Below are 57,671 nucleotides of genomic sequence, written 5' to 3' on the forward strand. Positions count from 1 at the left end.
ACGAGCGGTGCGGTCGCCGAGCGTCACCGCCGTGTCACCGGTGCCGGCGTCCCCGCCGGCACCGGCACCCACGGCGACGCCGCTGGTGTTGCCGTTGTTACTGGTGTTGCTGTTCTCGTGTGGCCGTTCCCGTGGTGCCGTTCCGGTCACCGTGCTGACGGCCGCTGTACCGACGGCCGCCGTGCGGTGGCCGTCACGCGGACGGGTTGGACTTCTTCTTCCGCAGGAAGAACACCGCCGCGCCGCCGACCACGACGAGGACGGCCGCGACACCGGCTATCACCGGGGTGGCGCTGCTGGAGCCGGTCTCGGCGAGGTCATGGCCGTGGCCGCCGCCCGTGGTGCCGCCGACCGAGGCCGGGCTGGGGTGCGGGGAGGGCGTGCCGCCGTTGCCCACGGTCTTGCAGTTCAGAACACCGGAGAAGGTCTTCTTGAAGCCGCCCGCACCCGTGATCGTGATCTGGTACCCCTGCTTCTCGCCCACCGGGACGGTCACGGTCCGCGACGCACCCGGCGCGACCGAGTAGTCCTTGCCGGCCAGCCGGAAGCGGAACGCCTCATCGCCCTTGTTGGTCGCGGTGACGTCCACGCCGCCCTTGGCGCAGTCCTTCCGCGCGGTGATCGCCGGGATCGCGCCCTGCTTCTTCCAGGAGACCGTGGCCGCCGCGGAGACGGTGGACTCACTGGACCCGGCCAGGATCTGGGTCTGGCTCCTGGCGTGCTCACCGATGCCGGTGAAGGCGCGGCCGACCGGAACCTTGGTGGCGGCCTGCGCGGTCAGCGAGGTGCTGCCGTCCTTGGTCCCCTTGGGCACGTCGAAGAACAGCTGGCTGCCGTCGGTGGCGCTGGTGACCGGCTTGCCGTCCTTGCCCACGACCTTGACGCCGGAGGGCACGTCGGCAGCGGGGGAGATCGTGACGCTGTCGGCGTTGGTGTGCACGGTGACCGGGCCGAGCTTGCCGCCGGACTTGCCGGAGACGGCCGGCGGGTCCAGCGTGAGCGACGCCTTGGGCTCGCCGACGTTCTGCGCGCTCTTCTCCAGGTAGGCGGCGAGCTTCTCGGCCGCCGGGTCGACCGCGTCGACCTTGGCGTGGTCGGAGAAGCGCCAGATCGCGACCTGGGTACCCGCCGCGGCGGTCTTCTCGGTGAGGCTCCCGGCACCGGACTTGGCGGCGAGCGCGGCCAGGTCGTTCACCTGCGGGTAGGAGTTCTGCAGAATCCAGCGGATCTTGCCCGCGTCCGCGTTGTCGTGCAGCGACGAGGCGCTCCAGGGCACTTCCTGGTAACGCGCCTGCTGCTGCGTCGGGTTGTGGATGTCGATGCAGTACGTCTGCAGCGTGCCGCCGTTGTCGACCGACATCTCGAAGAGCCCGGCGCCCACACGCTGGTCCCCTCCGGTGCCGTGCACCACTGCCTGGTCGAAGGTCTTCAGACCTTCGAGCGTCGCGGTGGCGCCCCCGTTCGAGGTGGTCGTGTCGTCGGCCACTGCGGTCCCCGCGGTGGCTATCGCACCCGCCGCGACGAGGCCCGAGGCCACGACCGCGGCGGCAAGGCGGGCTGCGCCCCGCCCTTTCATCGAAAGCATGATTTCCCCTCTGGGCGAGGCGGTCGGCTGGAGAGGTTGCCTCGCCGGAAAGATCCCAAGAACTCAACGGCCGAACTGGTCAGCCTGGTCAGCCCCCGTGAGTACTGGTCGGATCCTATGGAGCAGGCGCATCGCCGTCCCCAGTAATGACCCCCTATAAGCGATCCGAATCGCAATCGTTATCGACCACAGGCACCCTGACCTGGCATTATCGATAAATCCCCGGGTGTTTTCAGGCTACTGATGCTTTCTGCTGCGAATTGCCCGTTTCTCCCGATGGCCTCGGCGGCGGCTCCACCCGTCCACCCACCGGCGATTTCGTCGAGGTTGTCGCTACCTCTTTCATCGCCGCCTTCGTTGCCGCCTTCGATGCCGCGTCAACTTCTCTGAACTCGGGACCGTCCACCGGCCGTTGGGACGGCACGGGTTCCTGGCGCACCCTTACCACCCGGCGGAACGCGGCGGTCCCTCGCGAGAGGTCGTGGCCGATGGCGACGGCATCGATCTCCGCCGCGAACCACCGCTGTCCCCCCTTCTCCGGCGGTTGCTCACCCTCCCGCAGCCGCAACCTCCCCTGGACGACGAGGGGTTCGCCCACCGCCACCGACGCGGCCACATTGTCGGCGAGCGCGCGCCAGGACCGCACCGTGTAGAAACTCGTCTCCCCGTCGGTCCAGCACTCCCGGGCCTTGTCCCAGCGCCGCGAGGTCGCCGCCATCCGGAATCGCGCCACCGGCACCCCCGCGGCGGTCTCCCGGTGCTCCACCGCCGTCGCCGCGTTCCCCACCAGCGTCACCATCGTGTCGTTCATGGAAGGTTCCCCCCGTCCGCCCTGTAGGGCGTATCTGTGTGGCTCCGCCGTCAGCCCTCTCTCCGGATGCCACAACTGCGAATGTCAGTTCTCGTGTTCAGACGTCGTGTTCAGGTCCCGGTGCGCCGGGTTCCCGGTTGCCGGGTCTCCGGACGCGCCGCACCGCATGCGCCGCGTCGCGCTGTGGAGCCTCACGCTGTGGTGCTCGCGCCGCCTTGCGTTGAACTCATGCTGCACCGCCGTGGCTTCGGCCGCTGCGGGCTGTGGACGACGGGCCGGGTGTGGACAACTCCGTCACCCGGGAGGGGGCGGACCGCCGAGGTCGCGCCCGGCGCGGCAGCGCCCCCTCCCGCCGTGCGTCACACGCCCGACGCCACCGCGTACTGCTCCCGCACCTCGCGGTACCGCAGCAGTTCGGCCGCGACCGGCTCCAGCACCCGGGCCCGCCCGCACCCGGCCGCCGCGCTCCGCAGCCGCCGCTCGGCCTCCTGCCCGTACCGCCTGGCCGGACCGCGCGCCACCGCCCCGCACAGCCAGGTCAGCGCCGGACCGCCCACCGACCCGACGGCGGCGGGCAGCAGCCCGGGCAGCCACCCGGCGGCGCTCACCACCCCCGTCACCGCCCCCAGCAGCCAGAGCACTCCCACCACTTGCAGCACGAACAGCAGCCCCTGCACCGCCGCCGCCACCGTCCACCACCGGGGCTTCACGGCCGGCCCCTGCCGCATCGACTCCTCGGCCCCCGCCGCCACCGCGTCCAGCGCCTCCGGCAGCCCGCCCGCGCCCCGCACCGCCGCCTCCCGCACCGCCTGCGCCCAGGGCGTCGGCAGCCCCCGCGCGGCGTCCTCCGCCACGGCCCGCACCGCCTGCTCCACCACCGGCCGCGCGGCGGCCCGGCCGTCACCGGTCCGCACACCCCCGGTCCCCGCGAGGCCACGCCGTACGGCACCGCCACGAGCGGGACCGCCCCGTACCGCCTCGCCCCGTACCGCCTCGGCGCGCCCGCCGGCCGCCCGCCCCGAGGCGGCCCCCGAAGGAGCGGGAACCGAAGTGGCGGTACCCGCGCCGGTACGCGTGCCCGTGCGCGGTCCGCCGGCCCCGGTCACCGCCTCCTTCTGCTGATCCTTCTGCCGGTCCTTCCGCCCGGGCCCGGAACCCCGCTTCCGGCCGCTCCCCGGGGCGCGCCGACGACCGCGCAGCCGCGACCACGGCGACCCGCAGGCCCGTTCCGCGTGCCGCAGCCAGTCCCGTTCCGCGGCGCGCCCGGTGGCCGCCGCGCCCACCGCCTCGGCCAGCCGGCCGTCGAACTCCTCGCGGGCCCGTTCGGTCAGCCCGACCCGGCGCTCCGCCACGTACACCGACCGCAGCCGTTCGGCCGCCGCGTCCACGTCGGCGGTCAGCCGGCGGTCCGCCGCGCCCCGTTCGGCGACGAACTGGCCCAGGGCCTCCCGTAGTTCCGCCACCCCCTCGCCGGTAGCCGCGGACAGCGCCAGCACCGCCGCGCCGGGCTCGCCGTGCTCGCCGAGGGCCAGCCCGTCCTCGTCCAGCAGCCGGCGCAGATCGTCCACGACCTGGTCGGCGGCGTCCCCGGGCAGCCGGTCCACCTGGTTGAGCACCACGAACGTGACCTCGGCGTAGCCCGCCAGGGGCCGCAGATACCGCTCGTGCAGCACCGCGTCCGCGTATTTCTCCGGGTCCACCACCCAGATCACCGCGTCCACCAACTCCAGCATCCGGTCGACCTGTTCGCGGTTCGCGGTGTCCGCGGAGTCATGGTCGGGAAGGTCGAGCAGCACCAGGCCGCGCAGTTCCGGTGCGCCCTCCCCGGGGACGTGCCGGCGGTGCGCCGGAACCCCCAGCCGCTCCAGCAGCCCGTCAGCCCCGGGCCTGCCGCCCGACCAGACGCAGGCCACCGGTTCACCGGTCGTCGGCCGGCGGGCGCCGACCTGCGAACGGTTCGCCCCGGCCAGCGCGTTGAAGAGCGAGGACTTGCCGCTGCCGGTCGCCCCCGCGATGGCGACCACGGTGTGCTCGCCGGACAGCCGGTAGCGCTCGTCGGCCGCCTCCAGGACCCGCCCCGCCTCGCCCAGCACCGCCCCGTCCAGCCGGGTCCGGGACAGCGCGATCAGCTCGCGCAGCGCCTCCAAGCGGGGCTGCAACCCCGCCGACGCCACCCGCCGCGCCCCGCCGGGCACCCACTTGTACCCGACGGCCCCGGTATCGCGCTCGACCCGGCCGCCCACGCCGAGCACGTCCTCCCGGAGGTCCGCCGGAACCATCGCTTCCGGTACCTCCGCGGCGTCCGGCCCGGCCGCCGGGCGGGCCTCCGGGACGGCGGGGTCCGCCTCCCGCGCGTCCCCGCCGCGTACCCGCCGCGCGATCACCCCGTCGTCCCACGCCTCCCCCGCCCCGTCCCCGCCCGCCGCCCGCCGCTCCTCGGACTCCGTCACCCCGTCACCGCCTCCCGCTCGCACACGACCGCCCTGTCCTGGGGATCCCCGAGATCCCGGTAGTCCCGCCGGCCCTCGTGGTCCGCAGGTCCGTCCTTCCCCTCCTGCTCCCTCCGCTCCTTCTTCTCCTTCTGCGTTCTCTCCCTCTGCACGACGGACAGCGCGGCGATCAGTCCGGCCTGCTGGTCCGGGGGCACGGTCAGCCCGTCCAGGGGGGCCAGCCGCCGCTCCCGTTCGCCGGACAGGGCGCGCTCCAGATACGTGGTCAGCAGCCGGCTGCCCCGGTCGCACAGCCGCAGCGCGGTCTGCGCCCCCAGGAGGTCGGCGAGGTTCTCGCCCGCCGTACGGGCGCGGCGACCGCCGAGCAGCGCGGTGGCCAGCAGCGCCGCCGACTCCTCCGCCGCCACCGAACCGGCCCGTTCACCGGCCTGGCCGCCGCGCGCCTCGCGGGTCTCCTCCTCGGCGAGCTCCTCCAGGCAGCGCCGCCAGCGCCGGATGACCACCCCGAGCCGCCCGTCCGCCCCGGTGGCGCCCGCCGCCGCCAGCGGGACCTCCGCCGCCGCGGGGTCGCGCCGCCAGGCGTCCGCGGCCCGCTCGTCCGCCTCCGCGACGGCGCACGCCAGCAGCGCCGTCAGCCCGTGGGTCAGCGCGTCCAGCAGTTCGTCGGCCCGGCCGCCGCGCGGGTGCTCCTGCCAGTGGGCGCGCGCGTCCCCGGCCAGCACCTCCCCGGCCGCGACCTCCCGCCGCACCCGCTCCGCGGCCGACTCGTACGCCTCCTCGACCCGGCCGGCCAGCCGCAGCGCCGCGGCGTGCTGCGCGGCGGCGGCCCCGGCGAGCGCAGGGAGCCGGCTGCGCAGCGAGGCGAGCGCGCCGGACGCCGTGCGGTCCGCGGCGGCAGTACGGGCGACGGGGTCCTGGGCGTGCCGCTCCAGCCACTCCCGCAGCCCGGCGACCGCGGTGGCGGGCAGCAGTCCGCGTCCCCCGCCGGCGGATTCGGGCAGCTCGGGAATGGTGAAGCGGGGAACGTGGCCGAGCCCGGCCCGCTGGAGCAGTTCCGCGTACCGCGCGGAGATGTCGGGGGCGATCTGGTGCGGCACCCGGTCCAGCACGGTCACCAGCGTGACGTCGTACTCCTTGGCCGTCCGGAGCAGATGCCAGGGCACCGCGTCGGCATAACGGGCGGCCGTGGTGACCAGCACCCAGACGTCGGCCGCGCAGATCAGCTCGGCGGCCAGCTCCCGGTTGCCGGCGACCAGCGAGTCGATGTCCGGGGCGTCCAGCAGCGCCAGCCCGCTGGGCAGCGCCGGGTCCGTCTCGATCCGCACGGTCGCCATCCCCGGCTCGCCGGCACCGCCACCGCTCCCGGCGCCCTCGTAGGACCCCCGCCCGCCCCCTTCCCCTCCGTCCTGCTCCGGCACCCACACCCGGGTGAGCCCCGGCAGCACCCGCTGCCCGGCGAACCACCGGTGATCGTCGGGATGGCACACCAGCACCGGCGTACGCGTCGTCGGCCGCAGCACCCCCGCCTCCGACACCCGCCGGCCGACCAGCGAATTGACCAGCGTGGACTTGCCCGCCCCGGTGGAGCCGCCGACGACGGCGAGGAGGGGGGCCTTAGGGGCGCGAAGACGGGGAATCACATAGTCGTCGAGCTGGGCGAGCAGCTCGGCCCGGTTGCACCGGGCGCGGGCGGCGCCCCGAAGCGGCAGTGGAAAGCGTGCGGCGTCGACGCGGTCACGCAGAACGGACAGGGCGTCGATCAGTCGGGGTCCTACGTCCAAGGTCGCCACATGTGCAGAATGCCCAATTTCGATGGGTTTTTGAAGCGTATAACCCCTTGTGCGCGCCGCAAGAACCCACACAGAACGGGACGAGTAACACACGGGACGTTCGGGACAACTGAGACGCAGGCATAACGAGTGCACAACACCCGCCGCGCGAGACGGCAAAAGCCGTGCAGGATTCGTACCCGCCTGCGATTATCGGGATCGCTTCACCGAACCTCCACAACGTGCCACGGAGGTGAAGCAACCGGGACGAGGTACCCGGACCTCTATCCTGGTCCGCGGTCCGTGATCCACACCCACCACCCGGCCCCCGTAGCTCAGTGGATAGAGCAGGTGCCTTCTAAGCACTTGGCCGCAGGTTCGAGTCCTGCCGGGGGCGCCCAACCTGCGGCTTGATTCTGCGCGGAAACGCGCAGGTCGTAGCCGGTCCGAGCGGCTAGCGCAGCGTCGCGGCGTGCGCGCCCATAGGGCACGCACATCGCGTACATGCCATTCGCTTGGCCCGTTGCCCGTCAAAAAACGGCAGGTCAACCGAACGTGACCGGCCCCGTGAAACGACTGTGGGCAAGCCGCAGGTTCATGTCCTACCGCGACGCTCTCTAAAGGGCCGGCTCACTCGCTCCCGTCTCCCTGCCGTACGCCCTCGGGGTGGTCAACGAGCCGCTGGAGCGCACCGGGGAATCGCTCACGCTTGATAGCTCTGCAGCGCTTCGCCAGCCGGTTCGGGTCGCCGCCCTCTCGGCTTTTCATCAGTCATGACCAGAATGGTCCGCTCGGACGGCGGACCAGGCGCGGCACTTGAGCCGAACTGCTGCTGGTCCGGGGCAGCAGACGCTACCGGTGTGCATCAGGTCGCGGAAGCTGCACACGAACACGCTCCCCACCGCGAACAGCCCCCGGCAGGTCCCCCACACATCCGGCCCGACCAGCTCCCCGCCCCATTCCCCCTGCACACACAACTGTCTGGCCCCACACCGGACTGGGTGAGGCCAGAACCTGAAGGATTTGAGCGACCTTCTAGAATGCGGGTTGGAAGATCTTCGGGGTTCCCGGGACCGTCCCGGCTCTTCCGGCGGCCCGCGGGCATGGGCATAGGCAATGACATGCCGAAAACCGTGAATCTAGATGTCCCGAGCCCGTGAAATCGGTGAGCACCAATGAGCAGTACCAGGCCCAGGCCCTTCTTCCGTGTTAGCGGCAACCGGGCCTCCCGCCGTTCCGCCCTCGCGGTCGACGGGTTGGTCATCGCGGCGGCCGCTGCGGAGCTGCTCACCCTCTACGGCGCCCTCAACGCCGTCTCGGCAATGGTCTGCCCGCCGTCGCTCTTCGCTCTGGTGCTGCGCCGCCGCTTCCCCGTGGCCGTGTTGTTCGCCACCTTGCCGTCCATGGCCACGGGCCACATGTGGCTGGCTCCCATGATCGCCATGTTCACGGTGGCGTCCAGGACCGCCCGCCGTCCCATCGTCGGCGTCGCGACGGCCGCGCTCTTCGCGGCGACCATGTGGTCCGGGTACGACCTCGAGGGCGAGGCCGTGGACTGGAGCCACCATCTGTTCGTGGTCGAGGTGGCTCTCATGTTTAGCGTGGGCCCCGCGGGGCTCGGGCTTCTCTTTCGCACCCGCTCCGAGCTGCGGGCCAGGCTCGCGGACCTCATCGCCTCGCAGGCACACAGCCGCCGCCTGGAGGCCGAGCGGGCCGTAGCGGAGGAGCGCACCCGTATGGCCCGCGAGATGCACGACAGCGTTTCGTACCACCTGGGCATCATCGCCGCCCAGTCCGGCGCCCTGTGGGCGACCGCCCCCGACGACACCGTCCGGCGGGATGCCGAGACCATACGCCGCCACAGCGCCGACGCGATGGCGGAGCTCCGTGAGATCGTCGGCGTTCTGCGCCATGGGCCGAGCCGGGCGGACGAAACGGACGCTCGGCTCCGCAACTTGCGAACCCTGGTGGAGGAAGCCCGCCTGGACGCGACGCTCGACTGTGGTTCTCTGGAGGCCCACGCCATCGTTCCCTCCGTGGAACGAGCCGCTTACCGGACGGTTCAGGAAGCGCTCACCAACGTCCGCAAGCATGCCCCCGGTGCCCCGGTCATCGTCTCCGTACGCCCATCGGCCCGTGGCGACGTCCTCGTCGTCGAGGTCCGCAACCAGCCGGCACCCAGCACCCCTCCGTCGGCCGCCCCCGTGCTCGACGTGCCCGCGAGCGGCTACGGCCTCGCCGGGCTGACGGAACGCGTCACGCTCGTCGGCGGCGCGTTCCGAGCGGAGGCCACTGCGGACGGCGGGTTCGTGGTACGTGCCGAGCTGCCGCTCGGACCTACCGCTCCCCTCGCGTCGGAGCCGGCGCCGGGCCGTCAGCCTGCCACGGCTGCCCAGGGCGAGTCGGGGTCCCGCTCGTAAACCGACACGTGCCGCAGGCTGGAGGAGGTGTACGGGCTGCCGCACCAGTCCTCCGCACGCTCGACGAGCCGTAGCCCGGACAACTCGGCCAGCAGGTCGATCTCGAAGGGGAAGGCGTAGCGCAGTACGTGCTCACGGGTGGTCGGGGCGCCGCCGTCGATGATGGTGTGCGTCGACAGCATGAGCTGTTGCGAGCGGTCCACGGAGAGCGTGTCCAGCATGATGGCCTGCTCGTCGAGGTGGCGCATCGAGAAGTCCGGCTTCTCCAGGTGGTGGTAGGGCGCCGGGTCGAATGCCTCCAGGACGAACCGGCCCTCGGGCGCGAGCTGATCGCGGACCCGTCGCAGACATCCGAGCTGCTGTTCTTTGGTGACCGCGACGAAGAACGTGTTGAGCAGGAGGGTCACGGTGTCGAAGGCTCGTCCCGTGCCTTCTTCGGTGAAGTCACCGAACTGGGTGCTCACCGCGGTCTGCGGGTTCTGCTTGTGCAGCTCGTCCAGCATGGCCTCGGAGCCGTCGATGCCGTGCACCCGAAAACCGCGCTCGGCGAGCGGAACCGCGATCCGACCGGTGCCGACGCCCAGCTCCAGGATGCGCCCGCCGGGCGGCGTGAGGTCGGCGATGAACTCGACCGCCTGGGCGGTGTCGTAGTCGATCGGATACATGCGGTCGTAGACGCTCGCCAGCTTCTGGTCGTAGAGCGCGTTGCCGAGGGCCATGGTGGTTCAACTCCAAACGGCGTGGTAGCCGGGCAGGGGTGAGAGATGTCGGAAGCCGGCCCGCCGCCGTTCAGGCGCTCAGCGGGTCCCGGCCGGGGCCGGCGGACGTAGGTGGCCTTCCGCTGCGGCGCGGTGTGCCACCACGGCGGCCTGGACGCGATTGGCCAGCCCCAGTTTCGTCAGGATCGAGCTGACGTGCTCCTTTGCCGTCGACGCGCTCAGCAGCAGTCGGCGCCCGATATCCGCGTTGGTCAGCCCCTCTCCCAGCAGTTCAAGCACCTGGTGCTCCCGCTCGGTGAGCGTGTCCAGGCGCGGGTCCCGCTCGCCGTGGCGCGGGCCGGTGCCAAGGTAACCGTCGACGACGATGCGCGCTGCTGCCGGGGACAGCACGGTTCCGCCCGAGGCCAAAACCCTTACCGCGTCGGCGAGTTCCTGCGGCGTCGCGTCCTTCAGCAGGAAGCCCGCCGCACCGGAGCGCAGCGCGGCCGCGATGTCCTCGTCTCTCAGGAACGTCGTGAGGACGGCGACTGCGGGCGGGTCCTGGTGGGCCCGGATCCAATCGAGGGCTGTGAGTCCGTCGACCTCCGGCATGCGCAGGTCGAGCAGGACCACGTCTGGCTGGTGGGCCTCTACAGCTTCGCGGACCTCCCGCCCGTCACAAGCGAATGGCACTTCGATGTCCGCTTCGCTCTCCAGAATGCGCTGCATGCATGACCGCAGCAGAATTTCGTCGTCGACGATCATCACGCGGATCATCCACATCCCCCGTCACAGCGGCCCTAATCGGTCAAACCCCGTTCAAGGTATCAACCGCGCAAGGGATTCGATATCGCGGGTCAGAAAGGGAGCGCGATGGAAATCGTTTTCGATCCGATTCTGCAGCGCCGATCAGGCGGGCCCGGACACACTCTCCGTGATGAGCTTCACCAGCTTCGCGTCCCAGGTGGAGACGAGCAGTTCGATCTTCTTCGCGGAGCCGTCTTCGGCTGTCACGGTGCAGTCCAGGGCTGTTCCGAAACGCCCACCACCGGTTGCCGCGGTGGCCGGGCCGGAAAGCGCCGATCCCCTTGGTCCGGGCCCGTCCAGGACAACCCCGGACGAGCTCACGACGATTCTCCCGCAATGCATGCCGGGTCCTTGCGCCCGAATGCGGAACCGGCAGCGCAGCGTGATCCGTTCACCGCGCCGGAAAGCAGCAATGCGACGCGCTGAACGTACTCTGTCAAGACTCTTGCCGCCTATCCAGAACACCGTGTCCATCAAGGAAAACAGGACGAATTCCAGAAGCATGTGATTGCCCCTCAACTCAACTTAGGATGGCTGCTCGTACAAACCCGGCGCCGTCATCGGCCCGGGGTGCGGCCCGGTCCCGCATCGCCTCCACGATGGCCCGCACATCGGCCAGCGCGGCGTCGAGCCCTTCGGTCAGCAGGACCCCCGCGCAGCTCAGCGCGATCTCCGTGGCCCCCGCCTCACCGTAACCGGTGAGCCGGTCCGCCAGCTCGTCAGGGGTGCCGTAGGCGAAGACCCCGCCCTCGACCAGCGCGCCGGCCCCGGCCCACGGGTCGGCCACGTCCACGCAAAGGCCCGCCGAGCGGAGCATCGCCGCGTAGTGCTCGCCGCCCAGATGCAGCTCGTGCGCCGCGAACGCGAGCTTCCGCGGATCCCGGCCGGGCTTGCGCACCGCGCACGGCACGATCGACGTCACCCTGGGCAACCCCCGGTCCCGGGAGGCGGCGCCGCGTGCGAGAGCAGGCACGATCTGGTCCTTGAGGTGGGTGGCCGGCGTCAGCAGAGTGATCGCCACGTCGGCGACCTGGCCCGCCGTGTACGCCATGCGCGGCCGCAGCACGCCGACACCGAGGGAGACGGGAGGGTGGGGCACCTGGGGGAGCCCCTCGTCCACGCGTACGTAGCGCCCCTGGAAGTCCACCACCTCGCCGTCCAGGAGCCGTCGCATGACGGTCAGGTACTCGGCGACCGCGGTGCGCGGACTTTCGTACGGTGCGCCGCGCAGCGCCGTGACAAACTCCGGGTCGCCGGTGCTGTAACCGGCGACGACTTCGGTGCCGGTCAGCAGGGCCAGCGACCTGGCCTGTATCGCCGCGTCCAGCGGGTGGCGCAGAGCAGTGAGGGCCACGCTCGTGCCGACTGGCACGCGGATGCCGCGCCCGGCGAGATGCGCGAAGGCCTGGTGGGTGTCGACCAGCACCGACTGTCCCATGTAGAGCCGCTCCAGGGACAGCTCCCGGACGACTTCGCCGAAGGCGGTGAGGTGGTCCAGGTCGTACGCCATGAGCGGGTACATGAGGGACAGCGGCGGTGTTCGGGTCATGAGTGCTTCCTGTGCGGCGGTCATGCGGAGGTCTCCGGCAGGTAGGCGTCGGCCTGGAGTCGGAAGAGGTGGGCGTACGTCCCGCCGAGTGCGAGCAGTTCCTCATGGGTGCCCTCTTCGATGAGCGAACCGCCTTCCACGACCAGGATCTTGTCGGCGATGCGGACGGTGGAGAAGCGGTGGGAGACCACCAGGGATGTCGCCTGGGAGCAGATCGTGCGCAGCCGGCCGAAGATGTCGGCCTCGGCCTCGGGGTCGATCGCGGCGGTCGGCTCGTCAAGGATCGCGATCGGAGCGTCCCGCAGGAAGGCCCGCGCCAGGGCGATCTTCTGCCACTGACCGCCGGACAGCTGGTGTCCGCCCTCGAAGTGCCGCCCCAGCGTGCTGTCGTATGTGTTCGCGAGACGGTCGATGAACTCGGCGGCACCGCTGGACTCGGCTGCTGTGCGGATGCGGGCATCGTCGTCGAGGTGTTCGAGGCGGCCGAAGCCGATGTTGTGCCGCACGGGCATCTCGTAGCGGATGAAGTCCTGGAAGACGACTCCGATGTTCCGCTGGAGGTTGTCGGTGTCGTATTCCTCGATGGGCACGCCGTCGATGAGGATGCGGCCGCTGGTCGGCTCGTAGAGGCGGGAGAGCAGTTTGACGATGGTGCTCTTGCCCGCGCCGTTCGCGCCGACGATCGCGCAGCAGGTGTCGGCGGGGATGAAGCAGCTGAACCGGTCGAGGGCGGTGGTCGTGGTGCCGGGGTATCGGAAGGTGACGTCCTGGAACTCGATGCCGTGCGTGAGACGCCGCGGGAACGGCCGGGTGCCGCCCGTGATGCGCCCCTCGGGCAGCGTTAGATAGTCGAAGAGGTTCCCCGTGAACAGCGTGTTCTGGTACAGGGTGGCCACGCCGAGGAGCAGCCCGGTCGCCGCCGCGTGCACCGCTCCCAGCGCCTGCAGGTACCCGGCCAGCTCCCCGAGTTGCCCGTTCTCCGCCGTGGATCTGAGCGCGAAGACCAGTGCGCCCGCCGAGCAGCCCACGCTGACCAGGCCGAGCGCTGCCGACCAGCCGTGCCTGCGGCGTGCCAGCGCCCGGTCGACGCGGAAGAACTCCTGCACGAGCGACCGGTAGCGGCCTACCAGGTAAGGGCCGAGCTGGTACAGCTTCACCTCCTTGTAGGAGGAGTCTGTCGTCGTCAGGTCCTGGTAGTAGAAGGCACGGCGCCGGTCCTGCGCGCGGTGGTACTCGATCGCGTAGCCCTGCTTGCTGAACACGACGTGCGCGGCGAGCGCGGGCAACGGCGCCAGCAGGATGGCCAGGGCGATCCAGACGTTCCAGGAGAACAGAACCCAGCTGACCAGCCCCAACGAGGCCAGCGCGGTGAGCGTGCGCATCATCTCCTCGAACACCTCGAAGGCCGTACCGCTGCCGCTCTCCCGCAGCGCGCGCTGCAGCCGGTCGTACGTCTCGGGGTCCTCGTAGGCGCTGAGCTCCATGCAGGTGCCCTTGACCATGACCCGCTCGCCGATCTTGGCGGTGAACTCAAGCTGGAGCAGGGAGTTCAGGTAGTGCGAGAGTGACGTCAGGACGTGCTCCGCCACCGAAAGCGCGACAAGACCGGCCGCGGCGTAGGTGAGCCGGGCCATGGCGTCCGGCACATGCATGACGGCGTCGACGACGGCCTGCACGGCCTTGGCGGTCAGCCAGATCCCAGTGGCCGGCACGGCGGCGGTGAGTGCCGTGGCCACGGCGAGCGCGGAGACCCGCAGGGGGCTCAGTCCCCAGAACGTACGCAGGACAAGCCACCAGTAGCGCAGGTCCCGGGAGAGGCGCCGGTGCTCCTCGGGCACGGCCTGGCTCATCGCTTCCTGATCAGCCACGGGGCCTCCCTCGCAGACAGTTCAGGACGTGCCCCCACACCAGGTAGCAGCGGTCCTCGGCGGGGCGGTCCATGGGCAGCAGCCGGTTCACCTGCATGTGCGCAAGGCTGGCCAGGATGGCGTCCCGCGTGCCCCACAGCGTTCCGGCTGCCTCCGCTTCCGCGACGGCTTGCGAAGCTCGGCGGACGGCGTCGGCCTGGCCTGCGAGAACTGCGGCAAGGCGCTCGTGGTGGGCGCGGCCCTGGAGGTGCGGGCGGCGGTGCCAGGGTGCGAGCAGCTCGCACAGATAGTCGCGGTCCTTCTTGTACTGCTCGCGGGCTCCGTTGTCCTCGGCAGGTCGAGGCATGGCGGCAAGGCGCTCGCGGACGTCGAGGCCCCACTGGGCGTACAGCGCGTCGACGGCGGCCAGGGTGACCGCTTCGGCCATGAGTCCGGGCTCCTTGTCCCAGAGAAGACGGAGCAGTTGGACGGAGACGGCACTGTTCGCCGCGAACAACTCCTCGATGTGGTCGTACACGGCGGGACCGCCGTACCGGCTCACCTCGGGGTGGTACGTGGCGACCTCGAGGCGCTCGGCGATCCCCCGTTGGACGAGGGAGCGCCCCCAGTCCAGGAGCGGTTCCAGGGCGGACGTGGCGCCGGCCGGTGTCCGGGTCCTGATGCGCAGGTGCGCGTCGGGGTCGGCATACCGGATGTAGAACCACCGCTCGAGGTCGATGCCTGCGCCCCGTATCTCCTCGATGAGTCCGGCCAGTTCGATTGCGGCGATCTCGTCGTGCAGGTCACGGGCGGCGTACAGCTTCAGGTACGACCACTCGGAGCCGGGCAGATAGCTGGGGTGGGCGGAGGGGTGGGCCTTGCGCCGTATCCCCTCCGCGGCGGCCTCGCGAGCCGCAGTGGTCCGCGGTTGCGGCGCTGCCTCGGTGAGGGAGGCAGCAGCCAGGAGCGGGATGACGACCTCGGACAGGTGTCCGCGTCCGGCGCTGTCGCGCAGCCAGGTCTGGCCGGGATCCGGCAGCGCCTCCTGGAGCGTGACCCGCTCGTCGGCCGCACGCAGATCGGCCAGTAGCTCGTCCACGCAGACCGGGTGGTCGAGGTCCAGGAGCAGCCGGTTGTCGTCGTCGGCCAGGTAGACGTGGCGGGGGACGGCCCAGGTGCGGCGCCACTCCGTCAGTTCCGCGGCCGTGCGCGGTACCGGGACGGGAGCGGTGTCCAGCGGGGCCCGGGCGCCGGCCGGGTACAGGTTCCACTCGGCAGCCCGTACGACGACCCTGCCACGCACGACGCGCGGCAGGTACGGGGCGCCTTCGACCGGGCCCCAGGTGAAGCCGGTGGGGATCGCATACCGGGCTCGCGAAACCTCAAGCAGGAAGCGGCAGACGTTGGGGGCGCCGAGCGGGCTGAGCATGTGGTTCTGGACGACCACCAGCTCGCGCCCGAGCCGTGCCGAGTAGAGCCGCAGACCATCATCGGTGGCGCCCACATGGATGTCGGAGAGGTCGATGATCCGGTCCGGAGCGGCGGAGGGCGCGACGTTGACGGGAATCTCGCATCCGTGGACGGCGGGCCGTATCGCCACGTTGGCGCCGCGCCCGTTGCCGGGGAGATACGCCAGCTCGGCGACGACGACGTCGGGCTCCAGGTCTTCCCGGGCACGGGCGTAGGAGCGGAGGCGTTCCGTAGCGGAGGGTTCAAGGAGATGGAAGAACCGTCCGAAGGTGCGTCCGCCTTCCCCGAGCCCGTCGCTGTTGAGCACGGCACGCCAGTTGCCGTCGTCGATAGCACGGGGGCTGGATGCGGCGATCTGGACGTACGCGTCGACGCCGGGGCACGTGAGCCGGCTCTCACCCTCGTTTGTGGGGACGAGCCTGCGCAGCACCTCATCGCTCAGCTCGACCTCGTCGGCACCGCACCGCCACGCCTCGGAGGCCAGGGCGACCAGGGCCCGCGCGGTCTGCGGGTCTCCTTCGCTTCCGGTCTGGTGCATGACCATGGCACGAGGTGGATTGAGGTAGCTGTTGGGGGCGTCGAGGCCGCGCTCGGCGCTGAGGAGTTCGAGGACGGGGACGAGCGCGTCGGTTCCGTACCGCTCCATGAACGCCTCGTGATACGGCGCGAGGTGGTCGTATCCGCTGGGCGCCGCCTGGCTCAGCCGGGCCAGGCAGCCGACGGCGTCGGCGACCTCCTCGGCAACCTGGCGGTTGATGGCTGTATCGGCAAGGCCGAGCGCGGAGTCGATCTGGAAGGGCTGGTGCCGGTACCCGGGGACGAGGGTGCGCTGGGTGAGACGCAGCTTTTCGAGCGCGCCCGTGTCGTCGTGGGCGGCGGTCCGGGTCAGGTCGACGACCTCGCGCAGGCCGGCAACGGCGGGGTGCTCCACCCCGGCGGCAGTGAGCCGGTCGAGGACGTACGCCTCCGGGCGGGGCTCCGTAACGGGCGGCCGCAGGTCGGTGACGAGCAGCCCCAGGCCGACCAGTTCGGTGACGAACGCGGAGATCCGCTCATGCCCGACATCCGGGAACCGGTCGGTCAGTTCGGCGACCACATCGGCATAAGGGACGGGCGCGGCGGCCGGGGCGAGGCGCCGGATACGGCTGAGCGGCGTGGTGTGCCGTACCCGCACCGACCGCCGATCGGAGTTGCCGTGCACATCCGAAGCAGGCAGGACGAGACGGTCACCCACCCGATACGCCATGGCGTTCATGGACACGCTGAGCCGCCCGAGCACCTCCGGCTCGCCCTCCAGGCTCTTCACCAGAGCGAGCAGCCAACCCATGTCGGCCCGCACACGAGCGGACACGAGGGGGACATCGCCGAGCCGGGCGGTGGTGGTCGCGCCGAAGGAGCCGAGTGCGACACCGGCAAAGGCCCCGAAGGGGGTGGGGCGGGTGCTCATGCGGGTGAGGTAGCGCAGGGCTCGGGAGTGAACGCGCCGCACCTCCTTGCCGCTCGCGCGTCCCTCCGCGCCCTCGACCTTGGCGAGCCCCTCGAGCAGTCCGCTGCCGGCAGCGACGAGCCCGTGGCGTACATGGGGGTTGTCGGCCATGGCGCGCAACCGGGCGCGGGTGCGGGCGAGGTCGCGGTCGGCGAGCGTCTCCCGCCAGACCTCGACCGGCAGGGCGGGTGCCCGGAGGAGGGGGAAGTCGAGGGCTTCGTACCGCGGCATAGAGCGTGTCAGGTCCTTGTCGATTACGTTCATCGGAGAAAGAGCACCTGCCACCAACTGGGCCTATGGCCGGTAGCTATGGCGCGGAGGGTGAGGGCGACACCGGCCGCGCCGGTGAGGAGCCCGGGATTGTCGACAATGTGCCCGGTGGTCTCGCGGTCGCGGTAGACGAGGGCCTGCTCGGGCTCGGCAGCATCGAGCAGATCCGCTACAAGCCAGGCAAGTCCACGAGCAGCCCCCTCGCTGCCCCGCACGGCGAACTCGTAGGCGAGCGCGACGAGCCCGGCAAGGCCGTGGCACACGGTGGGTGAGCGCGGCACGTCCCCGGCAGCGACCCGGTCGAGCAGCCCGTCAAGCGCGGCGAACGCCCGCGTCTCCAAGGCCCGGTCGCCGGTCGCGCCGGCGACGGTGAGCAGCCCGGCGGCCACTCCCCCGGTCCCGTGGCACCAGGCGGGTACGGCTTCGTCTCCAGCATCAAGGTGCGGGGTCGCAGGGACGGACCGCGGCCACTGAAGCTGCCGACCTCCACTGCTGCCGACCTCCAGCAGCCACGCCACGAGCTGGTCCAGGACGAGGCGTTGTCCGGGCAGCCGGTGACCGTGCCGCCAGGCCGTGGCGAGGGCGGCGGCGATGCCTGCTGCGCCGTGGGACATGCCGGTGTCGAGACGCCCTTCGACGGCCCACCGCCGATCGGCGCCGACCCACAGGAGGTACCGGAGGCACCGCTGAAGTGCCTGCTCGACGAGCGGGCTCGCGGGGCGGACGTGACACAGGTGGGCAAGGATGCCCGCGCATCCATAGACGAGGTCGTAGTGGTGATCGGCGACGACACCGGGATGGCGGGGCAGCTCCATGGCCAGGACTTGCCGGGACAGCTGTTCGTCCAGCGCGGCAAGGCTGGGCAGAAAACGGGGCTCGTCGTCCGAGACCGCGCGTAGCACGAAGGCGAGGCCGGCCGTGCCGTCGAAGAGCCCTGGATGCGTGAGCGCATTCTCTTGGGTGGCGGCAAAGGCAGCGCGTACGAAGGAGAAGGCCCGGTCGCGCGACCGCTTCCCTTCCTCACCCCTCTCCGCGGTGTGGGCGGCGTGGAGGTGGAGGAGCGCCAGCCCGGCATGCCCCTCGCTGAGGGAAGCGCCGTTCCAGAAGGACACGTCGCTCTGCCCGACGGCATGTGCAGCGTGCGCATCGGCGCTTGCGGGGCTGTCGAGGCGTTCCCGGATCAAGCTCGCGACGGCGTTCGCGCGCGCGGCAAGTCCGGTCGACAGGAGGGGACTGGGGTGCATGTGCGGGCTCTGCAGGCTCTCCGGAGGGGGCCCTCCGATACCTGCCGGAGGACCCCACCATGGTGATCAGACGCGATCGGGCAGTGCGGTCAGCACTTGCCGTTCGTGCGGACGGCGGCGCAGGCAGCCGTCATCTTGATCGTCTTCCGGATGGTCTGCTTGATGGCCCACTTGCTGGCGACGCGCGAGGCAACGCTGGCAACCGGGGAAAGCGACGTCTGAGCCGGGTCGGCGGAAACGATCACGCGAGCGTCAAGGTCGAACTCGTCCATGAATTTAACAGCACCTTTCATTTCGTAAAACCGACCGCCCACCAAGGAAACAAGGAAGGGACTTCCAAAGAGGTTCCTGAAGCGGCCAGGGGATGAATTTAATGAGACTGAGGGCACTCTTGAACCCGCCGACCTTCCAATTCTTCCCCCGCCATGTGGAGGGGCGGTCCGCCCGGCTGTCCGGGTCCCGGCCGTCAGCGCCCCTGCAGGGCGTCCAGCCCAACTGCCATGCAGAGCGCGAGAGTCCGGTCCAGTCCCGGATCCTGGACACGGATGATGTACCGGTCCCGTATCCCCCACTTCCGCTCGACCGCCAGGACAGGCTGCCCGTCCCGGACGAAGTCGAAGTGGTAGACGAACGGCACAGGCGGCAACGTGATGACCGGCACGACGAGATCGGCGAGGTCCCACACCCGTCGCGCGAGCGCCACACTGACACGCCGCTCCTTGCCGACGGCGGCGGCCTGGTCCCCCTGTGTCAGATGCCAAGTGGACCGCAGAAAAGACGCCTTGAAATCCTTGCGGAAGCTGCCGATGAGATCCCCGCCATGCCCCGTCACGTCGTACGTGGCCCCGAGGTCGATCGCCTCCCGCGCCTTGAATCCGCCGAGTTCCCGGGAACGATCCTCACCGGTCCACAAGGTCAGCTCCTCTTGCAACGCGAACCGCTTCTGCTCCGCGAAGGCGACGACCTCACCGCTTTCCGGAAGCGTGAACACGTACCGGTACACGAGCGGGGTGATCTTCTGTGTCATGAGAAATTCGTTGAGCTGCCACATGCCGGAACCGTAAGCATCGGCAGAACGTACTCTCGTGCACCTCAAGGCGGAACAGGCCCCCTCCAACCGGAGGGGTACGGGGGCCGGGTGGCTACCCGTCTCGCTGGGCTTCCCCAGCGGAGCGGGCATTCCAGAAGGGGCGGGCATTCCACGAAAGCATCGAGACCAGAACCTGTGGCCAAGCGTCGGCCGTCTACCCCTTCAGCCGGACAACCATCTGGCCGAGGACCAGAACCTGCGCAGCGTGTGAAGCGCCAGAGAAGCGTGATCGCCACTTCAACCGACTCGCGTCTTCGGCAGAAGCGCCGACATCGTCACGACAAGCGAATCTCCGCAGCTCACAGGGGCTGCGGCACGACCAGCCCTTGTCCGCGGCTCCCGCCGGGGGCGCCCGAACAGACCCTCCCGTTGGGAGGGTCTGTTTGCTGGTCAGAGCGCGTGTGGCCACTCGCAGAAAAGCGCCGGACCCTCCTCTGATGGTCGCGGGGAGGGTCCGGCGCTGTCCGGCTGTCACCGGGTTTCTGCGGGCGGCCGCGGCAAATACGTGGCGAAGTTCCTCGGGGCCTGGTCGACCCTCCGCCGAGGGGTCGGGAAGATGGTCCCCGGCCTCGATGCGTTTCTGGAGGTCCTTGAGCTGCCCGGAGATGCACCGGGCGTACGTCGTCAGCAGCACCGGCACGCTGTTGCCCGCGTCGTCCGGCGCTCTTCCCTTGAGTCCCCGCTTTCCGTGGATGCTTCCGGTGTCGGTCCACTGCTTGCCGACTTCCGGCTGTGCGGTGTGGAGCAGCATCTCGCCCCACTGGTCCGCGGCGTTCTCATCGGGCAGGCGGACGTCCTGGACGCGCAATGCGACCACTTCTTCCGGCCGAGGCTCGGCGTAGTGGATCGCGGCGAAGAACGCATGAGCCGTTGTCCACCGCGAGGACGACGCCACACCCAGCCGAGCAGGTCCCGGTCTGCGTCGGGTTGAGCAACGACCGTTTGTCGACTGTGGAAGCTAACCCTGCTGGTCAGGAGCCCGTTTCTGAGTGCAGTGAACTGATGGGCCGTCATGTGGCGGGAGTTCGTGACCGACGGTGCGGCGATGCTTCTTGGAGCAACTGACGTAGCCGGCCGACAGAAGACCGACCGGGAACATCACACCTCCTAATGCTGTTGCCAAGCTGCGTTCGTGACAGAGAGTTCGCCCTGGAAGCACCGTCCGTCACGTATCAAGGCCCACAGAACGTTGGCTCTTCGCCGGGCCAGCGCGAGGACGGCTTGGGTGTGCCGCTTGCCTTCGGCGCGCTTGCGTTCGTAGAAGCGCCGCGACGCGTCGCGGCTGCGGATACTGATCAGCGCGGAGGTATGGAAGACACGTTGCAGGCCGCGGTGGTAGCGCCTGGGGCGGCGATGCCGTCGCGGCTCATGTCGCCGGCGGTGGCGAGGAATTCGGCGCCCAGCAGCGGGCCGATGCCGGGCATGCTGGAGATCACTTCGGCGAGTTCATGGTCGCAAAACCGGGCCGCAATGAGCTTGTCGATCTCGGTCATCTGCTCGTTGAGGCCCATCACCTCCTTCGCGAGGGTGTAGACCACTTGCGCGGTGATCTTCTCCCCGGAGACGGCGGTGTGCTGGCGCTCGGCTGCTTCCAGGGCGGCTGTAGCGAGGGCATCAAGGCTGCGGACGTGGCGGTTGCGCAGCCAGGTCTCCAGCCGCTTGCGGCCGGTGCGGCGCAAGCGGCTGGGGTCTGGTAGCCGGTCAGCAGGATGAGCGGGCCGACGTTTCCCAGGTCCAAGCTCCGCTCCAACGCGGGGAAAATGCTGGCGAGTTGACCACGAAGACGGTTGATCCGGCGGGCGCGGTCGGCGTTCAGATCGGCCCGGCTACCGCCGCCCGCTTCGGCAGCCGTGTGTCCCGGAACGGCCCCAGCGACCCAGCGGGCCCGCGGCCCTGCTCACCAGGCGTGAACATGGGCGAAGCCGGCAGTCGCTGAGCGGCGCGGGTGTCGTCACCAGTGGGTCTGACCATTCTGACCGCGTCCTGACCAAGCTGACCGCTGTCGGCCCTTACACCGTTCGGGCGGTCCGGCTTTGATGGGACGCATGTTGGACAGGAGCTACGTAGTGCCCTGTGCGAAACGGGGCAGTGTACTGGGCGAGGTCGAGGTCAGGGCGCTCGCCGAACTGGTGCAGGGCGATGCCCCGCTGTCGATGGGTACCTGGCGCGACCGGTTCGAGCGGGCGTTCGCCCAGCTGGTCGGCAGCCGGTACGCGATGACGACGACCAGTGGAACCGTCTCGCTGGAACTGGCCATCCAGCTCCTCGACCTGCGGCCCGGCGACGAGGTCATCGCCACCCCCCAGACCTATCAGGCCACCGTCATGCCGTTGCTGGACCGCGAGGTGACGGTCCGTTTCTGTGACATCGATCCGACGACGCTCAACATCGACCCGACCGCGGTCGAGGCGCTGATCACCCCGCGTACCAAGGCGCTGCTGCTGGTGCACTACGGCGGCTGCCCGGCCGAGATGGACGAGATCATGGCGACCGCCCGCCGTCACGGCATCCTCGTCGTCGAGGACTGCGCGCACGCGCTCGGCGCCGACTACCGTGGACGCAGGCCGGGTTCGCTCGCCGACATCGGCTGTTTCAGCTTTCAGAACGCCAAGAACATCACCACGCTCGGCGAGGGGGGCATGGTCACGTTCGACCGTGACGACTGGGCCGTGCGTCTGGAGCGGTTACGTGGCAACGACGTCGACGCGCAGATCGAGCCGGAGGAGCGGATCGATCCCGACGAGCCGCTGGTGCTGCCGTGGATGAAGTACTCCGCCGCGGTCTACAGCAGCCGGGTCACCCGGATCCGGCGGGCCGGCACCAACGCCACGATGTCCGAGGCCGCGGCGGCCGTCGGCCTGGCGCAACTCGGCAGGCTGGACACCCTTCAGAAGGCCCGGCGCTCGATCGCGGCCCGGCTCGACGGGGTGCTGGACCGCTATCCGTTCGTACGTCCCCAGCAGGCACCCGCGCACAGCGGCCACGCCTATCACCTCTACACCTGCTTCGCGGAGAGCCGCGGTCTGCGCGACCAGCTGCTGCTGGCCCTGGACCGGCGGGGGGTGGAGATCCAGCTGCGCTACTTCCCGCTGCACCTGACCCCGGAGTGGCGGCACCGCGGCCACGGCCGTGGTGAGTGCCCGGTCGCCGAGAGCATGTGGTTCGACCAGCACCTCAACCTCCCCTGCCATCCGGGGCTGCGGCCTTCGCAGCTGGACTACCTCGTCGAGGCGCTGGACGAGTCGCTGGCCGAGGTCCAGGCCGTGGCGGGCGGTACGGCCGGACGGCCCGCCGCGCTGGCGGCCGGCTGACGTCCACGGATGAACGTGAGTGGTGGGATGACCGTCGAGACGGCGTTACCGGCACCGGAGGCCGCCCCCGGCCCCGGTGCCGTGCGGCGGGGCCGGGCCGTAACCGTGCCGATCAGTGCCCTGGACCTCTCCCGCCCGCTGCGCAGCAGCGGCCAGGATCCGGAACACGTCAGGGCGCTGGCCATGCTGGACCCCTCGCTGCTGCCGCCTGTCCTGGTTCACCGGCCGACGATGCGCGTACTCGACGGGATGCACCGGGTGCGGGCCGAACTCCTGCGCGGCGGCACGCAGATCCGTGTGGAGTTCTGCGAGGGCACGGAGGAGGAGAGCTTCGTCCTGGCGGTCCGCTCGAACGTCGCCCACGGACTCCCGCTGTCACTGGGCGACCGCAAGGCGGCGGCCACCCGCATACTCCGCGCCTACCCGGTGTGGTCCGACCGGTCGATCGGCTCGGTGTCGGGGCTGTCCCCGAAGACCGTGGGCGTCATCCGGCGGCGTTCAGCCGAGGAAGATCCTCGGCTGAACGAGGTGGGCAGGATGGGCCGGGACGGCCGTACGCACCCGGCGAGCGTGGCCGAAGGTCGGCTGTACGCCAGCAAGTTGATCAGCGAGCGGCCGCACGCCTCCCTACGGGAGATCGCCAGTTCCGCGGGGATCTCCCTGGGCACCGCCCAGGACGTCCGCAAACGGCTGGAGAACGGTCAGGATCCGGTGCCCGCGCCGCGCGGCGGAGCGCACCGGACAGCCGGCGCCGCTCCCCGCACCCCGGTCGTCTCACGGCGTATCGAGGACGGGGCGGGGGGCAGCGGCGGCTCCGGCGAAGTCGGTGGTGTCGGTGACGGTGCCGGGGATGACCGCCCGGGGCCGCTGCGCCGGGGTGCCGGCCCGGGTGAGCGGCGTCCGCCGTTGCCGGAGCGGCTGCGAGCCCTGAAGCAGGACCCGGCGCTGCGCTCGACCGACATGGGGCGCGCGCTGCTGCGGATGCTCAGCTCCCACGAGATCCCGCTCGCCCATTGGCAGGCATTCGTCGGCGGGGTCCCGCCGCACTGCGCGCGGGCGGTGGCCGACATCGCGGGCGAGTGCGCACGCATCTGGCAGGAGTTCGCGCGCGAGATGGCCGGACGCGCCCCGGAACGCTGAACCCGAAGGCCGGCCCCGCCCCGGGCGCCCTCGTACGCCGGTATCGCAGGGCGCTCTCGTAGCCCGGAGTACCCCGGAAGACGTCGAAGTTGGAGGTTTTTCCCTTGTCGACAGATGAAACAGCCGACCTGCTGCGCGCGGTGACCGAAACCCTGGTCGAAATCGGCTTTGACGAAGGTGAGTTGGCGGAGGCCGGCGAGGACTGGAAGCTCCGTGCCGAGCTGGGGCTCAGCTCGGTGGAGACCACCGAGCTGCAGCTCGCGCTCAAGCAGCGGTTCGCCGTGACGGTCGACCTCTGGGACCAGGACGACTACACGCTGGGACGGCTGGCCGAGCTCATCGCCGAGCAGCGGAGCGGGTCATGACGGCGCCGGTGCGCGAGCGCGCCGCGCTGGATCCGGAGGTGGTCGCGATCGCCGCCGACCGTGCCGCCGCCTACCGCGACGCGGGGCTGTGGCGGCAGGAGCTGGTGAGCGACCTGGTGCTCGACCGGTGCCGTGCCCAGCCCGATCGCTGTGCCGTCGTCGACGGCGACCGCCGGATGACGTACGCGGAACTGGCGCGGGCGGTGCACGAGGCGGCAGGCCGGCTGCGCACCCTGGGCATCGCCCCGGGCGACCGAGTCTGCGTACAGCTGCCCAACTGCCTGGAGTACGTCGTCCTGGTGCTGGCCCTGCAGCACGTCGGTGCGCCGCCGGTGCTGATCCTTCCGGCGTTCCGGGAGCACGAGCTCAACCACATCGTGTCCGTCACCCGGCCCGTGGCCCTCGCGGTGGACAGCGGAACCCGGCGCTTCGACCAACACGGACTGGCCCGCACGCTGCGGGACCGCCACCCCGGCCTGCGTCATCTGCTCGTACGGGGAGCGGACCGGCTCGCCGAGGGAGAGACGGATCTGGCGCAGCTGTGCCGGCCCGGGCCCGGCGGCACGGCGCCGGGCACCCGCCGCACCGGCGCGGCCGCAGCCGGTGCCGCTCCCCATGACGCCGCCGTCTTCCTCCTCTCCGGCGGTACCACCGGGCTGCCGAAGGCGATCCCGCGGACCCACGAGGGGTACGGCTACATGATCCGTACCGCTGTCGGCATCGCGGGAATCACCTCGAAGTCGGTCACGCTGGCGGTCATGCCCGCCGCCCACGGCTTCGTCATGAACTGTCCGGGGGTGCTCGGCACGCTGATCGCGGGCGGCCGGGTGGTGCTCGCCAACCCCAACAGCCCTGCTGGCGCCTTCGAGTTGATCGAGCGGGAGCGGGTGACCCACTGCACGCTGGTGCCGACCCTGATGCTCCAGTGGCTGGCCGCCGCGCCGGGGTCCGGGGCCGATCTGAGCAGCCTGGAGGTGATCCAGGTCGGCGGTGCCCGGCCCGGCGCCGAAGCGGCCGCCCGGGTCCGCACGGAGCTGGGCGCCACGCTCCAGCAGTGCTACGGCATGAGTGAGGGACTGCTGTGCTTCACCCGCCTCGACGACCTCGACGAGACCGTCCACACCACCCAGGGCAGCGCGGCCAGTGCGGCGGACGAGTTCCGGGTCGTCGGCGCCGACGGCAGGCCCGTGGCCCAGGGGGAGATGGGTGAGCTGCTGACCCGTGGCCCCTATACCGTGGCCGGCTACTACCGCAATCCCGAGGCCACCGCCGCGGCGTTCACACCGGACGGGTTCTACCGCACCGGCGACCTGGTGCGCCTGGACCCCGTCGGCAACGTCGTCCTGGAAGGGCGGGTACGGGACTCCATCAACCGCGGCGGCGAGAAGATCTCCGCGGAGGAGCTGGAGTCCATCGCCCAGCGCCACCCACGGATCGTCCAGGCGGCCGGGGTCGCCATGGCGCACGAACTCTACGGCGAGGCGGTGTGCCTGTACGCCGTCCTCGACGGCGGGGGCCCGCTCGGGCTGAGGGAACTGCGCCGCTTCCTGGAGCAGCAGGGTCTGGCCGCGTTCAAGTTCCCCGAGCGGCTGGAGATCGTGGACGCCCTGCCGCTGACCGGCATCGGGAAGATCGACAAGAAGGCCCTGCGGGAGGACATCGCCGGCCGGCTCGCGGCCGGGACGCCCTGAACCCGCCCACGCGGCACGCACCCGCCGCCGCACCCGCCCTCCAACACCGTCGTGAGGTGAATCCATGTATCTGGGGCGAACGACCCCGCTGATCAAGCACGCCCCCGGTGCCGCACCACCCCGCCACCAGCTCGTCTGCTTCCCGTACGCGGGCGGCGGCGCCTCCTTCTACCGCCCCTGGCGGGACGAACTCCCGCCGGACATCGACCTGTTGGCGGTGCAGTACCCCGGCCGTGAGGAGCGCATCGACGATCCGCTGATCGACGACATGGGCGAGCTCGCCGAGCTGCTCGCCGCCGAGCTCGCCCCGCTGCTGGATCTGCCGTTCACGTTCTTCGGCCACAGCATGGGGGCCGCGGTCGGGTACGAGATCACCCGCAGGTGGGCGGAGTCGGGCTTCCCGGTGCCGGACCGGCTGATCGTCTCCAGTCAGTTCGCCCCGCCCCGGATCCACGCCGGTGACCTGCTGCGCCACGACGACGAGGGGGTCCTCGACGAGCTCGTCCGGCTGGGCGGCGTCCCCGGGAGCGTGCGCGAGAGCCCAGAGCTGGTACAGCTGATCGTGTCGGTCGTGCGCAACGACTACCAGGTGCTGGACTCCTGCCGGTTCGGTGCCGACGCCCCGGCGCTGGACCTGCCCGTCACCGCGTTCTGCGGTGCGGACGACCCGGCGGTGACACCGCGGGACATCCGCGAATGGGCCGCGTTCACCCGGGCCGGCTTCACCGAACGGATCTTCGACGGCGGGCACTTCTACCCCCGCGAACGGCTCTCCGAGACCGTGGCCGCGGTCTCCGAGCTGCTCGCACGGCCCGCCCGTTGACCTCCCCGCCCTCCCCCAGGGCACGCCTCCCTGTGAAGAAATGAGTGACGCACATGAGCGACAGCACCACGCACTACGACCTCATCGTGATAGGCGGCGGGCCGATCGGCCTGTCCACGGCCTGGCAGGCCGCGCGGCGCGGCGGCCGCAGAGTACTCGTCCTGGAGCGGTACGGCTTCATGAACGAGCGGGGCGGGACGAGCGGCGCCGAGCGGCACTGGCGTCTCCAGTACACCGAGCGGGACATCTTCGCGCTGACCCTCGAGGCCCTGCCGATGTGGCGGGAGCTGGAGTCGCTGACCGGCCGCAAGCTTCTCCACGAGGTGGGCAGCCTGTGGTTCGGCGACACCGAGGTGAAGACCAACGAGGGCCAGATCTCCGGGACCGCGCGTGCCATGGACGCACTGGACGTGCCCTACGAGTGGCTGACCGCCCGGGAGATCGAGCGCCGCTACGGCTTCACCGGCCTGCCGGCCCACTACGAGGGCTTCCTCCAGCGGGACGGCGGCGCCATCGACGTACGCGGCACGGTCGGCGCGGTCTTCCAGCTCTCCCAGCAGCACGGTGCGGTGCTGCGCGGCAACGAGCGGGTGCTGGCGGTGGACCCGGATCCCGACGGCGTCACCGTGCGGACGGAGGAGCGCACCTACCGCTCGGACAAGGTCGTGCTCACGAACGGCGCCCACGCCAACGAGCTTGTGGAGGCGTGGGGTTCGAAGCTGGACGTGGGCCTGTACGAACTGCCGCTGGTCACCCTCCGCCAGCGCCGGGCCGAGCCCGGACGGCCCTTCTGGTTCGCCTTCCAGCAGCCCACGGAGGAGGACACCAACCTGTTCTACGGATTCCCGCCCAACCCGTGGTCGACCAGCGACGACATCCGGCTCGGCCCGGTCTTCGAGGTCGACGCGCTGGCGCACGCCGACGACGCCAAGGGCGTACCGGCCCCGCGGCCGGTGGAGCGGGTGACCGACTGGGCGACCGCGCACATGCCGTGGACCGATCCTCGGCCGGCGGAGCTGTCCACCTGCCTGGCGATGCTGCCCGGGAACCCGGCCCGGCAGTTCTTCCTGGGCGACGCCGGCGCCCTGGTGGACGGCGGCGAGAACGTCGTGGTGTCCGTGGCCGGCTGGGGCTTCAAGTTCACCCCGCTGTGGGGGAAGATCTGCGCCGATCTCGCCCTCGACGGGACCACCGCGTACGACATCGGCCGGCATGCCCTCGTCCCCTCCGAGTCGTCCGGGATCGTCGCATGACCTTGCACGACCGAAGCCTCACCACGGACCCGGCTGACGGCGGCATCGCCGTCGTCGGGATGGCGGGCCGCTTCCCCGGCGCCGGGGACATCGACGCCTACTGGCGCAATCTGCGGGACGGCATCGAGTCCATCACGCGGCTGGAGGAGGACGAACTGCTCGCCGAGGGCATCGAGCGGGCGGAGTTCGAGCGGCCGGAATATGTGCGGGCCGCGCCGCTCCTGGACGGTGTGGACCTCTTCGACGCGCGGTTCTTCGGCTTCAGCCCGCGGGAGGCGGCTCTCCTGGACCCGCAGCAGCGCCTGTTCCTGGAGTGCGCCTGGCACGCCCTGGAACATGCCGGCATCGACCCGGCGACGGTGCGTTCCGGCGGGGTTTTCGCGGGCGCCAACATGCCCGCATACCTGATGTCCAACCTGCTGGGCGGCCGGCGGATCGTGCTCGACCCGTCCGTCTTCGAGCTGCAGATCCACAACGACAAGGACTACTTGGCGACCCGCACCGCCCATCAGCTGGGCTTCACCGGGCCCGCGCTGTCGGTGCAGACCGCCTGTTCCACGTCGCTGGTCGCGGTGCACGAGGCGGCGCAGTCGCTGCGCACCGGGGTCTGCGATCTCGCCCTCGCCGGCGGGGTCTGCGTGCGGGTGCCGCACCGGGTGGGATACCGCTACGAGCGCGGTCTGATCTACTCGCCGGACGGGCGCTGCCGCCCATTCGACGCCGAGGCCCGGGGCACCGTCTTCGGCAGCGGTGCCGGCGTGGTCGCACTGAAGCGGCTCGCCGACGCGGTGGCCGACGGCGACCGGGTACTGGCCGTGCTCAAGGGCTCCGCGGTCAACAACGACGGTTCCGACAAGGTCGGTTACACCTCCCCCGGCGTCACCGGACAGGAGCGGGTGGTCCTTCAGGCGCTGCGCTCCGGCGGGGTGGACGCCCGTACCGTCACCGCCGTCGAGGCGCACGGCACCGCCACTCCCATCGGCGACCCCATCGAGATCAAGGCGCTGACCCGCGCCCACCGGCACTTCACCGAGGACACCGGCTACTGCGCCATCGGCTCGGTGAAGTCCAATATCGGGCACCTGGAGACGGCGGCCGGTATCGCGAGTCTGATCAAGGCCGTACTGCAGCTGCAACACCGCGAGTTGGCGCCCAGTCTGCACTTCCGTACGCCCAACCCCCGGATCGACTTCGACGCGACACCGTTCCGGGTGACCACCCGGCGGGTCGCCTGGGAGCCGGGCGGCACCCCGCGCCGCATCGGTGTCAGTTCCTTCGGTATCGGCGGCACCAACGCCCATGTGGTCCTAGAAGAGGCCCCGGACGCCCGCCCGGCTCCCGGGCCGGCGGCAGGCGACCCCGCCTCGGACCGGCCACAGCTCCTCCTGCTCTCCGCCAGGACGCCGCAGGCGCTGGAGGCGGCGACGGACCGGCTGGCCGGGCGGTTCGCCGGGCCCGACGCCCCGGAGGCCGCCGACGCCGCATACACCCTGCAGACCGGCAGGCAGCCGATGCGCCACCGCCGCACGGTCCTCGTCCCGCCCGACCCGGCACGGGCCGCGGCGCTGCTCGGCGGCGCGGACCCCGGCCGCTCACGCCAGGGGGACGCGGGCACCGGGCTTCCGCGCACGGTGTTCCTCTTCCCCGGCCAGGGCACGCAGTACCCCGCGATGGGCCACGGCCTGTACCGGGCGGATCCGGGCTTCGCCGCCGACATCGACCGCTCGGCCCGGCTGCTGCGCGCCGAACTCGGCCTCGATCTGCGCGAGGTGCTGTACGGCACGGCCGCCGATGCGGAACGGCTGACGTCGACGGAGGTGGCGCAACCCGCGCTGTTCGCCACCGAGTACGCGCTGGCGCAGCTGCTGCTGCGCTGGGGTGTGGCGCCCGACGACATGGTGGGCCACAGCGTCGGCGAGCTCACCGCCGCGTGCGTGGCCGGGGTGCTGCCGCTGGAGGACGCGCTGCGCCTGGTCGCGCTGCGCGGACGGCTGATGCGCGAGCAGCCGCCGGGAGCGATGCTGTCGGTCGAGGCCGCCGAGGAGGCGGTCGTACCGCTGCTGCCGCCGGGGGTGTCCGTCGCCGCGGTCAACGCTCCCGCCCTGTGCGTGGCCGCCGGGCCCGAGGAGGGCGTGGCCACGCTGGAGCGCGCACTGGCCGACGCGGGGGTGGCGGCGCGGCGGCTGCACACCTCGCACGCCTTCCACTCGGCGATGATGGACCCGGTGGTCGGCCCGCTGACCGAGGCGGTACGCGGCGCCGCCCTCTCCCCGGGCGAGCGGCCGTTCGTCTCCGGGGTGACCGGGGAGCCGATCACCCCCGAGCAGGCCACCGACCCGGCTTACTGGGGCGCCCACGCCCGCCGGCCGGTGCGTTTCGCCGACGCGGTCCGCACCGCGGCGTCCAAGGGCCGTACCGTGCTCGTCGAGGTCGGGCCCGGTACCGCGCTGTCCACTCTCTCCAGGGCGGCCCTGGCCGGCCGGCGGGGGATCTCCGCGGTCCGCACGATGCGCCGGCCCGGTGAGGCGGGCGACGACCTGGAGACGCTGCTGCTCGGGGTCGGGGACCTGTGGCTGGCGGGCGGCGAGGTGCGATGGCGGGCGCTGCACGACGGGCCGCGGCGCCGGGCCACGCTGCCCGGCTATCCGTTCCAGCGGGAGCGCCACTGGATCGGGCCGGGCGGCGGGCAGGGGACGGCGGGCACGCCCGCGGAAGCCGCCGGCGTGCGGCCCGCGCCCCCGGAGCCGAAGGAAAACAAGGGAAACCGCGCCGAGGAGCGCTCGACGCGCCCCGCCGGCCTGCGGTCCGGCTACACCGCCCCGCGCGACGAGACCGAGAAGCGGATCGTGGCACTGTGGGAGGAGTTCCTCGGGTTCGAGGGCATAGGCGTCCACGACGACTTCTTCGAACTGGGCGGGCACTCCCTGCTGGGCACCCAGTTGGTGAACCGGATGCCGGACACACTGGGTGTGACGGTGTCCCTGCGGGAGCTGCTGTCGCACCCGACGCCCGCACAGCTCGCTGCGGTCGTCACGGCCGCCGTGGCGGCCCGGGCGGCGGCCGAATCACCCTAGAGAGCCACTGCGACAGCCCGTGGGGCCGGCGGTCCCCCCTCGCCGCCGGTCTCACGGGTGCTGTGCCGCCCGCCTGGCCCGGAAGCGGCGCACGGCGTCGCGGTTCGCGCAGGCATGGGAGCAGTAGCGTTGCCGGCCGCCCCGTGTGAAGTCGCCGTAGGCGCGGCCGCATTCGGCCAGGGCGCAGCGGCTGAGGCGGTCCATACCGCGCCCGGTCAGGTGCAGGGCGGTGCCCACGCTGACCACCGCCCGCACCACACTGGCCAGGCCCAGGCCGTCGGCGCGGTAGTGGATGTGCCAGCCGCCGTCGGCGTGGTCGGTGAGCCGGGGGTGTGTGGACGAGCTCGTCAGCAGCTCATTGAGCAGGGCGGCCCGCCGCTCGGGGGTGCCGGCGTCGACCACCGCGAGCCAGCGCGGGATGAACTCCAGGATCTCCGCCAGGTCCTCGTCACCCACCGGACGGTCGATCACCATCCCGGCCGCGACGCAGCGTTCGGCGAATTCCCCGGGGGAGCACGGCGGCGTGGCCGCGAGGTCCAGGATGAGCCGTACGGGATCTTCCCCGTAAGGGTTCTGTTGCATAAGACCATTACAGCAGGCTTGTTCCGGAAGGCTCCAGGCCCCGGAAGGAAGCACATCGATGCGCAAATGGCTGCCACTCGTCGCCACCTGCTTGGGAACGTTCATGCTGCTCGTCTACTCGACGATCGTGACGGTGGCAATCCCCAGCGTGGCCCGCGACCTGCACGCGAGCTTCGGCTCCCTGCAGTGGATCGTCGACGTCTACACCCTCGCCCTGGCCGGGCTGCTGCTCGGCATGGGATCGCTCGGCGACAACCTCGGGCGCAAACGCCTCTACCTGGCCGGCCTGGGGGTCTTCGGAGTCTCCACACTTATCTGCGGACTGGCCGGCGACGTCAGCGTGCTGATCGCCGCGCGTGCGGTACAGGGCCTCGCCGGTGCCGCGATGTTCTCGACCCTGCTGCCCCTGATCGGGCTCACCTACACCGGACGCGACAAGGGTGTGGCCTTCGCGGTCTGGGGCGCGGTCGCCGGTGCCGCCGCCGGTATCGGCAACGTCGCGGGCGGGGTCCTGACGCAGTTCCTGTCCTGGCAGTGGATCTTCTTCGGCGGGGTGCCGGTCTGCGTGATCACGGTGGCGCTGTCCGCCGCGGTGCTGATCGACGACACCAGCACCGCGACCCGCATCGACTACCCGGGCATCGCCACCTTCACGCTGGCGGCGATCGGCGTCACCTTCGGCATCATCCGCGGCGGCGAGCAGGGGTGGGGCGCCACCTCCGCAGTGCTCGGCCTCGCCGCCGGCGTGGTGATGCTCATCGCGTTCGTCCTCGTCGAGCGGGCCAGCAGCAACCCGATGCTCTCGCTGGAACTGTTCCGCAAGCGGGAGTTCAACGGAACGCTGGTCGCGGCCATGGGGTACTACCTCGCCGGATTCGGGGCACTGCCGGTCATGTCGATCTGGCTGCAGGACAGCGTGGGACTCACCTCGCTGCCCACGGCCCTGGTCATCACGGTGCAGCCGGTGGCGTTCTTCGCCACCTCCGCCGTGGTCGGCAGCGCACTGCACCGGCTTCCCTCGCACTGGACGCTCGGCGGCGGCACGGTGGCAGTGGGCGTGGGCAACGTCCTCATGCTGACGGTCGACGCGGGCTCGTCCTGGTCGGCGCTGATACCCGGACTGCTCCTCACTGGTATCGGCGCGGGCATCGTCTCCCCCGTGCTGCCCGCCATCGCCATGTCCGCCGCACCCGCGGCGCAGAGCGGGGTCGCCTCCGCCGCGGCCAACTGTGCGCGCCAGCTCGGCCTGGCGCTGGGCATCGCCGTACTCGGCTCCGTATTCCACCAGTTCTCCTCCGGCACGGGCGGCGCCGACCTGCACGCGGAGTACGCGAACGGGCTGTCCGCGGTATTCGTGGTAGCGGGCGCCGTCGGGCTGGTGAGCGGGCTGCTCGCGCTCTGGCTGCTCAAGGCACGGCGCCCCGCCGTCCAGCCGGCCTAGGGCTGCCCGCAGTATCGGTGCCCGGCACCCGGAGCTCCGGGTGCCGGGCACCAACCTGCTTGCCCCGCAGGGGCGTTGAGACCCCTTCCTTGAACACCCGGGTTTCGTTGACACCTCTCACGGGCTCGCTGACGATCTATCCGGTCGTCCGTATGCGCGAAGAGCGCGACGCCGCGCGGAACTGGCCGCGCAGACCGCTAACCGGCGAAGGGACCTGAGCCCGATGGCAACACAACCGCCTCAGATCGAACTCTCCGTGACCGAGCCGCTGGACGCGGCAGTCGACGAGACCAACGCGCTCGCCCTGTATCCGGGGCTGCGCGAATTCCGGGCCACCCTGGGCGGTACACCGCTCGTCGAGGTGCCCGGCCCGCCCGGCGGGGCGAAGATCATGGCCAAGTACGAGCTCCGGAACCCGTCCGGCTCCGCCAAGGACCGCCCGGCGTACTCCATGCTCTGCCGTGCCATCAACGAACACGCGGGCAAGGAGGGCCCGTTGAAGGTCGTGGACTGCTCGGGCGGCAACATGGCCCGCGCGCTGACGGGACTCAACAAGGTCACCGGGATCCCGGTCCGGGCCGTGATGCCCGATTCGGTACCGCAGAGCCTGCTGACCCACCTCTCCGAGGGGGGAACCGTCATCGACCTGGTGCCCGCGTCCGAGTTCCCGCTCGCCATCATGCGGCGCGCCTCGGAGATCGCGGAGGAGGACCCGAGCTGGACGCTGCTGGCGCAGCACCGGAACATGGCGAATGTCGCCGCGCACCAGTTCTTCACCGGCCGGGAGATCGTGGGCCAGCTCGACGGCGCCCGCCCCAGTGCCGTGGTGGCGGCGGTGGGCAGCGGCGGCATGCTCGCCGGGGTGACCCGGGCGTTGCGGGGTATCGCCCCCGGCCTCTCGGTCGTCGGCGTGACGCCCGCCGAGCTTCCGTACGGGACGCCCGAACCCCCCAACGCCCGGCCGAAGTTCGCCGGTGCCGGCGGAATGACCTACGGGATGCGCCAGCCGTTCGTGGAGAAGCTGCTCCCGGAGTTCGAGAGCGCCCAGGTCTCGCACCCCGAGGCGTTCCGGGCGATGTACGACTTCTGGCAGGAGACCGGCACCAGGATCGGCTCCTCGGCCGGCGCCAGCTGGCTGATCGCGCGGGAGAAGGCGAAGAACCTCGGCCCCGACGACCTCGTGGTCACGGTCTTCGCGGACTCCGGCTCGAAGGAGGACTGGGAGAAGGCAGAAAGCATGGGGAACTGAGTCATGCTCCAGTCGAAACCCGACCGGGAACCGGGCGCGGCCGGCGTGCCGTTCGGCGGCCGGCGCACGGGGGACGGCCCGCTGTCGCGGATGCTCGAGGACATCGACACGACGCTGGCCCGCGACCCCTCGATCGCCTCCCGGGCGGAGGCGGTGTTCCACTCCACACTGCCCGCGCTGTGGATCTACCGCGTCGCGCACCACCTGTACGGCCGGCGGCACCGGATCGCCGCCCGCGTCATGACCAGCTGCGCACGGGTGCTGACCGGCATCGAGATCCACCCGGGGGCCCGGATCGGCCGGCGGCTGTTCATCGACCACGGCACCGGCGTGGTGATCGGCGAGACCGCCGTGGTGGGCGACGACGTCACCATCTACCAGCAGGTCACGCTGGGCGCCGTCGGGTGGTGGCGGGACACGCTGCGGCCCCGCGGCGACCGGCGCCACCCGAAGGTCGGCGACCGTGTCACGCTCGGCGTGAACGCCACTGTTCTCGGGCCGCTGACCATCGGCGACGACGCCCTGATCGGTGCGCACGCCCTGGTGCTCGACGATGTGGCGCCCGGCCGCCGCATCATGGGTGAGCCCACCGTCGCCCGCCCCCGGAAAAAGGCGGACATCTCCCGGGCGGACAGCGCCTGAACAACGCCGGCTCCACAGGGCAGTTGGCCGGTAAACGCCCGTGCAAGGCAGGGGCGGCCGGGGCGGAATATAGGGTGGTCTTTGTCGGAGTCACCGGTACCACGGTGACCTGCACAGCCCCGATGAAGGATTTACCCCATCCCATGACACCCCCTGGCCGCGCCCGCTGGGCCATCGGCTCACTGCTGGCCGGTGGAATCGTCGTCAACTTCTTCGACCGTACGGTTTTATCGGTGGCCAGTACGCCGCTCGCCGAGGAATTCGGGTTGAGCCTCGGCGAACTCGGTCTGGTACTGGCCGCTTTCAACTGGTCCTACTGCCTGGTCCAGTTTCCCTCCGGCCTGTTGGCCGACCGGATCGGGGTGCAATGGCTGAACCGTATCGCCGTTCCGTTGTGGGCCCTGGCGAGTCTCCTGACGGCCGTGGCCTCCGGTCTGGGGCTCGTCATCCTGGCCCGGCTGCTGCTGGGAGTGGCCGAGGGGCCGTCGATGGTCGGCGCCTCGAAGGCGACCGCGGCGTGGTTCCCCGCCGTTGAACGGGGCCGGGCCACCGCGCTGTTCGACGGCGCCACGAAGCTGGCCAACGTGCTCGCCTTCCCCGTGCTGGCGTGGGTGATCAGCATGTGGGGTTGGCGGGCCGGGTTCCTGTTCACCGGCGTACTGAGCCTGCTGTTCGCCGTGGCGTGGTGGTGGGGCTACCGCGAACCGGCCGGGCACCCCCGGCCGCGCGCCACGGAGCGCCCGGAGGTCCGCGGCGGCGGTGCGCGGGGCGCCAACGGCGCGCCGGGCGTATGGCGCGGCGTACTGCGCTCCCGCCGTATCTGGGCGATATCACTGGGCTTCGCCTGCTACGGCTACACCATCAACGTGGTGCTGACCTGGATGCCGGTCTTCTTCCAGCGGCAGTTCGGCGTGGCACTGGGCCGGGCCGGCCTGTACGCCATGGTGCCGTGGTTGGTGGCGGCCGTGGCCGAGTTCGCCTTCGGGGGATGGCTGGTCGACCGCATGGTGCGCGGCGGCCGGGACGCCGTCGCGGCCCGCAGGCCGGTGCTGCTGGGCGGTCTGGCGCTGGGCGCCACCATCGGCTGCGCCGGGTGGGCCGGCTCGCCGCTCGGCGCGGTCCTCTGGATGTCCCTCTCGCTCGGCGGGCTCGCCGTGGCCGCGCCGGTGGCCTGGAGCCTGCCGGGGCTGCTGGCCCCGCCGCACGCGGTCGGCGCGGTCGGCGGGCTGATGAACTTCGCCAATACGGCGGCCACCACCGGAGGGGTGTTACTGACCGGCTGGCTGGCCGAAATCACAGGTTCATTCGGCGCGCCTTTTGTGTTCGCAGTCACCGTGTTGATTGCCGGTGGCCTGCTCTATTGGCCGGCGCTACGGGCAGAGCGCTCGCCCGCTGCCCACACCACCGAAGTCAGCAAAGTATTCAACTAATTTCCGTTCCGATTCTCGGCCAACTCGCGGCCAAAATCCGTGTGTCCATACCGGCCGGTTCGTGGCATGTCCCACACCACTTCGGCAACTCGATCCCGTCCTTTTTCGTTTGAGTATCGGGCACTCCCGATAGGACGATGGGACGGAGTGCGTTTACCACCGAACACTGTTCAGATCGAGACGGGGGACGTAAGCGAATGAACAACACCTCGGTATTGGCCGAGTGCCTGCGCCGGCTGTCCTGGTCCCCGGACCGGCTGGCCCGGGAGATCAACAGGGTGTGCGGTGCGGGCACCATCAGCGCCAAGGCGCCGTACAACTGGCTCAAGGGATCGTGTCCGCGTCACGGACTGCCCCGTGTGGTCTCCGAGATACTCACCGAACGGCTGGGGGAGCCGGTGCCGCTCCATATGCTGTGGCCCGGCAAATTCCCGCCCCCGGCACCAGGGCCCGGCCAGGACCGGTTACCGGGGACGCCGTCGGCGCCCTGCCTCCTCGGATGCCCGTCCCCGCCGGGACGGCGGGGCCGGGCCGAGCCGCTCACCACGACGGGGGCCCAGGACCCGGTCACCGTGGCCCTGGACTGGCTGCTCAACGCCGATGCCCCACCCGCCGCCCAACTCCGCGGCGAGGGTCTCGACACCGTGGTGCTGGACCTGATCGGTGAACGCATCGCCCAGTTCCGCCGGCTCGACGACGACCGCGGGGGCAGGATGCTGCTGGACTGGGCGGCCCAGGACCTGCGGTGGGCCATCAGGCTCGTCGACTCCAGCTCCTACGACCGGGATACCGGCATTCGGCTGCACCGACTGGTGGCCGAACTCGGCCAGGTCGTCGGCTGGATGGCCGCCGACCTCGGTGACGAGGCCCACGGCAGGCGCTACCTGCTCCAGGCCCTGCGCTCCGCACGCGCCGCGGGCGACCGCGCGCTGGCCGCGCACATCATCTCCTGTCTGAGCTACCAGGCCGCGTGGCACGGCCGCGGAGAAGAGGCCCTGCGGCTGATCCAGATCGCCCGCAAGGGCACCGCCGACCAGGCCCCGAGCCCCGGACAGGCACTGCTGGCCAGTCGTCAGGCCAGGGCCCACGCCAGCCTCGGGGACCTGGCCGGCTGCGAACGCGCGCTGGAGGAAACCGCCACCATCCGCGAGGCCATCGGCTGCACACAGGGGACGGCCGAGTTCCGGGGTCAGGAGCCCTGGGCCTATTGGGTCACCCCAGCCGTGCTGGTGGGCGACGCCGGCCGGGCCCGGCTGGAGATCGGCAGGCCCGGCCAGGCAGCCCTCGACCTGGCCCGCGGTCTGGAACTGTTCGACGACAGCCAGCCCCGCAACCGCCTGCTGCACCAGACCTCGCTCGCCGAAGCGCAGCTGTCGCTGGGCGAGTTCGACGGTGCGGCCCAGGCCGCCGAGGCGGCACTGGACCTCGCCGTCCAGGTGCCCTCGGCACGCGGCCAGGCCCGCCTGACCGATCTGCGCCGGCGGTTCCAGCGCCACAACGCCGCCGACGCCCGGCGGATCGTCGAGCTCACCGACGACGTGCTGGGCCGCACGTGCGGATGAACCCCGGCCGGTCCTGCGGGGGACAGCGGCCCGGCTCCTGAGCGGGCCGGGGCCGGGCGGCCGGAGGATACCGAACGTACCGTGACAGCACCGCCCACGTTCCTTCGACAAACAAGGAAATGACGGACGATACTGGCCGGTACGCGCCGCGAGTCCGCTGCCGTACGGGCCGAAGAGCACTCTCAGCGGTGAAAGCGCTCACGTTCGTGATCTCCAGGACTGTCCCTGAGGAGTCCACTATGCACGTCAGCTACGGGGTGCCGCTCGCCCCGTTGACGACCCTCGGCATCGGCGGACCGGCCGCGTCCCTGGCCGAACTCCACGACCCCGCCGAATTCCCGGACTTCGTCCAGGAGGTACGCCACTGCACCGCCCCTCCGGTATGCCTGGGAGAGGGCAGCAACGTCCTCGTCGGCGACCGGGGGTGCGCCCTCCCCGTCCTGCGGATCGCCACCCGGGGCATACGGGTGCTGGGAGCGGCCGACGACGGCCGGGTACTGGTCGAGGTGCAGGCCGGGCACCCGCTGTGGGAACTGGTGGAGACGCTGATCGCCGAAGGGCTGGCCGGGATGGAGATGCTGGCCGGCATCCCCGGCACCACCGGCGCGACGCCGGTGCAGAACGTGGGAGCGTACGGGCAGGAGGTCTCCGACACCCTGCGCAGCGTGGAGGTGTGGGACTGGGAACTGGGCCGCCGTGTCACCCTGGACGCGGCCGAATGCGCACTGGGCCACCGCACCAGCATGTTCAAGAAGTCCAGACGCTGGACCGTACTGACCCTCCTCTTCGCCCTGCGCCGGGCCGAGTTGAGCGGTCCGGTGACCTACCGCAGCGTGGCCGACGAACTGGACGTACCGCTGGGCAGCCAGGTGCCCCCGGCCGAGGCCGCCCAGGCGGTCCTGGCGGTGCGCCGCAGGAAGGGCATGGTGCTGGACTCCTGCGAGAACGACCGCCGTTCCATCGGCAGTGTCTTCTTCAGCCCCGAGGTCGGTGACCCGATGGCCTCGAAGCTGCGCGATCTCGGCGCGCCGGTGGCCCACTTCCCGGACGGCTCCACACGGGTCACCGCGAGTTGGCTCATCCGGCAGGCGGGCTTCGCCCTCAACACCTCCCTCACCCGCGGCGTCCGGATCTCCTCCGTGCACTACACCCTCGTCGCCGACGACGGGGCCAGCGCGGCCGGCTTCCGCGAGGCGGTCGACATCGTGCTGCGGCAGGTGCTCGACCGCACCGGCGTCCTGCTCGCGCCGGAGATCGACTTCATCGGGGACTGACCGCGCCGGCCGCCGGCCCGGTCCTCGCGGCCGTGCAGTGGTGGCGCCCGATGGGTACGATCAGCGGGGTGTCCGAGACCGGGTCCGCGATGACCCGGCAGTCCATGCCGAAAACCGTGCGCATCAGTTCTTCGCCCACGATCCGCGACGGCGAACCCTCGGCGACGATCGTGCCGCCGTTCATCACGACGATGCGGTCGGCGTAGCGGCAGGCGAGGTTGAGGTCGTGCAGCACCGCGACGACGGTGGTGCCCTCCCTGCGGTTGAGGTCGGTCAGCAGATCCAGCACCTCGACCTGGTGCGGTACGTCGAGGAAGGTCGTCGGCTCGTCCAGCAGCAGCAGGCCGGTGCGCTGGGCGAGCGCCATCGCGATCCAGACGCGCTGCCGCTGCCCGCCGGAGAGCTCGTCCACCGGGCGCTCGGCGAGCTCCAGGGCGTCGGTGGCGAGCAGCGCCTGCGCCACCGCGTCCTCGTCCTCAACCCCCCACCGCCGCAGCCGGCCCTGATGGGGGTAACGGCCCTGCCCCACCAGCTCGCTGACGCGTATCCCGGCCGGCGCGACGGGGGTCTGCGGCAGGATGCCGAGGACGGCGGCGACCTTCCGGGTCGGCATCGTGTGGATGTCCCTGCCGTCCAGGCACACCGTTCCCGAGGCGGGACGCAGCAGCCGCGCCAGTGTGCGCAGCAAGGTGGACTTGCCGCAGCCGTTCGGGCCCACGATCACCGTGACCTCGCCCGGCGGGACCTCGAACGACAGCCCGCCGAGGACCTCCCGCCCGTTGTAGCCCAGCCTGATCTCCTCGGCGCGCAGCATGTGCCGTTCGCTCATCCGTCCCGGTCCTCCGGCTCCTGCCGTCGATGGTCAACCGCCGTGTCCCGAGCGGTTGGTGGTGGCCAGTGTGAGAAGCAGATACGGGGCTCCCACGACACCGGTCACCACACCGACCGGTAGCTCCGTGGAGCCGAACAGATGCCGGCCGAGGAAGTCGGACGCGGGCATCAGCACCGCGCCCACCAGCGCCGCCGCCGTCAGGGCGGCTCCGCGCCCGCGCTGCAGCCCGCGTGCGATCGGCGCACTGACCAGGGCCACGAACGGGACCGGGCCGGCCGCAGCGGTCGCCACCGCGGCCAGTGCCACCGCCACCGCCAGCAGCGCGAGCCGGCGGGACTCCACCCGCACACCGAGCCCGGCGGCGGTGTCATCACCGAACCGCAGCACCCGCAGCGAGCGGGACAGCAGCGCCGTCGCGGGCAGCAGCGGAACCAGGCACAGCGCGAGGGTGCCGGCGTGCGGCCAGCCGCGTCCGTCCAGACTTCCCGTCAGCCACTCCAGGGCCCGCTGGGCGTCGCTGACCTGCGTGGTGGTCATCAGGTACGAGATCAGGCTGGACAGCACCGCCGCGATCCCGATACCGACGAGGACGAGGCGGTAGCCGCTCACCCCTCTCCGCCACGCGAGCAGATAGATGAGGGCGGCCGTGACCAGCGCACCCGCGAGCGCACCGCAGGAGACCGCCATTCCGCTCAGCCCGAGGGGCAGCACGCACACCACGGCCGCCGCGCTCGCGCCCGAGGTGATGCCGATGATGTCCGGGCTGGCCAGCGGGTTGCGTATCAGACTCTGGAAGAGCGCGCCGGACAGACCGAACGCCGCTCCGGTCAGTACGCCCGTCAGCACCCGCGGGAGCCGTACGTCGAGGACGAAGAACTCGCTCTCCCACGCGGCCCTGCCGAAGAGCGGACCGGCGAGCGACCGGACGACCTCCGGTACCGGTACGCCGAACTCGCCCAGCGCCAGCGCGGCGGTGAACACGGCCAGCACGGCGAGCACCAGGGCGGCGGTCACGGCACCCGTACGTCGTCTGTCCCGGCGGCGCACCGCGGCCACGGTCCGCCGTGCGGCTTCCCGGGCGGCCGTCTCCCGCTCCCCCGCTGCGACCCGTGCGGTCGCGGTGTCGCCGCTCATCACAGCTCCACGAGCGTGCGCCTGCGCACCAGCATGACGAACACCGGGGCGCCGATGACCGGAGTCATCAGCCCGACCTGCAGCTCGGAGGGGCGTACCGCCAGCCGGCCCGCGACGTCGGCCACAAGCAGCACGAGGGGCGCCAGCAGCATCGAATAGGGCAGTATCCAGCGGTAGTCGGGGCCGGTGATCAGGCGCGCCAGGTGCGGCACGGTCAGGCCGATGAAGGCGATGGGCCCGCACATCGCGGTGGCGGCCCCACACAGCAGGACCACGGAGAGTGCCGCCAGCGTGCGGCCACGGCCGAGGTGCCGGCCCAGGGAGCGCGCGGTGTCCTCACCGAGCGCGAGCGCGTTGAGCAGCCGCCCCGAAGCGAGCGCCAGCACCGCGCCGGCGGCGAGGAAGGGCAGCGCCTGCCCTATGACCGCACCGTCCCGGCCGGCCAGCGAGCCGACCCGCCAGAACCTGAACTGGTCGAAGGTGTCCGCGTCGATCAGCAGGAGCGCGGTGACCAGCGAGGTCAGGGCGGCGCTCACCGCGGCCCCGGAGAGCGCGAGTTTGACGGGGGTGGCTCCGCCGCGGCCCAGCGAACTCACCCCGTGGACAAGGCAGGCCGCCAGTGCTGCGCCCGCGAGGCCGAACCACAGATAGCCGGACAGGGCGGTGATGCCGAAGAGGTCGATACCGACGACGACGAAGAGCGCGGCACCGGCGTTCACCCCGAGGATGCCGGGGTCGGCCAGCGGATTGCGGGTCACCCCCTGCATCACCGCACCCGCCAGTCCCAGCGCCGCCCCCGCCAGCACGCCGAGGGCGGTGCGGGGGAGCCGTAACTCCCATATGGCCACGTGGTTCACGTCGTGCGGATCGAAGTGGAGCAGCGCATCAGCGACGGTGCTCAGCGGGACGGCGCGCGTGCCCACGCCCGTACTGACGGCCGCGGCCACCACGAGGGCGAACAGCGCGACACCTAAGCCGGACAACAGCTTGGCGCGGCTGCTCCTCATCTCCGGTTCCCCCGTTCCCGCTGGCTGTTCGCGACATCACGATGTACGTGGTATCTCCAACTTCTGTAAGGCTAACCTTAGTTAACTTTCGAGTCGAGTCGGCGCTCGAATCCCCGAACACCCCAAGCCTTGAACACCCCGTGGCCCCTGAGGAGACTGATGTCGCTCCTGCCCGACCGTCGACGGTTCCTGACCGCCGGTGCCCTCGGACTCGTCGCGCTCGGCGCGGCGGGCTGCTCGCCCCCGGAGGCCGGCCGCAGACCTGCCGCCCCGGGTGACGCATGTGCCTGGAGCTTCACCGATGACACCCGGCGGACGGTCCGGCTGGGGAGCCGCCCACGGCACATCGTGGCCTATGCCACCGCGGCCGCGGCCCTGTGGGACTACGGGATCCGCCCGGTCGGCGTCTACGGCGCCTTACGGAAGCAGGGCGGCGGCAAGGACGGCACCGTACTCGGCCAGGTGGATCTGAGCCGTGTGGCCACGGTCGGCGGCACCTGGGGCCATATCAGTGCCGAGCGGCTGGGGAGGCTGCACCCGGATCTCGTCGTCGACCCGCTCCAGTACGGTGCGCCCCAGATCGACCGGAGCAGCCTCGAACTCACCGAAAAGCTGGCCCCCGTGGTGTCCATAGAGGTCTACGGAGCCAGGGTCGACACCGCCGTGCGGCGATACGCCGACCTCGCCGCCGCCCTCGGAGCCGACTTCACCGCACCGGAGCTGCGGCGCGGGAAGGCCGCCTACACCGCCGCCCGCGATCGGGCCCGCCGGGCCATCACCGGCAAACCCGGGCTACGGGTCCTGTTCGCCTCGGCCGACCAGGACGGCATCAGGATCAGCAAGGCGGGATTCCCGTCGATCGGCGACTTCGCGGGCCTCGGCCTGGACGTCGTCAGACCCACCGGCGGCACCCGCTACATGGAAAAGCTCTCCTGGGAGCTGGTCGACCGTTATCCGGCCGACCTCATCCTCCTCGACGTGCGCTCCAGCAGCCTTCAGCCGGCGGATCTGAGCGGCAACGGTCTGTGGCAAAGCCTCCCCGCCGTCCGCGCCGGCCAGATCGGCCCGTGGAACCCGGAGCCCAGCCTCAGCCACCACGGCATGGCGCAGGTCTACGACTCGCTCACCACGTCACTCACCGGCGCCTGGCCGCACATCGCCTGACAGAGAAGGAGATGTTCACGGCACTGAGGGAAGGCTAACCTGCGAACTATGACCCGGTTTCACCAACTCGTCGGCGCGGCCGGTCCCACCGCGTTGGACGCGACGTACGCGGCGTACTACACGTCGATCGCCCAGGTCGACGAGAGCCGGGACGGCACCGTCCGGCACCGGCTCCGTCCGGAGGTCGGCGACGGCACGATCGAGGTGACGTCGTTGCGGAGCGGGTTCCACATCGTCCGCTACGACGTCGCGTTCGCCGGAGGACACCAGGTCGGATACACCTTCCCGGACGACCACTTCGAGCTGGAGCACTGTGTCGACGGGCACATGCAGGTCAGCGAGGCCGACGCCGGCACCGGCGCCCTGCACGCCGGCTCGGTGTCGCTGAGCCCCCGGTGCGCCACCGAGGGTGTCATCGCACACGGCGACGGCGAGCGGTACCGAGCGGTGTCGATCACCGGGACCTGGACCGGGCTGGAGTCCTACCTCGGAGGTCTGGGTGCGGGCGCCCTCCCCGCCACCGGACCGGAGAACATCGCGCGCGAGCGCTACCTGGGCCGGTCCGCCGCACTGCACCCCGTGGCCGGTCCCCTCGAGGAGATCTTCCTGCACCGACGCGCGAATCCGGGGCGCCTGCTGTTCATGGAATCACGGCTGGTGGCGGCGTTGGCCGCACTGATCGACGGGCTCGCGGTCACCGGGCCGTCCGCGGACGCCCGGGACCGTGCCCTGGATGACCACGAGGTGGCCGCGCTGCGCCGTGTCCCCGAACTGCTCTGGCAGCAACGCCACGCACCGCCGGCACTGGCCGACCTGGCCCGCGCGTCGTCGATGTCGGTCCGGCGCCTCACCACCGGGTTCCGCGCGCTGTACGGGACATCGGTGATGGAGTACCACCGGCGCCGCTGCCTCGACCGGGCCGCGGCCCTGCTCGTTGAGACCGACTGGCCGGTGGCCCGGATCGGGCACGAGGTCGGCTACGCCTCGCCCACCAATTTCGGCTACGCCTTCCGGCGCGACCGGGGCACCTCCCCCGCCCGGTTCAGGCGGGCGCACTCCTGACGCCCGCCGGGGAGGCACCGCGCTCCACATCCCCGGGCCCCTCGCTCCACACCGCGGCACGCCGCCGGCGCCGACGATGTGACGCGTAGCGGTCGCCGGTCGCTGACGGCGACGCCCTCTGCGCGGCCACGTCGGCAGCCGCGACACGACAAGTCGACCGCTGCGACACGACAAAGGGCGGCCTTCCCGCACGCTCAGGTTTCCCTCACAGCAGGACCCACGGTTGGAGACCGATGACCGTCAGCATCGACACCGCGACCCCCCGGACCGGAACGGGCCGTTTGATCACCGTCCTTGGCGCGCTCTCGGCGGTATCACCGTTCGCCATCGACATGTACGCGCCCGGCTTCCCCGAGATCGTCACCTCGTTCGGAACCTCGAAAACGGCCGTCCAACTCTCCCTGACGGCCTGCCTCGTCGGGCTCGCCGTCGGCCAGGTCGTGCTCGGCCCGGCCAGCGACGCGATGGGGCGGCGACGCCTGCTCCTGGCCGGCTGCGGCATGTTCACCGTGTTGTCCCTGGTCTGCGCGCTCGCCCCGTCCATCGCCGTGTTCGACGTGGCCCGGCTGCTGCAGGGAATCGCCGGCAGCGCGGGGATCGTCATCGGGCGGGCGGTCGTCAGCGACCGGTTCACCGGCACCCGCGCAGCCCGCCAGCTCACGACGCTGAGCGTGATCGGGTCGACCGCGCCGATTCTGGCGCCGGTGGCCGGCGGCCTCCTTCTCGACGTCGGCTCATGGCGCCTGGTGTTCGTGGCGCTGGCCGTGACCGGGCTGCTGTTGATGACCGCGGTCTGGGCGTGGGTTCCCGAATCGCTGCCCGTCGAGCGGCGCCGGACGGGCGGTCTGCGGTCCGTACTCGCCGCGATGGGCGGACTGCTCCGGCGGCGCGAAATGGTCGGCTACCTCCTCGTCATGGGGTGTGGACTGGCCGCCCTGTTCGCGTACATCACCGGCTCGCCCTTCGTCTTCGAAGGCGCCTACGGCCTGTCACCCACTGCGTACAGCCTCGTCTTCGCCACGAACGCCGTCGGCACCGTGGTGGCCGGCGCGATATTCGGACGGCTGGCCGAGCTCGTACGTCTCAACTCCCTGCTCGCCACCGGCGTGGCCGTCACCGTCGTCTCCCTGGTCGCGCTGGTGACCCTGCTCGCCGTCGGCATCAGTACGTTCCCCACCACATGGGCCTGTCTGTTCGGCTTCACATTCGGGTTCGGGCTCCTGCTGCCCGCGTCGACCACCATCATCCTCGCGGTCGGCAGCGATGCCCCCGGTGCCGCCTCCGGCATGCTCGGGGGCGCCCAGTTCGTGCTCGGCGCCGCGGCCGCACCTCTGCCCGGCGTTCTGGGCAACACCACCGCCATGTCGACGGCGGTCGTGGTACTGGGCTCCGTTCTCCTCTCCGCGGTGGCTCTGCTCACCCTCGCCCGGCCGTGGCAGGGCCATGGTGAGCCGGCCGGCCGATCCTGAGTCCGCCGCGTTGTGTCCTCGACGTACGTACCTGAGAAAGGGAAGCCTGTGACCACTGCGGAACCTGCCTCGACAGCGCCCGTTCAAGAACTGGAAATATCCCGCAGTTGCCCGCACTCCCCAAATGCGCAGCACATCGAGTTCCAGCAGCAGGGCCGCCCCGTCAAGGTCACCTTGGCGGCCCTGACGCCTGGTGCACCGGTCTGGGCGGTGAGCAGCCACGACGATATCCGCACCATGCTCACCGACAGCCGGTTCAGCGCCGACCGGGAGAAGCAGGGTTTTCCGTTCCAGGTCGACGGACAACCGGGAAATTTCCGCCGCACGATGATCTCCATGGACGGGACGGAACACCGGGACGTCCGCCGTTCAGTGACCGGCGAATTCACCCTGAAACGCATGAAAGCATTGCAGCCACGCATTCAGCAGATTGTGGACGACCGCATTGACGTGATGCTGGCCGGCCCGAAGCCGGTGGATCTGGTCGACGCGCTTTCACTGCCCGTTCCCTCTCTGGTGATCTGCGAGCAACTCGGCGTGCCCTACGAAGGCCATGAGTTCTTCCAGGCCCGCTCCAACAAGCTGCTGCTGCGCGACGCTTCGGCCGAGGAGCGCCTGCGTGCACTCGATGAACTCCTTGAATTCCTCAGCGATCTCATCACCAAGAAAGAGGCCGAGCCGACCGACGATCTGCTCGGACGCCAGATCGTGAAATTGCGCGAAGCGGGCACATACCGGCACAGAGATCTGGTACGCATGGCGTTCCTTCTCCTCGTAGCCGGGCACGAGACCACCGCGAACATGATCTCACTCGGCGCCATGATCTTGATCGACCGCCCGGCCGACGCGGAAGTCCTGCGCGCGAATCCGGGGAAGATCCCGGCCGCCGTGGAAGAGCTCCTGCGCTACTTCACCATCGCCGAGTTCATTCCCACCCGCGTGGCGACCGAGGACGTCGAGCTCGGCGGCACCCTGATCAAGGCAGGAGATGTCCTTGTCGCACTCTGCAACGTAGCCAACCGCGATCCCGCGGTTTTTCCCGGCGGTAACGACCTGGACATACAGCGCGGGGCGCGTCATCAACTGGCGTTCGGTTACGGAGCACACCAATGCCTCGGGCAGAACCTTGCCCGGATGGAGCTGGAAATCGTCTACTCGACCCTGCTCCGGCGCATCCCCACACTGCGCTCCGCAATACCGACCGAGGATTTGCCGTTCAAGAGCGATGCGGACATCTACGGCATCCACGAATTCCCGGTCACCTGGTAATCTCCCGCGACCTTCGAACCATACATTTCCGACCGGACAAGGCTTCGCCGCTGTTCTCCGGCGATTCAACACCGGCTGGCCTGACCTGAACCGAGGAGAGAGCGAAGATTTCATGTGCGGCATAACGGGCTGGGTAGACTTCGAACGCGATATGAGCAGCGCGCAGGGTGTACTGCGGGACATGGCCGACACGATGGCCTGCCGGGGACCGGACGCGCAGGGGTACTGGACAGGCACCCATATCGGCCTGGGCCACCGGCGCCTTGCGGTGATCGATCTGGAAGGCGGGGTCCAGCCGATGACCGTCGAGCACGACGGCCGCACACTGGCGGCTCTCACCTACAGCGGCGAGGTGTACAACTACCGTGAGTTACGTGCGGAGTTGCGCACGCTCGGGCACCGTTTCCGCACCGAAAGCGATACCGAGGTCGTCCTGCACGCCTATCTGCAATGGGGTGCGGCCATGGCGGACAAGCTGAACGGGATGTTCGCGTTCGGGATCTGGGACGCCCGCACCGACGAGCTGGTGCTCGTGCGCGACCGGCTCGGCATCAAACCGCTGTACTACTACCCCACAGAGCGCGGGCTGCTGTTCGGCTCGGAGGCAAAATCGATACTCGCGCATCCTGAGGTGCGCCCGGTCGTGGACCAGGACGGGCTGCGCGAACTGCTGGCGGGCGTCAAAACCCCGGAGCACGCGATCTTCCATGGCATGTATGAACTCCGCCCCGGCCACCTGCTCCGCTTCGGCCGCACGGGATTGCGTATCCAGCGCTATTGGGCGCTCGAGGCGCGCGAACACACCGATGATGTGGACACCACCGTGCGGACGGTGCGCACGCTGCTCGAAGACATCATCGAGCACCAGCTCATCGCCGATGTCCCGCTCTGCACCCTGCTTTCCGGTGGGCTGGATTCCAGCGCCGTGACCGCCCTTGCCTCCCGTTCGCTCGCCGAACGCGGGGCCGGGCCGGTTCGTTCGTTCTCCGTCGACTTCGCCGGGAACGAGCGGGATTTCAGCGCGAACGTGGTACACAATTCCCCGGACGCCCCATTCGCCGCCGAGATGGCCGGCCATGTGGCCGCTGACCACACCAATCTGGTGCTCGGCCTGGAAGAGCTCACCGACCCGCGTATCCGGGCCATGGTGCCGAAGGCGTACGATTCACCCGCTGCGACGCTCGGTGACGGATACGCCTCGCTGTACCTGCTGTTCCGGGCGATTCGCGAACGGTCAACGGTCGCCCTGTCCGGAGAGGCGGCCGACGAACTGTTCGGGGGCTATGTGTGGTTCCACGATCCCGAGCTGCGCGATGCGAACACTTTCCCCTGGGTGGCCGCCGGATACGACCTGATGCCCATGCTCTCCGGGCTGTTGGATCCGGGACTGATCGCCGAGCTGGACATCGAAGGCTACCGTGCCCAGCGGTATTCGGAAGCGCTGGCCGAGGTGCCGGTACTGCCAGGTGAAGATGCGATGGAGCGGCGAATTCGGGAGGTGAGCTATCTCAGCATCACCCGCTTCGTTCCTTTCCTGCTCGACCGGAAGGATCGGATGAGCATGGCGGTCGGCCTCGAGGTGCGCGTGCCGTTCTGCGACCACCGGCTCGTCGAATACACCTTCAACGCGCCATGGTCGATGAAGACCTTCGACGGAAGAGAAAAGAGTCTGTTGCGGGCGGCGACCCGCGATCTGCTCCCGAGCAGCATCGTGGAACGCAAGAAGAGCGCATACCCGATAAGCCACGATCCACGCTACGATGCCGCGCTGCGCGCCGAATTCGATCGACTGACCGCCGACCCCAGCGCACCGGTGCATTCTCTCATCGATCACGGCGGTGTCCGTCAGCAGAATACGGACGGCTGGCCGTCCCGCACCGGGCTGGAATTCATGCTGCAGCTCAACAGCTGGCTGGAAACCCACGAACTGAAACCCTGACACCGTCGGGAGCGTGGCGAACCGGAAACCGAGCTGCGGGATCACATCGAGGAGACCGAGGTCGCCCGGCCCTTCCGGCGCCACTTCCGCGCGGAAGGTCTCCAGTCGGGCAAGGATCTCCCGGCGCTCGTGCTCCAGTGCGTCGAAGCGTTTCCGGATGCCTCTGCGGAATTCGGCGGCGGTTTCGGGGTCGCCATCACCCTCGTCCGGGCTCGCAAGCTGGTCGAGGAGGAGTTCCTTGCGGCGGGCGAGGCTGTCCGCCTCGTTCTGGAGGCGCTGGATGTCGTTTGACCGGTCGGGGCCGGTGGATGTCGCTGTCGTGGTCATGGCCGCTTCGAGGAGTGGGCGGCGCTGGGGGCCGAAGACGCGGTCTTCGAAGAAGGTGTGGATGGCTTCGAGCATGACGCGCTCGCCGATCCACACGACCCCGGGGTGGGCGGCGTACGGGTCGGCGTCCTGGTGCTGGTCCTTCTTGGGCTGGCAGGCGTAGTAGGAGTGCCCCTTGCTGGCCTCGCTGGCCTTGCCGTATATCCGGTGGTCGCAAAGCGTGCAGAAGAGGTAGGAGCGAAGGACATAGGAGCGGTCCGCGGAGGGTGCGGCGGCGCGGGCCGCCCGTTCCTTTTTGACGCCGGGGTGGGCGGAGACTGCGAGCCAGGCGGAGGCGAAGAGTTGACGGGAGACGAGTGGTTCGTGGGTGGGGGTTGGGTGACCAGATCCATTAGCTGACGGGGTTGGCGCGGTTGCCGCGTTTCTTGCGGGCTTTGCGGTTCCAGACCTGGTAGCCGGTGTACTTGGGGCTTTCCAGGATGGAGCGGACCGCAGAGGCGGCCCAGCGGTGCTTGGTGGTGTCGGCTCGATTGGGCCGGGGCGGCGGGTACTTGTGCAGGAAGGACGGCCTGATCGGTGGCGCTGCCGGAGACTGCGTCGCCGATCTGGAGACCGGCTGCGCCCCCGGCGCATTGGCTGGGCCGCTGGGGGCGGCGCCTATGGAGCGGCTGACGGTGCAATCGATTGCTAAGTACGATCACTGCGCGGAGCCACCGGGCGTACTGAGGAAAGGGGTCGTCAATGCCTGCGCAGGTAAATCGACGTGGTGACGCGTGGACCGCCGCCGTCGTGATAGGAGCCACTGCCACGATTACAGCGACCGGGACGGTGGGCGGCTGGGCCGGCTGGGGATTGGGCCTGGGCACAGCAGTCGCCGCTGGTGCCGTAGCCAGGTGGTGGCAGCGCCGCTGACTCCCGCGAGCCACGGGGTCCGCATACCTGCGTGGAGCGGCGGACCCCGTTTTGCCGCTCTCCAAAGGCAGGACCTGCCACAGGCCGAAGCCCGGCAACGTGGACCTCGGTATCGCCGAGCAGAACATGGTCAGTGTCGCCGCCGGAATGACGGTGGCCGTTTGTCCGGTGTTCGCCAACGGCATGAGCCCGTTCGCCATCGCCCGCGCCTTCGAGCAGATCGAGATCGATGTGGCCGGCGCGAACCTGCCGGTCGAGATCGTGGGAACGCACGCGGGCCTCGCATCGGGACATCACGGCTCCACCCGTCATTCGCGGGAAGGCATCGGCGTAAGCCGGATGCTGCCGAACACGACCGGGTGGTGCCGGGCGACGCCTGGGAGGCCGCCCGGGAGGCCGCCCAGGCCCCGGTGTCCGTGGCACACGAACCCGGTCCCGCGTACCTGCGCCTGGGCCGGTTGGCCACACCGACGCTGTGCGACGAGCGCGGCGAGTTCGTCCTGGACGGGGCACGCGTCCTGCGGGAGCCGGGCCGGGTGCTGTTCATCGCCACCGGTCCGTAGCCGAACCTGGTCGCGGCGGAGGCGGCGCGGGAACTCGCCGCGGGGGGGGGAGCGCCGGGCACCTGAACATGGACACGGTCAAGCCGCTCGACCGGGCGGCCGTCCTCGGCGGGAAGGACCGCGACCGCAGTGACGACGATGTAGCGCGGGTCCGGGCGCGAGCGGAGGCGCCTGGTAGGCCGGCGCGTAGCCCCGCTGCTTCCCTTCCCGAGGTAGACCCGGAACCGCTGTTCGGGGTCGGCCGGTCGCGCGCCTGCATGACGTGACACCTGGGCGTGGTGTCCGAGCACGCGGGTCAGCGGTACGGGCCGGTCCGGGTGTGCGGCCCGCAGGACGGCGCGCACCCGCAGCTGCATCGTGGGAGATCCGCGACGACGTCCACGAAGCCTTCCTCACCCTCGGATGCGACCGATCTGCCGGCGACGCCTGCGCTCACTCTGCCGGCTGGTCCAGTGGATACGAGGAGGGAGGTGGGGGCCTGTGCCGGCGTGGCTACTTGAGGTCGGAGAGGAGCGCGTCGAGTGCTGTGACCAGCGCCTCGGAATTGGCCGCGTCGAACCAGGTGGTGCGGATGCGCTCGTTGATTCCGTTCGGTGTCTCGTGGTCCCCCGCGAGCCGATGCAGGGAGCGTGTTTCGTCGCCCAACGCGCGCTCGACGCCCTGGAAGAGGCTGCGCACGTAGCGGTCCGCATCCTCGGAGGGAACGCCCTGCCGGGAGGCCCAGTCGGTGAGCGTGGCCAGGTACCAATAGTGTGCGCACAGAGGGCACTTGCCGCCGCCGCAGGGCGAGCCGGCGACCCTCAGCCCTCCGAGCGGATGACGGCAACATGCTGCAGCTTGGTCACGTGGGCTGTCCGCTGCCCCGTTTCCCGCGTTCGGGAAGGATCTGCGCCGGTGCGTTCTTCTGCGCCCTCGGTCTCGTCAGCCGACCTGCCTGATGTGCATCCCCGGCAGCTGTCAGCCCGACTGCTGCGTCTGCAGCAACCCACCGCCAGCATCGCCGACTTACGTAGGATCGGGTGGAATCGCATAGGGCGAAACTCTGGTTTGCCAACTGTGCGATATGTCCGGACCGCATGGGATTCACCCCGCCTGCTGTCACCTCAGCGCAGATTCTTCCCGGATGACTTCTTTCCGGATGACGCTATCCAAACTCGCTGGATGCCTCGCCAGAAAGGCAGCTGTTATACGGGCTGGAGCTGCCGGAACTCATGCACGGCGAGGGGGAATCGTGACGAGAGGATGGTGGAGCGCAGGTCACCTGTCAGAGCTGACGCCAGGAACTCTGTGCTGGTGATGGGGAAGTGCTCCCAGCGGTCGCCACGGGCTTCGTTCACCATGACAGTCCATTGGTCCGGTTCCTGGTCCGGGCGGACGAGCCAGTAGAGGCACTCCCCGTTGTCAGTGGTTGCCCAGGGGATGACACGGGCCCCTTCCTCCTCCAGTTCGGCGGGCTTCTTCTCGAATTCCCAGAGGCCGTCCAAGTCCTCGGTCTGCTGTTCTTCCCACTGGATGAGGTCGTAGTTGTCGTTGGGGCAACCAGGCTCCAGCACATAGAGATAGTCGTCCCAGTTGCTCCCTCCGTAGAGGTGGATGAGCTCCTTGTAGTCCGACGGCAGCTCGACACCGAGCGCCTGTTCCACCGGCCCCCAGTCCTTCTCCCTGGACTCCGGAGGGGGCGGGAGCAGCCGAGTGAGACGATCGACGGATGAGTTCACCGAATTTCCTTACTCTGTGCGGAGGTTGATCGGTTCAGGATTGATCGAGGCGTTACGAGCGCACCACCTCAGGTTCCCCTCTTCTTGTTCGGTATGAATGCGGAGTTGTGCGAGCCGCTGATTCCGGTGCTCTTGTGCTGTGTGAATTGGAATCCGTTGGATCCATGAGCCTCGACAGTGACGCCCTTGGGTACCGGATGGCTTCCCTCGTAGACCGGGGTCACGCTGTACTGGATGGTCTCGCCCTTCTCTGCCGCGGCTCGGACCTGGTTTTCTATGTGCCGCATGACGGGAGAGTTCGCGTAGGCGTGCATGGTGACGAAGTTCCGCGGGTCTCTGTTTGATCCGCCGAGCTGCGCGCCGAGCAGGTGGGCTCGATTGTATCCCTTGTCTTTTTCCCAACCGGGCGGGTCGCCATGGGGGTCGGTGGTGTGTTTGCCCATCATGTCCGCCCCCAGGGTGGCGTGCATAGCGGTGGGACGACCGTGTTCGTCCGGCTCTCCATAGCGGACCCGCCCGCCCCAGGAGGTGTCCGTCGGCTCGTTGCATGCTGCGAGGCCGAGGGGGTCGGACCAGGTGAGGGGGTTGGGCACATAGGCGGCGGGGTTGGGCGCCGGGGCGAGGCCGAGGGGATCGAGGGTGAGGTAGCGGGCGGCTTCGGGGTCGTAGTGGCGGAAATAGTTGTAGTGGAGTTGGGTCTCCGGGTCGAAGTACTGGCCGGGAAAACGCAGTGGGGTGTACGCGCTGGCGGAGTGGTTCCAGCTCGTGGTGCCCCACACGGTCGACCGGGCGTGCCAGGCGATGCGGCCGCTCTCGTCGACGAGTTCGGTGGGGGTGCCGATGAGGTCGGTGACGATGGCGAAGAAGCGCTGGTCGACGATGTACTGAGGCGCCTCGGCCAGGGTTTTGCGTTCGGTCTGGGCAAGCGGTACCAGGCCGTCGTGGTCCCAGGTGAGGGTGAGGGCTTCGGGTGCGTCGTGGAGGTAGGTGCTCTGTTCTGTGAGGGTGCTGCCGTCCCAGGCGAAGCGGGTCTCTTCCAGGACGGTCTGCCGGTCGGCGGCCAGGCGTTGTTTGGCCATGCGTCGACCCAGTGGGTCGTAGAGGTAGCGCCATCGCGTGCCGTCGGGGGTGGTGACGTGGGTGAGGCGGTCTTCGGCGTCCCAGGTGTAGTGCCAGGTGTCGGGTTTGCGGGACAGGCGGGTCTTTTGCCGGAGTGTGACGCGGCCTTGGGCGTCGTGCTCGTAACGGATGTTGCCGGCGTGGTTGATGCGGGTGCCGGTGTAGGTGCGTTCGCCGCGGGCTTCGGGGTTGGGGTGGCGTCCTGGCCAGCTGGCGTGGGTTTGGTTGCCGTCCTGGTCGTATGCGTAGGTCTCGGTCCAGTTGTCGGCGCGGACGGCGGTTACCCGCCCTGCGGTGTCGAGGTCGAAGTGGCGGAGGCCGTCGAGTTGGTCGTCGATGTCGGTGAGATGGCCGTCCGGTCGGTAGGTGTAGGTGCGGCGCTGGAGGGGTTCCGGCGTGTGGGGTGCGCTGAGGGTCTGCCGGGCCAGCCGGCCCATGGCGTCCATGGTGCGTTCGAGGGCGAAGGCGTCGCCGAGTCGGCGGGTGGTCTCCCTGCCGATGGCGTCGTAGTCGGAGGTGAGGGTGCGGCCGGAGGCGGTGAGGGTTGTGCGGTTACCTGCGGCGTCGTAGGTGTAGGTGGTGGTGGCGCCGGTAGGTGTGGTGCGGGAGGTGCGGCGGCCCAGGGCATCGCATGTGGTGGCGACGGTGCGGCCGTTGACGGTCTCGGCGATGACGCGGCCGAGAGGGTCGTAATCGTAGGTGAGGACGGCTCCGGGGCCGGCGGCGTGGAGAAGCCTGCCGACGGGATCGTAGGTGTAGGTGGTCGTGTGGCCGTCCGCGGTCTTCTCGGCGAGGTTGCCCAGGTCGTCGTGGGCGTAGGTGATGGTCTGTCCGAGGGCGTTGACGCGGGTGGCCAGTTGTCCGGCGTCGTCGTAGGTGTAGGTGACGGTGTGTCCGTCGAAGTCGGTTTCCGAGACCAGCTGTCCGGCTGCGTCGTAGGTGTAGTTCCAGGTCAGACCTTGGGCGTTGGTGACCTGGGTGAGGCGCAGTTCGGTGTCGTGGACGAAGGTGTGGTGCGCCCCGTCGGGTGTGCTGCGGGCCTTGGACCGGTCGAAGTGGGTGTAGGCGTAGTGGGTGGTCCTGCCTTGGGGGTCGGTATGGCTCGTGCAGTTGCCCTCGCCGTCGTAGGTCCACTCTTCGGTGGTTCCGTCGGGGTTGGTGCGACCGGCCAGTCGGCCTTCGACCGTCCACGTCAGGTGTGTGGTCGCGCCGAGGGGGTTGGTGATGGCGGTGAGCCGGCCGAAGGCGTCGTAGCGGTATCGGGTGACGGCGCCGAGGGGGTTGGTGAAGGTGAGAGGGAGCCCGGCGTCGTTGCTGGTTATTCGTGTGGTGTTGCCGAGCGCGTCGGTGACCGAGGTGACGTGGCCGCGCTGGTCGTAGGTGTAGCGGGTGGTCGTGCCGGCCGGGTCGGTCAGTGCGGTGCGGTTGCCGGCGTCGTCGTATTCGTGGTGCCAGTGGCGGCCGTCTGGGCCGGTGAGGTCGGTCAGCAGACCGCGGTCGTTGTAGGCGAGGAGGGACTGTGCTCCGTCGGGACGGGTGACGGTCGTCAGGCGCCCGGAGGTGTCGTAGGCGAGGCGGAGTGTGCGGCCCAGGGGGTCGGTGGTGGCAACGACCTTGTCGAACTCGTCGTACTCGGTGCGTGTGGTGCGGCCCAGGGGGTCGGTCCGGGCGGCGATCTGCAGGCGGTCGTTGATGAGGTAGTGCGTGGTGTGGCCGAGGGAGTTGGTGGCGGCGGTGACGCGGTATCCGGGCTCTGCGGCGGGCTGCTCGTAGTCGTAGCGGTAGCGCAGGTGCCCTTCGGTTCCCCCCTGGGATATGCAGCGGCTGGCGTGGTCGTAGCGGTACTCGTAGCGGCTGTCGTTCGAGTCGACCCAGGCTGTCATCCGGTGCTGGTCGTCGTACTCGAACCGGGTCGTGCCGCCGGAGGAGTTGGTGACGGTGGTGAGGTTGCCGTCGGGGTCGTGTCCGTAGGACACCACGTGGGTCTCGACGCCCTCTTCGCCGGTGTCGGCCAGGCGTAGGGCAGTGATCCTGCCGTGCTCGTCGCTGCTGGCTCTGAGGAGGTGACCGGCCGAGTGGCGGATGGCGACCAGGGCTTCGCTGTGGTCGTCGTAGTCGAAGGTGATGAAGTGGCCTTTGCCGTCGGCTATCTCGTCCAGCAGTGCCCAGCCCGGGGTGCGGGGGGCCGGGGAGAAGTGGCGGGTGTGGCCGTTTTCGGGGTCGTGGACGGCCCAGTCGCCTTCGAGAGTCCGTGTCAGCGGCCAGCGGGGGCCGTGGGCGGGCAGGGAGCGCTCGCCTGGCTGAGGGGTGTCGTAGGACAGGAGCATGCCGTCTTCGGTGACGAAGACGACGCCGTGATCGTCGATTTCGAGGCGCTGCTCGGCCGTCGAGGACCACGAGGGGCCCACCTGGCCTCCTACCCGGTAGGACGACTCGAATCTCCGCGTGAAGACCAGGGGAAGGGCACCGGGAAGTGCGATGTCGGTGGCCTGCAGATAGACGTGCCCCGTGGCGACGTCCACGGGGTCGCCACAGCCGTTGATGGATCCCTCAGGGCGGGTGTGGTTGTTGGGGTGGCCGGATTCGGCTGCGCCACGGGCACCGCGGGAGGTGCCACCGTCGCCGCGCCGGCCGCCGCCGCTCGTGGCGTGCGGGGCGCGTGGCATGTCGTGCTTGTTGCCCTTGAGGAGCTTGTCGAGTTCCGCGGCGTGTTTGGCGTCGTTCTCGGCGTGGTTGGTGGCGACCTTCTTCAGCCGACCCCCGGCATCGTGGTACAGGTCCTGGACGGCCTTGCTCGCGTCCTTGGCCAGGGTCTTGCCCAGTTTCTCCGCGCCGTGCTCCAGCGCCTTGACGATCCGGTTGCTCACTCGAAGCTCACCCCCGCGGCCTTCGATTCGAATTCCGCGGCGTGCGACGCCACGGTCTGCGCATGCCCGCGCAGCACCTCGGCGCGCTTGTGCAACTCCTCCGGGTGGATGGAGAAACTCTCCCCCGCACCACCCCCGCCCCCACCACCGCCGGAGACGCCGAGCGCGGACTCGGCGGCCTGGAAGACCATGCCGCTCACCGCCTTGCCGACCACCTCCACCAAGGGATTGATCGCGGCCTCGATGACCTGCCCGATGATGTACTGCTCCAACTGCTGCTCAAGGAAGTTCACCAGCTTCTTGCCCGCCGCTATGACCAGCGCCTCGGCCGCCTCCGCGATCCCCAGGGTGACGGCCGCGGCAGCCTGATCGGCCACGAACGTGATGGCCAGCACGATCAGTTCACCGATCGCCTCCACCTTCATCGCCACGATCGTGTCGGCCGCGATATCGAGCGCGGTGGCCACCGTGTGGCAGGCGTTGACCAGTTCCGTCATGTGACCGTTCGACAGCTGCCCCCACTTGGCCAGCAACGCCTCGTACGACGCACCCTGATACACCTCGGCCAGCTGGTGGATCGTCGAGGTGGAGTCCTTGTGGGTGTCGTCCAGCTTCTGTGCGAAATCCCTTACGTGGGAGGCGAATTCACGGACTTTGTCCTCATTGACGTTCGGCCAGTTCACCCCGATGAACTGAAGGAACGACACCACCTCATCAGGCAGTTCAATCGCCATTGCGATCCCCCCTCGGCACTACCGAAGTAACAGCCCATCAGACAGGGGTCAAGGAACCGTAACGGATCAGCAATGGAATGTTCCGGATGTAGTCAGCGCGTCTGAACTCGCTCTTCCCAGAGGACTTCGTAGGGCCGTAGTGGAAGGAGTGCCCCCGTCCGCCGGAGGCAGGCGGCCAGGTATCAGCGCGTACGCTCGACGCGTCGCTCGTCCCACACCGGA

General features: G+C 70.2%; 44 protein-coding genes, 1 tRNA gene and 1 pseudogene (1 of these 46 running past the window's edge). 22 read left to right on the forward strand and 24 right to left on the reverse strand.

All coding sequences use genetic code 11. From position 1 onward, the window contains the following. Positions 1-193 precede the first annotated feature (193 nt). From RZ84_RS12440 to RZ84_RS12455, 4 genes are all read right to left on the reverse strand, one after another. A complete protein-coding gene (locus RZ84_RS12440; RefSeq protein WP_198540139.1) occupies positions 194-1,576 on the reverse strand; it encodes a Cys-Gln thioester bond-forming surface protein in 1,383 nt (460 codons plus the stop codon). Positions 1,577-1,817: 241 nt separating this feature from the next. Beyond that, entirely contained in the window at positions 1,818-2,396 is a 579-nt protein-coding gene (locus RZ84_RS12445; protein WP_078893715.1) for a single-stranded DNA-binding protein, read from the reverse strand. A gap of 359 nt (positions 2,397-2,755) precedes the next feature. After that, on the reverse strand, positions 2,756-4,846 hold the full coding sequence (locus tag RZ84_RS12450) for a YfjP family GTPase (RefSeq protein ID WP_347232748.1): 2,091 nt from the start codon (positions 4,844-4,846) through the stop codon (positions 2,756-2,758). Next, positions 4,843-6,636, reverse strand: a complete 1,794-nt coding sequence (locus RZ84_RS12455) for a dynamin family protein (protein WP_198539976.1) — start codon at positions 6,634-6,636, stop codon at positions 4,843-4,845. The genes RZ84_RS12450 and RZ84_RS12455 overlap by 4 nt, the downstream gene beginning before the upstream one ends. Positions 6,637-6,939: 303 nt before the next feature. Between RZ84_RS12455 and RZ84_RS12460 the strand changes: the two genes are divergently transcribed. Continuing rightward, positions 6,940-7,012, forward strand: a tRNA-Arg gene (locus tag RZ84_RS12460). Positions 7,013-7,790: 778 nt separating this feature from the next. Continuing rightward, entirely contained in the window at positions 7,791-9,035 is a 1,245-nt protein-coding gene (locus RZ84_RS12465) for a sensor histidine kinase (RefSeq protein ID WP_052229905.1), read from the forward strand. Here RZ84_RS12465 and RZ84_RS12470 read toward each other — a convergent pair. The 11 genes and pseudogenes from RZ84_RS12470 to RZ84_RS41005 form a co-directional block, all read right to left on the reverse strand. Continuing rightward, on the reverse strand, positions 8,990-9,754 hold the full coding sequence (locus RZ84_RS12470; protein WP_043264382.1) for a class I SAM-dependent methyltransferase: 765 nt from the start codon (positions 9,752-9,754) through the stop codon (positions 8,990-8,992). The two genes, RZ84_RS12465 and RZ84_RS12470, sit on opposite strands and share 46 nt — an antisense overlap. A 78-nt stretch (positions 9,755-9,832) precedes the next feature. Beyond that, positions 9,833-10,510 (reverse strand): response regulator, encoded by a 678-nt coding sequence (locus RZ84_RS12475; protein ID WP_043269733.1) that lies wholly within the window; start codon positions 10,508-10,510, stop codon positions 9,833-9,835. 132 nt (positions 10,511-10,642) lie between these two features. Beyond that, complete coding sequence (locus tag RZ84_RS38870; protein ID WP_157878803.1) at positions 10,643-11,044, reverse strand: hypothetical protein; 402 nt, start codon at positions 11,042-11,044, stop codon at positions 10,643-10,645. Between the two features lie 16 nt (positions 11,045-11,060). Next, a complete protein-coding gene (locus RZ84_RS12480) occupies positions 11,061-12,089 on the reverse strand; it encodes an LLM class flavin-dependent oxidoreductase (RefSeq protein ID WP_063772751.1) in 1,029 nt (342 codons plus the stop codon). Between the two features lie 20 nt (positions 12,090-12,109). Next, a complete protein-coding gene (locus tag RZ84_RS12485; protein WP_241777676.1) occupies positions 12,110-13,957 on the reverse strand; it encodes an ABC transporter ATP-binding protein in 1,848 nt (615 codons plus the stop codon). Next, positions 13,950-17,156 carry a lantibiotic dehydratase gene (locus tag RZ84_RS12490; RefSeq protein ID WP_078893717.1) on the reverse strand — a complete coding sequence of 1,069 codons (3,207 nt, stop codon included), beginning with the start codon at positions 17,154-17,156 and terminating at the stop codon, positions 13,950-13,952. Before RZ84_RS12490 ends, RZ84_RS12485 begins: the two co-directional genes overlap by 8 nt. Continuing rightward, positions 17,153-18,406 (reverse strand): lanthionine synthetase LanC family protein, encoded by a 1,254-nt coding sequence (locus RZ84_RS12495; RefSeq protein WP_052229906.1) that lies wholly within the window; start codon positions 18,404-18,406, stop codon positions 17,153-17,155. The genes RZ84_RS12490 and RZ84_RS12495 overlap by 4 nt, the downstream gene beginning before the upstream one ends. Before the next feature lie 89 nt (positions 18,407-18,495). Next, a complete protein-coding gene (locus RZ84_RS12500) occupies positions 18,496-18,678 on the reverse strand; it encodes a hypothetical protein (protein WP_043264384.1) in 183 nt (60 codons plus the stop codon). Positions 18,679-18,872: 194 nt separating this feature from the next. Continuing rightward, positions 18,873-19,457, reverse strand: a complete 585-nt coding sequence (locus RZ84_RS12505; protein WP_043264385.1) for an LURP-one-related family protein — start codon at positions 19,455-19,457, stop codon at positions 18,873-18,875. Between the two features lie 1,146 nt (positions 19,458-20,603). After that, positions 20,604-20,768, reverse strand: a pseudogene (locus RZ84_RS41000) (IS110 family transposase); the annotation flags it as partial. Positions 20,769-20,791: 23 nt separating this feature from the next. Next, a complete protein-coding gene (locus RZ84_RS41005; protein ID WP_241777677.1) occupies positions 20,792-21,175 on the reverse strand; it encodes a hypothetical protein in 384 nt (127 codons plus the stop codon). 366 nt (positions 21,176-21,541) lie between these two features. Between RZ84_RS41005 and RZ84_RS12515 the strand changes: the two genes are divergently transcribed. From RZ84_RS12515 to RZ84_RS12545, 7 genes are all read left to right on the forward strand, one after another. Continuing rightward, positions 21,542-22,807 (forward strand): DegT/DnrJ/EryC1/StrS family aminotransferase, encoded by a 1,266-nt coding sequence (locus RZ84_RS12515; RefSeq protein WP_043264386.1) that lies wholly within the window; start codon positions 21,542-21,544, stop codon positions 22,805-22,807. A 9-nt stretch (positions 22,808-22,816) separates the two neighbouring features. After that, a complete protein-coding gene (locus tag RZ84_RS38070; protein WP_107068108.1) occupies positions 22,817-23,947 on the forward strand; it encodes a ParB/RepB/Spo0J family partition protein in 1,131 nt (376 codons plus the stop codon). Between the two features lie 104 nt (positions 23,948-24,051). Beyond that, positions 24,052-24,312: a phosphopantetheine-binding protein gene (locus RZ84_RS12525; RefSeq protein ID WP_063772677.1), complete on the forward strand. Its 261-nt coding sequence runs from the start codon at positions 24,052-24,054 to the stop codon at positions 24,310-24,312. Beyond that, positions 24,309-26,003 carry a (2,3-dihydroxybenzoyl)adenylate synthase gene (locus tag RZ84_RS12530; RefSeq protein WP_043264387.1) on the forward strand — a complete coding sequence of 565 codons (1,695 nt, stop codon included), beginning with the start codon at positions 24,309-24,311 and terminating at the stop codon, positions 26,001-26,003. Before RZ84_RS12525 ends, RZ84_RS12530 begins: the two co-directional genes overlap by 4 nt. 64 nt (positions 26,004-26,067) lie before the next feature. Next, positions 26,068-26,826 carry a thioesterase II family protein gene (locus RZ84_RS12535; protein WP_043264388.1) on the forward strand — a complete coding sequence of 253 codons (759 nt, stop codon included), beginning with the start codon at positions 26,068-26,070 and terminating at the stop codon, positions 26,824-26,826. Between the two features lie 53 nt (positions 26,827-26,879). Further along, positions 26,880-28,079 (forward strand): FAD-dependent oxidoreductase, encoded by a 1,200-nt coding sequence (locus tag RZ84_RS12540; RefSeq protein WP_043264389.1) that lies wholly within the window; start codon positions 26,880-26,882, stop codon positions 28,077-28,079. Next, positions 28,076-31,153: a type I polyketide synthase gene (locus tag RZ84_RS12545; RefSeq protein WP_052229908.1), complete on the forward strand. Its 3,078-nt coding sequence runs from the start codon at positions 28,076-28,078 to the stop codon at positions 31,151-31,153. The genes RZ84_RS12540 and RZ84_RS12545 overlap by 4 nt, the downstream gene beginning before the upstream one ends. A gap of 51 nt (positions 31,154-31,204) precedes the next feature. Here the strand turns inward: RZ84_RS12545 and RZ84_RS12550 are convergent, their stop codons facing one another. After that, positions 31,205-31,735 (reverse strand): CGNR zinc finger domain-containing protein, encoded by a 531-nt coding sequence (locus RZ84_RS12550; protein ID WP_043264390.1) that lies wholly within the window; start codon positions 31,733-31,735, stop codon positions 31,205-31,207. A gap of 58 nt (positions 31,736-31,793) precedes the next feature. On the opposite strand from RZ84_RS12550, the gene RZ84_RS12555 reads away from it, so the two are divergent. The 6 genes from RZ84_RS12555 to RZ84_RS12580 all read left to right on the forward strand — a co-directional run bounded on the left by RZ84_RS12555 (position 31,794) and on the right by RZ84_RS12580 (position 39,333). Next, positions 31,794-33,176, forward strand: coding sequence for an MFS transporter (locus RZ84_RS12555; protein WP_043264391.1), 1,383 nt, complete (start codon positions 31,794-31,796; stop codon positions 33,174-33,176). A 223-nt stretch (positions 33,177-33,399) separates the two neighbouring features. Then, positions 33,400-34,425, forward strand: a complete 1,026-nt coding sequence (locus RZ84_RS12560) for a PLP-dependent cysteine synthase family protein (RefSeq protein WP_078893720.1) — start codon at positions 33,400-33,402, stop codon at positions 34,423-34,425. A gap of 90 nt (positions 34,426-34,515) precedes the next feature. After that, a complete protein-coding gene (epsC, locus tag RZ84_RS12565; protein WP_043269749.1) occupies positions 34,516-35,067 on the forward strand; it encodes a serine O-acetyltransferase EpsC in 552 nt (183 codons plus the stop codon). 143 nt (positions 35,068-35,210) lie between these two features. After that, positions 35,211-36,497 carry an MFS transporter gene (locus tag RZ84_RS12570; RefSeq protein ID WP_043264392.1) on the forward strand — a complete coding sequence of 429 codons (1,287 nt, stop codon included), beginning with the start codon at positions 35,211-35,213 and terminating at the stop codon, positions 36,495-36,497. 197 nt (positions 36,498-36,694) lie between these two features. Then, positions 36,695-38,059, forward strand: a complete 1,365-nt coding sequence (locus RZ84_RS12575; protein WP_043264393.1) for a hypothetical protein — start codon at positions 36,695-36,697, stop codon at positions 38,057-38,059. Between the two features lie 239 nt (positions 38,060-38,298). Beyond that, positions 38,299-39,333 carry a UDP-N-acetylmuramate dehydrogenase gene (locus tag RZ84_RS12580; RefSeq protein ID WP_043264394.1) on the forward strand — a complete coding sequence of 345 codons (1,035 nt, stop codon included), beginning with the start codon at positions 38,299-38,301 and terminating at the stop codon, positions 39,331-39,333. Here RZ84_RS12580 and RZ84_RS12585 read toward each other — a convergent pair. From RZ84_RS12585 to RZ84_RS12595, 3 genes are read right to left on the reverse strand one after another with little or no spacing between them, the layout of a single operon-like run. Next, complete coding sequence (locus tag RZ84_RS12585; protein ID WP_043264395.1) at positions 39,320-40,162, reverse strand: ABC transporter ATP-binding protein; 843 nt, start codon at positions 40,160-40,162, stop codon at positions 39,320-39,322. The genes RZ84_RS12580 and RZ84_RS12585 overlap by 14 nt on opposite strands. A 33-nt stretch (positions 40,163-40,195) precedes the next feature. Then, a complete protein-coding gene (locus tag RZ84_RS12590; protein WP_043264396.1) occupies positions 40,196-41,299 on the reverse strand; it encodes a FecCD family ABC transporter permease in 1,104 nt (367 codons plus the stop codon). Next, the gene (locus RZ84_RS12595) at positions 41,299-42,306 is read right to left on the reverse strand and encodes a FecCD family ABC transporter permease (protein WP_043264397.1); all 1,008 of its coding nucleotides are present in this window, start codon (positions 42,304-42,306) and stop codon (positions 41,299-41,301) included. Before RZ84_RS12595 ends, RZ84_RS12590 begins: the two co-directional genes overlap by 1 nt. Positions 42,307-42,465: 159 nt before the next feature. Here RZ84_RS12595 and RZ84_RS12600 point away from each other — a divergent pair, with 159 nt between their 5' ends. The 7 genes from RZ84_RS12600 to RZ84_RS41010 all read left to right on the forward strand — a co-directional run bounded on the left by RZ84_RS12600 (position 42,466) and on the right by RZ84_RS41010 (position 51,011). After that, positions 42,466-43,470, forward strand: coding sequence for an ABC transporter substrate-binding protein (locus tag RZ84_RS12600; protein WP_052229910.1), 1,005 nt, complete (start codon positions 42,466-42,468; stop codon positions 43,468-43,470). 48 nt (positions 43,471-43,518) lie between these two features. Beyond that, complete coding sequence (locus RZ84_RS12605; RefSeq protein ID WP_043264399.1) at positions 43,519-44,532, forward strand: helix-turn-helix transcriptional regulator; 1,014 nt, start codon at positions 43,519-43,521, stop codon at positions 44,530-44,532. A 233-nt stretch (positions 44,533-44,765) separates the two neighbouring features. Beyond that, entirely contained in the window at positions 44,766-46,001 is a 1,236-nt protein-coding gene (locus tag RZ84_RS12610; protein ID WP_043264400.1) for a multidrug effflux MFS transporter, read from the forward strand. A 48-nt stretch (positions 46,002-46,049) separates the two neighbouring features. Beyond that, positions 46,050-47,270 carry a cytochrome P450 gene (locus tag RZ84_RS12615; RefSeq protein ID WP_043264401.1) on the forward strand — a complete coding sequence of 407 codons (1,221 nt, stop codon included), beginning with the start codon at positions 46,050-46,052 and terminating at the stop codon, positions 47,268-47,270. A gap of 112 nt (positions 47,271-47,382) precedes the next feature. Further along, positions 47,383-49,209: an asparagine synthase (glutamine-hydrolyzing) gene (gene asnB, locus RZ84_RS12620; protein WP_043264402.1), complete on the forward strand. Its 1,827-nt coding sequence runs from the start codon at positions 47,383-47,385 to the stop codon at positions 49,207-49,209. A gap of 129 nt (positions 49,210-49,338) precedes the next feature. Continuing rightward, positions 49,339-49,500: a hypothetical protein gene (locus tag RZ84_RS38875; protein ID WP_157878804.1), complete on the forward strand. Its 162-nt coding sequence runs from the start codon at positions 49,339-49,341 to the stop codon at positions 49,498-49,500. 1,310 nt (positions 49,501-50,810) lie between these two features. Continuing rightward, on the forward strand, positions 50,811-51,011 hold the full coding sequence (locus tag RZ84_RS41010) for a hypothetical protein (protein ID WP_241777678.1): 201 nt from the start codon (positions 50,811-50,813) through the stop codon (positions 51,009-51,011). A 492-nt stretch (positions 51,012-51,503) separates the two neighbouring features. On the opposite strand, the gene RZ84_RS12635 is transcribed toward RZ84_RS41010, so the two are convergent. The 5 genes from RZ84_RS12635 to RZ84_RS12655 all read right to left on the reverse strand — a co-directional run. Then, positions 51,504-51,689 carry a hypothetical protein gene (locus RZ84_RS12635; RefSeq protein ID WP_198539977.1) on the reverse strand — a complete coding sequence of 62 codons (186 nt, stop codon included), beginning with the start codon at positions 51,687-51,689 and terminating at the stop codon, positions 51,504-51,506. A 506-nt stretch (positions 51,690-52,195) separates the two neighbouring features. Continuing rightward, entirely contained in the window at positions 52,196-52,729 is a 534-nt protein-coding gene (locus RZ84_RS12640) for an SMI1/KNR4 family protein (protein WP_043264404.1), read from the reverse strand. Positions 52,730-52,797: 68 nt separating this feature from the next. Beyond that, positions 52,798-56,715, reverse strand: a complete 3,918-nt coding sequence (locus RZ84_RS12645) for a DUF6531 domain-containing protein (protein ID WP_052229912.1) — start codon at positions 56,713-56,715, stop codon at positions 52,798-52,800. Then, the gene (locus tag RZ84_RS12650) at positions 56,712-57,449 is read right to left on the reverse strand and encodes a WXG100-like domain-containing protein (RefSeq protein WP_043264405.1); all 738 of its coding nucleotides are present in this window, start codon (positions 57,447-57,449) and stop codon (positions 56,712-56,714) included. The genes RZ84_RS12645 and RZ84_RS12650 overlap by 4 nt, the downstream gene beginning before the upstream one ends. A gap of 182 nt (positions 57,450-57,631) precedes the next feature. Beyond that, on the reverse strand, positions 57,632-57,671 hold the final stretch of the coding sequence (locus RZ84_RS12655) for an ABC-F family ATP-binding cassette domain-containing protein (RefSeq protein ID WP_043264406.1). Its footprint extends 1,580 nt past the window's final position; only the last 40 of its 1,620 coding nucleotides appear in the window; the start codon falls outside the window, past its right edge — the gene reads right to left on this strand; its stop codon occupies positions 57,632-57,634.

Source organism: Streptomyces sp. CT34 (genome assembly GCF_000805335.1).
GTDB lineage: Bacteria > Actinomycetota > Actinomycetes > Streptomycetales > Streptomycetaceae > Streptomyces.

What these genes read in the sequence shown, in the direction of transcription:
- RZ84_RS12440 (WP_198540139.1), bottom strand. Translation starts at nt 1,576, where the DNA reads ATGAAAGGGCGGGGCGCAGCCCGCCTTGCCGCCGCGGTCGTGGCCTCG.
- RZ84_RS12445 (WP_078893715.1), bottom strand. Translation starts at nt 2,396, where the DNA reads ATGAACGACACGATGGTGACGCTGGTGGGGAACGCGGCGACGGCGGTG.
- RZ84_RS12465 (WP_052229905.1), top strand. Translation starts at nt 7,791, where the DNA reads ATGAGCAGTACCAGGCCCAGGCCCTTCTTCCGTGTTAGCGGCAACCGG.
- RZ84_RS12470 (WP_043264382.1), bottom strand. Translation starts at nt 9,754, where the DNA reads ATGGCCCTCGGCAACGCGCTCTACGACCAGAAGCTGGCGAGCGTCTAC.
- RZ84_RS12475 (WP_043269733.1), bottom strand. Translation starts at nt 10,510, where the DNA reads ATGATCCGCGTGATGATCGTCGACGACGAAATTCTGCTGCGGTCATGC.
- RZ84_RS38870 (WP_157878803.1), bottom strand. Translation starts at nt 11,044, where the DNA reads ATGCTTCTGGAATTCGTCCTGTTTTCCTTGATGGACACGGTGTTCTGG.
- RZ84_RS12480 (WP_063772751.1), bottom strand. Translation starts at nt 12,089, where the DNA reads ATGACCCGAACACCGCCGCTGTCCCTCATGTACCCGCTCATGGCGTAC.
- RZ84_RS12490 (WP_078893717.1), bottom strand. Translation starts at nt 17,156, where the DNA reads ATGAACGTAATCGACAAGGACCTGACACGCTCTATGCCGCGGTACGAA.
- RZ84_RS12495 (WP_052229906.1), bottom strand. Translation starts at nt 18,406, where the DNA reads ATGCACCCCAGTCCCCTCCTGTCGACCGGACTTGCCGCGCGCGCGAAC.
- RZ84_RS12500 (WP_043264384.1), bottom strand. Translation starts at nt 18,678, where the DNA reads ATGGACGAGTTCGACCTTGACGCTCGCGTGATCGTTTCCGCCGACCCG.
- RZ84_RS12505 (WP_043264385.1), bottom strand. Translation starts at nt 19,457, where the DNA reads ATGTGGCAGCTCAACGAATTTCTCATGACACAGAAGATCACCCCGCTC.
- RZ84_RS12515 (WP_043264386.1), top strand. Translation starts at nt 21,542, where the DNA reads ATGTTGGACAGGAGCTACGTAGTGCCCTGTGCGAAACGGGGCAGTGTA.
- RZ84_RS38070 (WP_107068108.1), top strand. Translation starts at nt 22,817, where the DNA reads ATGAACGTGAGTGGTGGGATGACCGTCGAGACGGCGTTACCGGCACCG.
- RZ84_RS12530 (WP_043264387.1), top strand. Translation starts at nt 24,309, where the DNA reads ATGACGGCGCCGGTGCGCGAGCGCGCCGCGCTGGATCCGGAGGTGGTC.
- RZ84_RS12535 (WP_043264388.1), top strand. Translation starts at nt 26,068, where the DNA reads ATGTATCTGGGGCGAACGACCCCGCTGATCAAGCACGCCCCCGGTGCC.
- RZ84_RS12540 (WP_043264389.1), top strand. Translation starts at nt 26,880, where the DNA reads ATGAGCGACAGCACCACGCACTACGACCTCATCGTGATAGGCGGCGGG.
- RZ84_RS12545 (WP_052229908.1), top strand. Translation starts at nt 28,076, where the DNA reads ATGACCTTGCACGACCGAAGCCTCACCACGGACCCGGCTGACGGCGGC.
- RZ84_RS12550 (WP_043264390.1), bottom strand. Translation starts at nt 31,735, where the DNA reads ATGCAACAGAACCCTTACGGGGAAGATCCCGTACGGCTCATCCTGGAC.
- RZ84_RS12555 (WP_043264391.1), top strand. Translation starts at nt 31,794, where the DNA reads ATGCGCAAATGGCTGCCACTCGTCGCCACCTGCTTGGGAACGTTCATG.
- RZ84_RS12560 (WP_078893720.1), top strand. Translation starts at nt 33,400, where the DNA reads ATGGCAACACAACCGCCTCAGATCGAACTCTCCGTGACCGAGCCGCTG.
- epsC (WP_043269749.1), top strand. Translation starts at nt 34,516, where the DNA reads ATGCTCGAGGACATCGACACGACGCTGGCCCGCGACCCCTCGATCGCC.
- RZ84_RS12570 (WP_043264392.1), top strand. Translation starts at nt 35,211, where the DNA reads ATGACACCCCCTGGCCGCGCCCGCTGGGCCATCGGCTCACTGCTGGCC.
- RZ84_RS12575 (WP_043264393.1), top strand. Translation starts at nt 36,695, where the DNA reads ATGAACAACACCTCGGTATTGGCCGAGTGCCTGCGCCGGCTGTCCTGG.
- RZ84_RS12580 (WP_043264394.1), top strand. Translation starts at nt 38,299, where the DNA reads ATGCACGTCAGCTACGGGGTGCCGCTCGCCCCGTTGACGACCCTCGGC.
- RZ84_RS12585 (WP_043264395.1), bottom strand. Translation starts at nt 40,162, where the DNA reads ATGAGCGAACGGCACATGCTGCGCGCCGAGGAGATCAGGCTGGGCTAC.
- RZ84_RS12590 (WP_043264396.1), bottom strand. Translation starts at nt 41,299, where the DNA reads ATGAGCGGCGACACCGCGACCGCACGGGTCGCAGCGGGGGAGCGGGAG.
- RZ84_RS12595 (WP_043264397.1), bottom strand. Translation starts at nt 42,306, where the DNA reads ATGAGGAGCAGCCGCGCCAAGCTGTTGTCCGGCTTAGGTGTCGCGCTG.
- RZ84_RS12600 (WP_052229910.1), top strand. Translation starts at nt 42,466, where the DNA reads ATGTCGCTCCTGCCCGACCGTCGACGGTTCCTGACCGCCGGTGCCCTC.
- RZ84_RS12605 (WP_043264399.1), top strand. Translation starts at nt 43,519, where the DNA reads ATGACCCGGTTTCACCAACTCGTCGGCGCGGCCGGTCCCACCGCGTTG.
- RZ84_RS12610 (WP_043264400.1), top strand. Translation starts at nt 44,766, where the DNA reads ATGACCGTCAGCATCGACACCGCGACCCCCCGGACCGGAACGGGCCGT.
- asnB (WP_043264402.1), top strand. Translation starts at nt 47,383, where the DNA reads ATGTGCGGCATAACGGGCTGGGTAGACTTCGAACGCGATATGAGCAGC.
- RZ84_RS12650 (WP_043264405.1), bottom strand. Translation starts at nt 57,449, where the DNA reads ATGGCGATTGAACTGCCTGATGAGGTGGTGTCGTTCCTTCAGTTCATC.